This window comes from Bacillus sp. AFS023182, from assembly GCF_002560575.1.
Taxonomy (GTDB): Bacteria; Bacillota; Bacilli; order Bacillales; family Bacillaceae_G; genus Bacillus_A; species Bacillus_A arachidis.
The window spans coordinates 57,492-115,162 of record NZ_NTRO01000004.1; the positions used below are offsets into that span (position 1 = coordinate 57,492).

The following is a 57,671-nucleotide window of genomic DNA, read 5'->3' on the forward strand; positions in this document are numbered from 1 at the left end:
CGTACGTACCATATTCTAAGTTTCAAGTAGGTGCGGCATTATTAACGGAGGACGGAAAGGTATACCGAGGATGTAATGTTGAAAACGCATCATATGGATTATGTAATTGTGCAGAAAGAACCGCTTTATTTAAGGCGATTTCTGAAGGAGATAAAGCATTTGTAGCGATAGCGGTCGTAGCAGATACGAACCGTCCGGTACCTCCATGTGGAGCATGCCGTCAAGTTATGATAGAATTATGTAAACAGGATACGAAAGTATACTTATCAAATTTACATGGTGACATTCAGGAGACGACGGTCGGGGAATTGTTACCAGGAGCATTTTTAGCGGAGGATTTACATGAATAGAAAAGGTTATAAATCAGGTTTTGTCTCTATAATCGGAAGACCGAATGTTGGAAAGTCTACATTTTTAAATCGTATTATCGGTCAAAAAATTGCGATTATGAGTGACAAACCACAAACAACTCGTAATAAAATTCAAGGTGTATACACAGAAAATGATTCACAAGTCATCTTTATTGATACGCCAGGAATACATAAGCCGAAGCATAAACTAGGCGACTTTATGGTGAAAATGGCACAAACGACATTAAAAGAGGTTGACATTGTGCTGTTTATGGTCAACGCAGCTGAAGGTTTTGGGCGTGGTGAAGAATTTATTATCGAAAAACTACAAGAAACAAAACAACCAGTATTTCTAGTAATCAATAAAATTGACCAAGTTCATCCAGAGAAATTGCTGGAATTAATTGATCAATATCGTAAGTTACATGATTTTGCAGAAATTGTACCGATTTCTGCGTTAGAAGGTAATAATGTTGAATCGTTAATTGGAGCGATTAAGAAGTATTTACCAGAAGGACCGCAATACTATCCGGACAACCAAGTAACAGATCATCCGGAGAGGTTTATTATTGCAGAACTGATTCGCGAAAAGGTGCTCCATTTAACACGTGAGGAAGTGCCGCATTCGGTAGCGGTTGTTATCGATGCGATTCAAAAGCGTGAAGGCGGAGCGGTCTATGTGAACGCGACAATTATTGTAGAGCGCCCTTCACAAAAAGGGATTATTATTGGAAAACAAGGGAAGATGCTGAAAGAAGTTGGGAAGCGGGCTCGTTTTGATATTGAAGCGCTTCTCGGTTCAAAAGTATTCTTAGAAGTATGGGTAAAAGTGCAAAAAGATTGGCGCAATAAAATGTCCCAGCTTCGTGATCTTGGTTTCCGTGAAGATGAGTATTAATAAAAATTAGGAAAAATTTTTCTCACATGAAAATGGACAAAATGGGTCATTTTAATAACAACAAAAGAAATTGGTTTATATGCTACTCTTACTGAGAAAGGTGGATTCTTATGCTAGATTTTACCTGGAAGTTTTTCTCCAAGACAGGAAGCATTGAAACGTATTTGCTTTTGAAGGAAATGGAAAAAGACGTAAACGATGAGATGGATCAACATGAAGAGGAGCTAGCGCATCTAGATTCTCCAATTTCTTGACCCGTTTTGTTCAAACCTTGGATGGTGACGAACATGTTTCAAAAAGTTGAGGGAATTGTCATCCGGACAACAGATTACGGAGAAACGAATAAAATTGTTACGATATTCTCCCGTGAACTTGGAAAGGTAAGTGCAATGGCAAGAGGGGCGAAAAAACCGAAAAGTAGGTTAGCATCTATTTCGCAACTTATGACACATGGTCACTTTCTGATTCAAATGGGGTCTGGACTTGGGACTTTGCAGCAAGGTGAAATAATTTCATCGATGAAAGAAATTCGTGAGGATATATTTTTAACTGCATATGCATCATTTATCGTTGAATTGACTGATAAAGCAACTGAAGATAAGAAACATAATCCGTACTTATTTGAAATGCTATATCAAACGTTGCACTATATGTGTGAGGGTGTTGATTCCGAAGTATTGTCGTTAATTTATCAAACGAAAATGCTCCCTGTACTCGGGATGCATCCATATTTTGATACATGTGCCATTTGTCACCAAGAAACAGATTTTGTCGCCTTCTCTGTCCGAGAAGGCGGTTTTCTGTGCTCGCGTCATGCTGAGCAAGATCCGTACCGTATTCCAGTGGGAGAGGCCGTTCATAAATTGTTACGTCTCTTTTATCATTTTGATTTAGCTCGCCTTGGCAATGTATCTGTCAAAGATGGAACGAAGCGACAAATGCGTACAGTATTAAATACATATTATGATGAATATTGTGGAATCTATTTGAAATCAAGACGTTTTCTGGAGCAACTTGATAAATTTCGGATATAACGAGGACCATATGTAGGTCCTTTTTACATACTTTCTTTTTCGAAAAGCATATTTAGTATATAATATTTAAGAGATAGTATAACTTTTTTCGTTTTGCATTGAAGGTGGTGATTATCATAGAACTGAATAAACGGCAAGAACATATCATTCAGATTGTAAAAGATCACGGTCCTATTACAGGGGAATCAATTGCGGCACAGTTAAATTTAACACGTGCAACGTTAAGACCTGATTTAGCGATTTTAACGATGGCAGGTTATTTAGAAGCACGTCCGCGTGTGGGGTATTTTTATACAGGGAAAACTGGGGGACAGTTATTATCAGAAGCAGTTAAGAAAGTTAAGGTGCAAGATTATCAATCTAGGCCGGTAGTTGTTGATAAAAATATTTCCGTATACGACGCGATTTGCACTATGTTTTTAGAAGACGTAGGTACTTTGTTTATTGTAGAGCAAGCAACGCTTCTAGTTGGGGTAGTTTCTCGTAAAGATTTATTACGTGCAAGCTTAGGAAAGCAGGATTTAACATCACTTCCGGTTAATATTATCATGACTAGGATGCCAAATATCGCAATGTGTCGTAGGGAGGACTCTCTATATGATGTTGCGATGGAATTAATAGAAAGACAGATTGATGCGATGCCAGTTGTAAAAGACACAAAACAAGGATTAGAAGTTGTTGGTAGAATTACAAAAACAAATATTACGCGAGCGTTTGTAAATTTAGTAAACAATGATTAAATGTAATTTGTTTAAAGTGAGGTAATGTAATGGATAATAAAATCGTATATGTCGTATCTGATTCTGTTGGAGAGACGGCTGATTTAGTTGTTCGAGCTGCAATGGGACAGTTTCCATTCGCTCCTGATATTAGACGTGTACCCTATGTGGAAGATGTGGGGACATTAAAAGAAGTAATTTCAATTGCAAAGAGTAACCAAGCGCTGATTTGTTTTACGTTAGTAAAACCTGACATGCGTCAATATTTGTTAACAGAAGCGGCAAAAGAGGGAGTAGAGGCCTATGATATTATTGGCCCTCTTATTGATCAAATTGAAGAAATTACAGGACAAGTTCCAAGGTATGAACCAGGTGTTGTCCGCAGATTAGATGAAGAATATTTTAAAAAGATTGAAGCAATCGAGTTTGCTGTTAAATATGATGATGGTAGAGATGCACGCGGGATTTTAAAGGCTGATATCGTTTTAATTGGGGTGTCCCGTACATCAAAAACACCACTTTCACAGTATTTAGCTCATAATAAACGATTGAAGGTTGCGAATGTACCTCTTGTACCAGAAGTAGATCCGCCTGAAGAATTATATCAAGTTGCAAAAGAAAAATGTTTTGGTTTGAAAATTACGCCGGATAAGTTAAATCATATTCGAAAAGAGCGATTAAAATCACTTGGGTTAAGTGATGGAGCAACATACGCGAATATCAATCGTATTAAAGAAGAAATTGATCACTTTGAGAAAGTAGTAAGTAGAATAAACTGTCAAGTAATTGATGTATCTAATAAGGCGATTGAGGAAACGGCGAATATTATTGTGAATGCAGTGCAAAACCAAAGAATGTTTTAGCACATTTACCAAAGGTGAATGTGCTTTTTTCGCTCAAAATAAAGGGCATGCATTCTTAGTATTTTTTATTTCACGCTAGAATGATTGAACCTATATTCTTTTCTTCTGTATTCATGTTAGATAGGAAAATTTATTGCCTATCAATAGAATAATAAAATTTTAAAGGATATGTAGCGAAGTTAGAGAAAATATATTATAATAAAAAATTGTGATAAAAACGTACATTTTACGTTTAGACTTTAATTTTTCAGAATAAACTAGGGATAGGATTTACGGAAAAGGTATATATTTACGTAAAATCGACAAAAATCTGAACAAGAAAACGCACATTATGGAAGGATTCACAGAAGGGATGTAGAATACAGAAATATGCAAAACATCAGTAAGATATTAGTTGATGCAGATGCATGTCCCGTGAAGGATGAAATTGTGCGAGTGGGAACAAAATTTCATGTCGAAATTTTGTTTGTCGCATCCTACGCCCATCGTTCGAGAAAACAGCAAGGGAATTGGATTTATGTAGATTCTGAGCAAGATGAGGTGGATTTTTATATTTATAAACATGCCAAAGCTTCGGATCTCGTGATCACACAGGATATGGGACTTGCTGGTCTTCTTGTCAAAAAAGGAGTATATGTATTATCTCCACGGGGTACATTTGTGACAGATGAGCAAATGGATACAATTTTATATAGTAGGTATGTATCTGCGAAGCTACGCAGACAAGGGACTTATACAAAAGGTCCAAAATCATTTACAAAGCGTGATCGACAGTACTTTCTAACAAATTTAGAAAAAATATTGTCGAATTATAAAGGAATCTTTTAATTTGTATCGAATACAAAATACGACACGGAGATGGAGTTATGGGGAACAGAATTCCCGAAGAAGTTGTTGAACAGATTCGGACATCATCCGATATCGTAGAAGTGATTGGTGAGTATGTTCAGCTGAGAAAGCAGGGGCGCAATTATTTTGGACTTTGTCCATTTCATGGTGAGAATTCTCCCTCGTTTTCAGTTTCATCCGACAAGCAAATTTTCCATTGTTTCGGATGTGGAGAGGGTGGAAATGTTTTTTCTTTTCTTATGAAAATGGAAGGACTTTCTTTTATAGAAGCTGTGCAAAAGCTTGGAGAAAGAAATGGCGTTGCGGTTGCAGAGTATACATCAGGGCAAGGGCAACAAGAAAATATATCTGATGACAATGCCATCATGTTACAAGCACATGAACTTCTGAAAAAGTATTATCATCATTTATTGGTAAATACAGAAGAGGGGAATGAAGCTCTTTCGTATTTATTAAAACGTGGTATTACAAAAGAGATGATTGAGAAGTTTGAAATTGGTTATGCATCACCAGCTTGGGATGATGCAGCGAAAATATTGCAAAAAAGAGGTTTTTCGCTGTCTCTTATGGAACAAGCAGGTCTTCTTGTAAGAAGTGAGAGGGATGGCAGTCATCATGATCGTTTTCGTGGAAGGGTCATGTTTCCAATTCACACACTGCAAGGGAAAGTTGCAGCGTTTAGTGGAAGGGCGTTAGGAGATGATACTCCGAAATATTTAAACAGCCCAGAAACACCTATTTTTTACAAAAGTAAGTTGCTGTATAACTTCCATCAAGCAAGGCCGTTTATCAGAAAAAGAGGGCAAGTTGTTCTATTTGAAGGATATGCTGACGTATTAGCTGCTGTAAAGAGCGGGGTTGAAGAATCAGTTGCAACGATGGGAACAGCTTTAACAGAAGAACAAGCGAAACTTCTGCGGCGTAATGTTGAAACTGTTGTTCTTTGCTATGATGGTGATAAAGCAGGAAGAGAAGCGACAATGAAAGCAGGCCAATTGTTATTACAAGTTGGTTGTCAAATAAAGGTTACTTCATTGCCAGATAAGCTTGATCCTGATGAATATGTGCAACAATATGGAACAGCGGCGTTTGAAAATCTTGTAAAGGCTAGTATAAGTTTTGTTGGATTCAAAATAAATTACTTGCGTTTAGGGAAAAATTTGCAAGATGAGTCTGGTAAAGAAGAATATGTGAAAAGTGTTTTAAAAGAGTTAGCATTATTGCAAGATGCAATGCAAGCGGAGTCATATTTAAAATCATTATCACAAGAATTTGCTTACTCAATGGAAACACTTTTAGGCCAATTGCACCAATATCGCAAAGAACAAAAGATACAGCAAAAACAAACGAAGCAAATTTCTAAGCTGACTCAAATTGTTCAGGCGAAACCGAAATTTTCAGGTTTTGAAAGGGCAGAAAGAGAGCTCATTTACCATATGCTACAAAGTGCAGAAGTTGCTTTCCGCATTGAACCTCATATAGAAGATTTTCATACAGAAGAACATAAAGGGATTTTATATGAACTATACGCATATTATGAAAAGGGAAATGAACCTTCAATCGGAAATTTCTTAAGCTGGCTCTCTGATGAAAAGTTGAAAAATATTATCACTAACATTTCAACGGATGAATTTATTAATCCAGAATACACAGAAGAAGTGTTACAAGGTCATTTAGAGGCGTTAAAACGTCATAAGGAAAAGCTTGAAAAGATGAAAATTATCTTTGAATTAAAGCAAATGGAAAAAACAGATCCTGTAGAGGCTGCTAAATATTATGCAGCATATTTACAAAATCAAAAAGCAAGAAAATAGCTTTTTCGATAAAATTTTAGTATAATGAATGTTTGTATCTCGCGTAAGGAGGGGAACAGATGGCTGACAAACCAGCTCGTTCTAAACAAATTGAAACTGAAATGACCCTTGAGCAAGTGAAAGAACAACTCACTGAGCTCGGAAAAAAACGTGGCGTTCTTACATATGAAGAGATTGCAGAACGCATGAGTGGATTTGAAATTGAATCCGATCAAATGGATGAATATTATGAATATCTAGGTGAACAAGGGATTGACCTAGTTGGTGACAACGACAACGATGAAGGTCCTAATACTCATCAAATCTCAAAGACAGAAGAAGAATTTGACTTAAATGATTTAAGCGTACCACCTGGTGTGAAAATCAATGACCCTGTTCGCATGTATTTAAAAGAAATCGGCCGCGTTGACTTACTATCTGCTGAAGAAGAAATTCGACTTGCAACGCGTATTGAAGAAGGCGATGAAGAAGCGAAGCGCCGTCTTGCGGAAGCGAATTTACGTCTGGTAGTAAGTATTGCAAAGCGATATGTTGGCCGAGGTATGCTTTTCTTAGACTTAATTCAAGAAGGGAATATGGGTCTAATTAAAGCGGTTGAAAAGTTCGATTATCGTAAAGGATTTAAATTTAGTACGTATGCAACTTGGTGGATTCGCCAAGCGATTACACGTGCCATTGCAGACCAAGCGAGAACAATTCGTATTCCAGTTCATATGGTTGAAACAATTAATAAATTAATCCGTGTACAGCGTCAATTGTTACAAGATTTAGGACGTGAACCATCTCCAGAAGAAATTGGTGAAGAAATGGATCTTGCTCCAGAAAAAGTACGCGAAATTTTAAAGATTGCACAGGAGCCGGTTTCTCTTGAAACACCAATTGGTGAAGAGGATGACTCCCATTTAGGTGACTTCATTGAAGACCAAGAAGCAACATCACCTGCAGATCATGCAGCGTATGAACTGCTAAAAGAACAATTAGAAGATGTGTTAGATACATTAACAGATCGTGAAGAAAATGTTCTACGTCTTCGTTTCGGTTTAGATGATGGACGAACTCGTACGCTTGAAGAAGTTGGAAAAGTATTCGGCGTAACGAGAGAGCGTATTCGTCAAATTGAAGCAAAAGCGCTTCGTAAATTAAGACATCCAAGCCGTAGCAAACGTCTAAAAGATTTCTTAGAATAGGGTTCTTTCTAAGTTTACTTCACATTTGTGAAGTAAACTTTTTTATTTTGTTAATTTTTGTTAAAATTTAGTTGTCAGTAACGATTACAATTCTTGTAATTTATTTTACAGAATTGTCTTTTGATTTGCAAATGCTCATTTTTCGATTTTTCGATTAATTTCGTTTATTCTATACAAAAATATATGTAGAAAAACAAAAAATATGATGAAAAGCGTTGATATTTATCAAAATAATATGTGATAAAAGGAAGAAAGTAAATAAACTGAATTTATGGAATATTTGTAACAACTGATAGTTTTGTCTTTTCTGATAGAGCGTTTTCAAGTACAATGGAAATAACTGAATCATCTAATTATTAGGGGGCATAGAGGGGGGAGAAGAAATATGAAACGTAATCCGTTGATTCCGTTTGCACTCATTGCTGTACTAGGAATTGTTATTATGTTTGTATTTTCGTTTGAGGGATTGTATAAATCAAAAGAACTAGCTGAAGCGAAAAAAAATGGAGGGAAAACTACACAAGCGGCATCAAAACCAGAGGACATTGTGAAGCAAAATTGTACGAGTTGTCATGGTGATCAGTTGCAAGGTGCTGTGGGGCCGAATTTACAAAAAATTGGCGGAAAACTCTCTAAAGATGAAATTAAAGAAGTGATTTCAAAAGGAAAAGGAAACATGCCACCGAATTTAATTCCGGCAGATCAAGCTTCTAAAGTAGCAGACTGGTTAGCGAAGAAAAAATAAAGTTTAAAAAACAAGTCTTTTGCTTATAGCAAAAGGCTTGTTTTTCTTGTCTTTTCTTTCTAGAATACGATTAGATAAAGGAATTGTTTTATTCCTTTACTTGCAACAACTACTGTAAATTCATTATCATGGAGACAGACTGACAAGAGAAGGAGTAATGGAAATAAATGAATGAAGTGAAGCTTTCCAAAAGATTAGAAGAAGTAGTACGGGAGATTCCAGTAGGATCTACAGTTGCGGATATTGGTTCTGATCATGCGTATTTACCGTGCTATACAATTATAAATAATATTGCTACAAAGGCAGTAGCAGGAGAAGTGGTAGATGGACCGTTCCGTTCTGCGCAAGCTACGGTAGCTGAGAGCGGCTTGCAAGAAAAAGTAGATGTTCGTAAAGGGAATGGTCTAGCTGTTATTACACCAGGAGAAGTCGATGTTATTACAATTGCTGGCATGGGTGGAGCGTTAATTCGTGATATTTTAGAGAGTGGAAAAGAGAAGCTAAGTGGTGTAACCCGCTTGATTTTACAACCTAATATTGCAGCGCATCATATTCGTGAATGGTTTATTGAAAATGGCTGGGAGCTTATCCATGAGAAAATTATAAAAGAAGATGGAAAGATTTATGAGATTTTAGTGGGAGAAAAAGGTGATCCACTCACTCCTTATCATGAAGACAAACAAGCTGAGCTATTTATCGGACCATTTTTGATGAAGGAAAAAAGTGATGCGTTTGTAGAAAAATGGGAAAATGAACTAAAAAACTTTCAAAATATCTTGAAGCAGCTGGAACGTGCGACAGAATCGGAAGATACAAAAGCGAAACGGATTGAAGTAGTCGAGAAAATGAAAATGATAGAGGAGGTTTTATCATGAGTAAAATTCCAAATGGTCATGAAGTGATTTCTTTATTTGAAAGCATGTATCCAAAACATCTAGCAATGGAAGGTGACAAGATAGGCTTACAAATTGGGGCGTTAAATAAGCAGGTCGGGCATGTATTGATTGCACTGGATGTTACAGAAGCGGTTGTAGAAGAAGCGATTCAAATAGGAGCAAATGTAATTATTGCTCATCACCCGCTTATTTTTAATCCATTAAAAGCAATCCATACAGATAAGGCGTATGGGCGGATTATTGAAACTTGCATCAAAAATGATATCGCTGTTTATGCGGCGCATACAAATGTCGATGTCGCAAAAGGTGGGGTGAATGATTTACTTGCAGATGCATTAGGCTTGCAAAATACAGAAGTACTTGTTCCGACATACTCGGAAGAAATGAAAAAAATTGTTGTGTTTGTGCCTGTAACACATGCTGAAGATGTTCGCAAAGCTCTCGGAAATGCTGGAGCTGGATATATCGGTAACTATAGCCACTGTACGTTTAATAGCGAAGGAATAGGTACATTTATACCTCAGGACGGAACAAATCCTTATATAGGCGAAACTGGACAGTTAGAGCGTGTGGAAGAGATAAGGATCGAAACAATTATTCCAGCTTCACTGGAGCGAAAAGTAGTAAAAGCAATGTTAACAACACATCCATATGAAGAAGTTGCCTACGATGTATACCCGCTTGATAATAAGGGGGAGACATTGGGGCTTGGAAAGATTGGATACTTGCAAGAAGAAATGACATTAGGGAAGTTTGCTGAACATGTGAAATCGGCATTAGATGTAAACGGAGCGCGAGTTGTTGGGAAATTAGACGATAAAGTACGGAAAGTAGCAGTGCTTGGCGGTGATGGGAATAAATATATTACGCAAGCAAAATATAAAGGAGCAGATGTGTATGTGACAGGCGATATGTATTATCATGTTGCACACGATGCGATGATGCTTGGATTAAATATTGTTGACCCAGGACATAATGTGGAAAAAGTGATGAAACAAGGTGTACAAAAACAATTACAACAAAAGGTAGATGAGAAAAAATTTGCTGTGCAAATTCATGCTTCTCAGTTACATACAGATCCGTTTACTTTTGTATAAGTAAAATAAAAAAATCCGTTGCTAGCCCATTAGCAACGGATTTTTTTTATTGTTTTTTTGCTTTTACACGCGGCAAGATTTTTTGAAGCGGTACATTCCGTTTGCGTTCCCAAGTTGCTGGGTTCATCGGATCGTACTGTTCTAAAAAGGCGATTACTTCTTTTGTAATTGGCGTTGGTGTAGATGCACCTGCGGTAATAGCGACGTTTTCAATACCTTGCAGCCACTCTAATTGAATTTCGCTTACGTCTGCAACGCGGTATGCCCTTGTACCGGCAATTTCCTCGGATACTTGAGCCAAACGGTTTGAGTTGTTGCTTTTTGGATCACCAACAACAATCGTTAAATCAGCAACATCAGCTTGCTTAGCAACAGCTTCTTGACGTACTTGTGTTGCTAAGCAAATTTCTTTGTGAAATTCAGCTGTTGGGAATTTTTTCTGAATGTCCTCCATAAGGTGCTGAACGTCCCATTGGCTCATTGTTGTTTGATTTGTAACTAAAATTTTCTCTGTTGGGATTTCCAGTGTCTCTAAATCCGCTGCTTTTTCAATAAGATGAACGATATCAGGTGCGATACCAACCGCGCCTTCTGGTTCTGGATGTCCTTTTTTGCCAATGTAAATCACATGGTATCCTTCCGCTTTTTTTGCTTCAATGAGGTCATGTGTTTTCGTAACATCTGGACATGTTGCATCGATTGTCGTTAATCCTTTTTCTTTTGCACGTTGTTTAACTTCTGGAGAAACACCATGCGCTGTGAAAATAACAGTACCAGAATCGATTTTGTCTAAAATCTCCAATCGACTTGGACCATCTAATGTAATAATGCCATCTTCTTCGAAAGCATCGGTTACATGCTTGTTGTGAACAATCATACCTAAAATATAAATTGGTCTCGGTAATGTTTTATCTAGTGCGGCATTGCGTGCAATGACCATTGCATCAACAACACCGTAGCAATAACCACGAGGGGAAATTTTTACAATCTTCATGTGAGTAATCCTCTCCTTCTAAACAAGAGATCCTTTTTTGTACATAGTCTTTTCCATTATAAAGGAGGAGCGGACAGAAAACAAAGGATTGTTAGACATATAGTTTGGGTTTTGGTGCCGTACGCGGGATATTCTCTTTCATGGGCTCTTTTTCAATAACTGGCTCCAAAACTATTCTCTTCTTTTTTTTCCCTTGTGAAGGTGGTGGAGGTGTAGCGATTACTTCCACTTCTTCCGCCGATTCTTCAGCAGTACCTTTTCCAGAAGTGAGAATTTTTACGATGCTCGGTATACTGCGGACAATGGGACCGTATTGTTGCACGACAGGTCCAACAGATTGAGCGACTTGAGCAACCTTTTCAATATTATTTAACATGCCTGTAGGATTGGAGATTAAATTGGAAAAAAAGCTACCTATACCGCCGCTAGGTGCTACCGGTGCTGAGCCGCGCATTTCATTCGGATCGTTCATTTGAGGCGGCATCATTTGTTGAGGTTGCTGCATATAGGGTTGCTGATGTTGATGCATCATCGGTTGCCCTTCCATTTGTCGATAGGGGGGAGCCATTTGCATAAATGGCTGAGTTGGATCGTGTTTTTTGAATAGTCTAGCGAGAAATCCTTTCTTTTTTTGCATCATAGGCGGTAAATTAGGTATGGGATATGGGCTGTATGGTTGCTGTTGTCCTGCATACATTTGCCCCATAGGGGGTTTCGGATACATAAGAGAAATCCTCCTTTCTTTAGTTAGGTATATACACATACAATATGCAATGAAAAGAAAGAAGGTTAGTTTTTGAAGTAAAAACCTAAACTAAAGATGGATTTTACTATTAGATTTCGATATAATGTAGACTTGACTGATTTGTGCGCGCAGTAGAAATTTTAGAAAGAAGGTGTAACTTATGACACTACAAACATTTACACAATATAATTTTCAACCATTTTTAATAGATGCAGTTCGTGAACTACGCTTTTCGGAGCCGACAGAAATTCAAAAGAAAATTTTTCCTGTTGTGAAAAAAGGTGTGAGTGTAATTGGACAGTCTCAAACGGGTTCTGGAAAAACACACGCATACTTACTTCCAACTTTAAACAGAATTGATGCAAAACGAGAAGAGGTACAATTAGTTATTACAGCGCCTACTCGTGAATTAGCACAACAAATTTATCAAGAGATTGTAAAGTTAACAAAGTTTTGTGCAGAAGGTCAAATGATTACAGCGCGTTGTTTAATTGGTGGAACAGACAAACAACGATCCATTGAAAAGCTTAAGAAGCAACCTCATGTTGTTGTTGGAACACCAGGGCGTATTAAAGATTTAGTAGAAGAACAAGCACTATTTGTGCACACGGCTTCTACTATCATTGTCGATGAGGCAGATTTGATGCTTGATATGGGATTCATTCAAGATGTTGATAAAATTGCAGCACGTATGCCTAAAAACTTGCAAATGCTCGTTTTTTCTGCAACGATTCCTCAAAAATTAAAACCGTTTATGAAAAAATACATGGAGAATCCAGAGCACATTCATATTAATCCGAAACAAGTTGCGGCGGGAAATATTGAGCATTATTTAGTTCCTTCTAGACATCGTAATAAGATTGAATTAGTGAACAAAATGTTACTTCAATTTAAGCCGTATTTAGCAATTGTCTTTACAAATACGAAAAAGATGGCAGAAGAAGTTGCGAATGGATTAACGGAGCGTGGATTAAAAGTTGGACGTATTCATGGTGATTTATCTCCGCGTGATCGTAAAAAAATGATGAAACAAATTCGTGATTTAGAATTCCAATATATTGTTGCGACGGATTTAGCAGCACGTGGTATTGATATCGAGGGAATCAGTCATGTAATTAACTACGAACTTCCTTCTGATTTAGATTTCTTCGTTCACCGCGTTGGAAGAACAGCTCGTGCAGGCTATTCAGGTATTGCAGTGACGATTTATGACCCAGCAAATGAAGAAGCATTAGATAGCTTAGAGAAACAACGGAATATCACATTTAACCATGTAGATTTACGTGGAGATGAATGGGTGGACTTAGGCGATCGCCGTCGTCGTCAAAGTCGCAAAAAGCCGAATAATGAATTAGATATTATGGCGACTAAAGTTGTTAAAAAACCGAAAAAGGTTAAGCCGGGATATAAGAAAAAGCTTGCCACTGAACGTGAAAAAGTGAAGAAAAAATATAGCAATAAAAAAAGATAANNTTATCTTTTTTTATTGCTATTCGCTCGTAGTAGAAGTGATCTAGGAAAGTTTATTTTATAGTGGTTTCTTGTGCTAGCAAACAATTCACTACATATTTCTACAAATTATGCTATTATTATAGCTATTGTATATTGAAGAGGTGATTAGATGTTAAAGATTGGATCTCATGTTTCTATGAGTGGTAAGAAAATGTTATTAGCAGCAAGTGAAGAGGCTGTTTCATACGGTGCGACAACGTTTATGATTTATACAGGTGCACCGCAAAATACGAGAAGAAAACCAATTGAAGATTTGAATATAGAAGCAGGACGAAGACATATGGAACTGAGTGGCATCGAAGAAATTATTGTCCATGCACCTTATATTATTAATGTCGGTAATACGATAAAACCTGAAACATTCCAATTAGGTGTGGACTTCCTTCGTTTGGAAATTGAAAGAACGGAAGCGCTAGGGGTAGCGAAACAAATTGTACTTCATCCGGGAGCTCATGTTGGTGCGGGTGCTGATGCTGGTATTGCTCAGATTATTAAAGGGTTGAATGAAGTGTTAACACCAGAACAAACAGTGAATATTGCATTAGAAACAATGGCTGGAAAAGGTACAGAATGTGGGCGTAGTTTTGAAGAAATTGCAAAAATTATCGAAGGCGTTAAATATAACGAAAAACTATCTGTATGCTTCGATACATGTCATACACATGATGCAGGTTATGACATTGTTAACGATTTTGACGGCGTACTAAATGAATTTGATAAGATTGTTGGAATTGACCGCTTGCAAGTGTTGCATATTAACGATAGTAAAAATGTACGCGGAGCTGGAAAAGACCGTCATGAAAACATTGGTTTCGGTCATATTGGATATAAAGCGTTGCACTACATTGTGCACCACCCGCAACTAAAGCATGTACCGAAAATTCTTGAAACGCCGTATGTAGGTGAAGATAAGAAAGATAAAAAACCACCATATAAGTTTGAGATTGAAATGTTAAAGAATGGTTCATTTGATGAAAATCTTCTAGAGAAGGTTAAAGAACAGTAAGGAGGGGAATTTTCCCTCCTTATTTTAATAGTTTCTGGAATAACGTATTGATTTGTTGAGCAGTAGATGGAGAAGTTACTTTAGCAATCTTTTTCAAAAGTTCTAGTCTTTCTCCCGTATCATAAATATTGATGTTTTTTCCTTTTATTAAAGGGACAATTTGTTCAGCTTGTTCAGTTGTAATGGAAACTCCATATTCTGTACTATATTTTAATAATTCTTTTGTGGTCATGTGATTTAATTTTTTGTTTACAATGTGCTTGATAAGGTTCATGATGTCGTCCTCCTTCAGTGGTTCTTATACCGAAATATATGTGTAGGATGCTTGTGTATATTCACACTCTAATTGCTTTTTAAAAAGAAAAAGGGGAGTGTGTTATAATAGAAGAATGAAACTGCATATAGAATGTATAAGGAGGGCGTATGGAGAAAAAACAACATCGAAAAGAAAGTGTTATTCATTTATTGTATCGTTTAGTTATGATTGTTTTTGGAGCGGCATGTGCTGCGGTAGCCATTGAATTATTTTTAATACCGAATAAAATTATTGATGGCGGTATTATCGGTATTTCCCTCATACTAGATTACCTTACACCAAACATTTGGTGGTTAAGTTTCTCTACTTTAGTTGTCATCCTCAATTTACCGTTCATGTATTCCGGATATAAACAAATTGGGAAAACCTTCATGTTATCTTCTGCTTTTGCGATTGTGGCTTTAGCTTTTATAGAGTCAACATTACATTCTATTAAACCATTTACGACTGAACCCATTTTAGCGACTGTTTTTGGAGGGCTTATTTTAGGGCTTGGTGTAGGGCTTGTTATTAGACACGGTGGCTCATTAGACGGAACAGAAATTATGGGGATTTTATTAACGAAAAAATTACCGTTTTCTGTCGGTGAATTTGTTATGTTTGTGAATTTATTTGTTTTTGCTTGGGCGGCATTTGTATTTGGTGTTGAACAGGCGATGTATTCCGTTATGACATACTATATTGCATTTAAAACAATTGATACGGTTATTCAAGGGTTGGATGAGACGAAAGCAGTACTGATTGTATCAGATCAGTATGAAGAAGTATCAAATGCCATTTTACACCGCCTTGGTCGTGGGACAACTAAACTTGTTGCTAAGGGTGGTTATACGGATAAAGAAAAAGAAGTAATTTATGCTGTTGTTACACGTCTTGAGGTAACGAAATTAAAATCAATTGTTCATGAAATTGATGAAAATGCCTTTATTACAATTATGAGTACGCAAGAGACGAATGGTGGTAAATTTAAATCTGCTATTCATTAAAAGCGGATGTTCAAAAACGAAAAGGAAAGAGAGCTAATCGGTTTTGAAATATGAAAAAATGTGATAGTTATCTTTGTTGTGGTTTTTAAATAGTCTTAAAAAGCAGAGAGATTTTCTCTGCTTTTTGTTATAATAATAAGGTCGCCCTAAAACATATTCTTTATTTTAGGGCAGATTGGTTTACAACTATAATAAGCTATACTATAATTCAAGTAGGAATAAATCGGAATCATTCTGAATTAAAATAGGTGAGATGCTATGAATAATATATTGGAAATCGAAGGATTGACATTTCGATATGAAGAGCGAAATGTACTAGAAGATATTAATTTGCAAGTTCCGCAGGGAGCTTTTTTAGGTTTGGTTGGGCCGAATGGATCTGGTAAATCGACCTTGCTAAAATGTATATTAGGTGTTTTGAAACCGAAAAAGGGAAGTGTTCGGTTATTCGATGTTGATAGCAAAAAATTTAAAGATTGGAACAAGGTTGGCTATGTATCTCAAAAGGCAAACAGCTTTAATTCTGGTTTTCCAGCGACTGTATTTGAAGTTGTTTCAATGGGACTGGTTTCTAAAAGAGGATTGTTTCGCTTCTTAACAAAAGACGATAAAGCGAAAGTAGCTAAGGCAATCGCAGACGTAGGGATGCGTGAATTTCAAAATCGTAACATCGGAGAGCTTTCCGGTGGACAACAGCAACGTGTATTTATTGCGCGTGCGCTTGTAAGTAACCCAGAATTACTGATTTTGGACGAGCCTACAGTGGGTATCGATGTAAAGAGTGTGGAGAGTTTTTATGAGATACTAGAAGATTTAAATAAAAAACTAGGGATCACACTGATACTCGTTACACATGATATGGGGGCTGTAACAGAGAAAGTGACGCATGTTGCATGTTTAAATCAACATTTACATTTCCATGGAAACGTTGAGAAATTCCGAGAGTTAGAAGATGCAGAAATGTCGATTTTATATGGACATCATGTTCATCGTTTAGAGCATGATCATGAGCATCACGGGAGGATATAATGATACAGGATTTTTTACAATATGATTTTTTACGTAATTCTTTATACGCTGGTATTTTAATAGGGCTGGTTGCCCCATTAATCGGTGTATTTGTTGTAATTCGCCGTATGTCACTGATTGCAGATGCGTTAAGCCATGTGACATTATCGGGAATTGCTGCAAGTTTATTGCTTGAAAAAACCATTTTTACAGGTGGATTTTTAAATCCGTTATATATGGGGATGATTTTTTCGATAGGTGGAGCGCTATTAATCGAAAAGTTACGTACTGTATATAAACATTACCAAGAATTAGCGATTCCGATTATTCTTTCAGCTGGGATGGGAATTGGAGTTATTTTCATTTCGCTTGCTAATGGATTTAATACGGATTTATTTAGTTACTTATTTGGTAGCGTTAGCGCTGTAACAAGCACAGATTTAATTCTTATTGGTATTGTAGCAATCGTAGTTATTGCAACGATTATTCTACTATATAAAGAGTTATTTTTATTATCATTTGATGAGGAATATGCTGTATCAACAGGGCTTGGTGCGAAGTGGATCCACTTTGTTTTTATTATTTTAGTTGCGCTTGTTATAGCGATATCGATGCGAGTTGTTGGGGTTCTTCTTGTATCATCTTTAATGACGTTACCAGTTGCCGCAAGTATCCGCATCGCAAAAGGATTTAAACAAGCGATTTTCTTTTCCATTTTATTTGGTGAAATTTCTGTGATAGGTGGACTGTTTACTTCTTATCAGCTTGATTTAGCTCCAGGTGGTACAATTGTTATGCTAGCAGTTCTTATTTTAATCGGTGCAATCTTATGGAAGAAGAAAAAAACTGCATAAAGTAGGGATAGTTATGAATCTGACAGAAGCTTTACGCCTTATGAAAGAAAAAGGCTATAAACATACTGGAAAAAGGGAAGAAATGTTGCGGTTATTTGCGGCTCATAATCGTTATTTAACCGCAAAGGACGTTTTAGAGCATATGAAGGATGATTATCCAGGACTAAGTTTTGATACAATCTATCGTAATTTAACAGTATTTGCTGAAATTGGTGTTTTAGAACAAACAGAACTAAATGGGGAGAAACATTTCCGATTTACATGTTCAATTATGGAACATCATCATCATTTTATTTGTTTGGATTGTGGTGGGACAAAAGAAATTACTTCTTGTCCAATGGATTTTATGAATAAAGATTTTAAAGGGTACGAGGTAACGGGGCATAAGTTTGAAATATATGGTCGTTGCCCGAAGTGTACAAAATAAAGGCTCGTCAGTTTTGAAACTGACGAGCTTTTATTTTTAGTTTCACTACTAAGGTATAATAAAAAGGCTGCTGGTAATATCCAGACAGCCGTTTTTATTATTGCTCTTGTTTTTCTTTTTCTTGATTCGCAGCCATTTCAGCAGCAATTACATCAATTTCTTTTTTGAGTTCTTCTACCATTGTTTCTTCTGGTACTTTACGTACGACTTTTCCTTTACGGAATAATAAACCTTCTCCACGTGCGCCAGCGATACCGATATCAGCTTCACGAGCTTCACCAGGTCCGTTTACTGCGCATCCAAGTACAGCGACTTTAATCGGTACTTTCAGTGTAGAGATATATTCTTCTACTTCATTTGCGATGCTGATAAGGTCAATCTCAATGCGACCGCATGTTGGGCAAGAAATAAGTGTTGCAGCGTTCGATGCAAGACCGAATGATTTTAACAATTCACGAGCAACTTTAACTTCTTCAACAGGATCAGCACTTAATGAAATACGAAGTGTATTTCCGATACCCTTACTTAAGATCGCACCCAGACCAGCGGCGCTTTTTACTGTCCCAGCAAATAGTGTTCCAGATTCTGTAATGCCTAGATGTAATGGATAATCAAAAGCACGAGCTGCTTTTTCGTATGCTTCAATAGCTAAGTTAACATCAGAGGCTTTCATCGATACGATAATATCGTGGAAATCTAAGTCCTCTAAAATTTTAATGTGATGCAAGGCACTTTCAACCATACCATCAGCAGTAGGATAGCCATATTTTTCTAAAATGTGGCGTTCTAATGAGCCAGCATTTACACCAATACGAATTGGAATACCGCGTTCTTTCGCTGCATTTACAACAGCTTCTACTTTATGGCGACGGCCGATGTTTCCTGGATTGATACGTACCTTATCAATGCCACCTTCAATTGCTTTTAAAGCAAGACGATAATCAAAATGAATATCAGCAACAAGTGGGATGTTAATTTGTTTTTTAATATCAGCAATCGCATTTGCTGCGCGTTCGTCTGGGACAGCAACGCGGACAATTTGACAACCCGCTTCTTCTAACCGTTTGATTTCAGCAACGGTTGCTTCTACATCATGCGTTTTCGTTGTTGTCATACTTTGTATAATTAATTCATTATTACCGCCAATTGTTAAATTACCGACTTTAACAGGACGTGTTTTTGTACGATGAGTCATTTCATTCACGAATAGATCGCTCTCCTTATAAAAGAAGTTTCTTATTTTTCCTTCCATATCAAAAATAGTATATGTGATATGGAACGATAGAAACCTATATGCTCGGTTTCACTTTTACTATTGTATCAGCGCCTTTATGTAATTGACAAGGATTAAGTGATGATTCACTGATATAACGGGAATTTGTAAGATTTCCCGATTTGAATTTTTGTAGAAGATGTATTTGTATTTAATTGTTTAAAATCATCGATTACATTTTCAATAGAAGGAATCTTTCTCTTGTTAATTGCTTCTGTAATGGATAAAACAGTATCTCCTGTTTTTACTTCAATTGCTTTATATTGTATATTTGTTTCTTTTTTGGATTTTGTATCTACGTTTTCTTTTTTTACAGTTTGAGTAGCTGTTGTTTTTTTGTATGAACTTAACATTGGTAAAGTACCAATTTTAATATCATAATAAAACACGTAACCGAGAACAAGCACAAGTAAGAGTGCGCTAAGTCTCTTCATATTCCTCACTCCTTTGTTAGGAAATATATGCTTGTCCAAAAAAAAAATGCCAAAATGGCATTTTTTTATAGTTCGTGTTTTTCTTTAGGTTTTGGTATTTCTTTAATTGTTAAGTACAGAACAATTAAAATGATAGCAGTGTATAGAAGGAATGACCATGGTACATTTACCTTTAGTAAATCCATAATCATAAAGAAAATTGTCGGGATTGTATAGCTGTAAGCTGTTAATGTCCAAACTTGTTTGTAAGATAATTTTCGTTGACCAACCATGGCTGAACCAATGAAGGCTAAAATTGTTGTGCCTAGGAACGAAATAAATAATTGGATCAAGTAAATGGCTATTCCAACGCCGAACATGAGAAACGGATAAATATTATCAATGGCTGATACAATATTCTGTATATCTTTTTTCTCAAATGTACCATTACCGAAATCGCTATAAGACTGAATTTGTGTTTGGTTGTTATTAGTAGATACAACTTTATCTTTTAAAACGAATACACCTTGTTTATTTGCATATGCATTTGTATCTGTCGCATTAGGGTCAAATACGAAAACAAAATTCCCATCTTCTTTTATAATGGGTTCTTTGATGTCGGCATGAAGTTCACCGTTTTCAATTTTAAAATCCGGAAGGTCCTTTTCAATTGATTGGTGTACAGTAGAAACGACATCTTGTACGAAATTTCCAAATATAAAAGTTTTTGGAATCGTTGCAATTAAACATAATAACATGATAAACAGAATTGTTTTCCCGATTTTTTGAAAACGAAAAAGTGCCATGTCTTTTGGCGAATATAAACTTTTTACTAGCTGCGTAAATATGGACATGTATCCACTTCCTTTGCTATATGTATGAAAGATTGATGCATAAAATCATTGTAACGTACGAATCTGGAGAATCACAAGCTATATCACACGAAATAAGGTTAATACTTCAGTAATTTGGCTATATAGAGAGGAATTACTACTAATAAAATTTTTCTTTATATGGGAGAAATCATCCGGCTATGCATAGAGGTGATCGCATTCTTTTCTTGCCTTGTACGAAGGGAGAAAACGAGTGTAGGTTACTTTTTGTATCTCGTAGCAGGGGGGATGTCGAAAAATCAAAATGGATTCATATAATTATTCGCTTGCAGTAAGATAGCTCTTTAAGATTCGAAAAGGTAAAAATACAATTGACACTTTTCTTTTTTATATGGTAAATTTATCTTACATTTCTTAATCGATATATCTTACGATTTTTAGCTTTTATGAATGTTCAGTGGAGATTTGGTGGTACAATCTCAAATTTAGCCACCGCTGTATACATAATTCTGGACCCTTAGCTCAGCTGGTTAGAGCAGACGGCTCATAACCGTCCGGTCGTAGGTTCGAGTCCTACAGGGTCCATATCCATTTCACATGTTTATCATGTAGACAAGAAGCTTCCTTAATAGAAGGAAGCTTTTTTGACGAAATATATGAGCATTTTGTTTGAAAAGAAATGGGAATTTTGCTACGTTATTGATAGCAAGACAATGTGATTTAATTTGTTTTCACCCTATTGTAAATAGGGTAAAATGAAGTTGTATGCCAAGTGATTTTAGGCAATACATAAAATGGGAGGAATGTAACAATGGCGAAACATGAATTACCAAATTTACCTTATGCGTATGATGCTTTAGAACCTCACTTTGATAAAGAAACAATGAACATCCATCATACAAAACATCACAATACTTACGTAACAAACTTAAACGCTGCATTAGAGGGTCATGCAGAACTAGCTGACAAAAGTGTTGAAGAATTAGTTGCAAACTTAAACGAAGTACCAGAAGCAATTCGTACTGCAGTACGTAACAATGGTGGCGGACATGCGAACCACACTTTCTTCTGGACAATTCTATCTCCAAACGGTGGTGGACAGCCTGTAGGTGAACTTGCAGCAGCAATTGAAGCGAAATTCGGTAGCTTCGATGCATTCAAAGAAGAATTCGCAAAAGCTGGTGCAACTCGCTTCGGTTCTGGTTGGGCTTGGTTAGTAGTAAATAATGGTGAGCTAGAAGTAACAAGCACTCCAAACCAAGATTCTCCTTTAACAGAAGGTAAAACTCCAGTTATTGGTTTAGACGTTTGGGAACATGCTTATTACTTACATTACCAAAACCGTCGTCCTGACTACATCGGTGCATTCTGGAACGTTGTAGACTGGAACGCAGCTGAAAAACGTTACCAAGAAGCTAAATAATATCGCGTATTCCGTTTCATATAAGTCGATATTGAAGAAGCTAGGGGAATATTCTCCTAGCTTTTTTGTATGCTTTCTTTTACATAATTGCGTCGGTCTTTGGAAGACTAGAACATGAAGTAAAGGAGAGTTATATATGAAGTGGAAACATGTAATTGGCGATGTCGAGGTGAACCGTGATTTAATATTGTTACTTGTAATGGGGGGATTATACACGCTCGCGATATCTTTATCCAACACGTTTGTTAACATTTATTTATGGAAGCAGACACAAAACTATGTGAACCTTGGTTTGTATAATTTAGCAAGCGTTGTTTTGCAGCCATTAACATTCCTTTTTGCAGGGAAATTGGCAAAGCGGATAGATCGTGCTATTTTACTGCGAGTAGGAGTTGGAACATTAGCGACTTTTTTTATTGTTGTTTTGCTTGCAGGAACGCATGCCTCACATTACATTTTATTACTTGGTGGTCTTCTTGGAATTGGATATGGTTTTTATTGGCTTGCATTCAATTTGTTGACGTTTGAGATTACGGAACCGGAAACGCGTGATTTTTTTAACGGTTTTCTTGGTCTTCTAACATCTTTCGCAGGAATGATTGGACCAATAACAGCAGGATATACAATTTCACGTATGGAAAAGTGGAGCGGCTATACAGTCATCTTTTTTCTTTCATTAACTTTATTTGCGATTGCTGTTGTTATAAGCTTCTTTTTATCGAAAAGAGAATGCGAAGGGCGTTATGAAATTGTTCAAGTTTTGAAAGAGCGGAAGATTGATAAAAACTGGGGAAGGATTACACGCGCACATTTCTTTCAAGGATTAAGGGAAGGAACGTTTATTTTTGTTATTTCTGTATATGTCTATTTAGCATCAGGAAGTGAATTTGCATTAGGGAAGTATAGTTTAGTCAATTCCGCTGTTTCATTTGTATGTTATTACTTAGTTGCACGTATGCTAAAAAAGGAATGGAGAAAAAAATCGATTTTACTTGGTGGAATTATTTTGTATGCCGTTGTATTTTTGGTTGTTTTTCATGTTACATATGTAAAATTACTCATTTATGCAGCATGTATCGCTATTGCGTATCCAATTTTGCTCGTTCCATACGGTTCTATGACATATGATGTAATTGGAAGAGCAAAGCAGGCGAGAGAGTGGCGTGTTGAGTATATTGTTGTACGAGAACTATGGCTGAACGGCGGGAGAATATGTTCCATTTTAAGCTTCTTATGTGCAGTATCATTTTTTGCGCCAGAAAAAAGCTTACCTGTTTTATTATGTATTCTCGGCGCTGGACATTTACTTATTTATTTTGCTGTTAAAAATGTCAAATATGGGGAAGGAAATCTAAATAAGACAAGGGTTCCAGCATCTGAAACAACACAAAATCATACCGAACGAGAAGGTTAACTTCTTCTGAGTTTTATGCTAGAATAAAAAGACATGTAAAACAGCAGTGAGGACACCTATAACAAGGTGTCCCTTTCCTATTACATAGCTGTTGGTAGAGGGGGTTCGTATGAGTAAAAAGAAGAAAAAAAAGAAGACCCACGTTCCGTTCCGGCTTAACGTGTTGTTTTTTTGTGTGTTTTTAATGTTTTCAGCGATTATTGTAAAGCTTGGAATAGTACAAATTGTACATGGTGAAGATTATAAAAATGAGGTTGAAAAAAAAGAAAATTCAACAGTAAGTAATCCGGTTCCACGCGGGAAAATCTTTGACAGATATGGTCGACCGGTTGTGGACAATAATCCAGTTCGTACAATTACGTTTACAAGAATGAAAGGATCCACTTCGGAAGAACGTTTAGAGACAGCGAAAAAACTTGCTAAGCTAATAGAAGTATCGCCGGATAAATTAACAGAACGTGATAAAAAAGATTATTGGCTTTCTTTACACGAAAAAGAAGCAAAAGAAAAGATTACAAAGAAAGACCAAGCGGAATTTAAAGCAAAGAAAATTGATGATAAAGAAATGGCAGAGCGTCAGCGTAATCGCGTGACAGAGGAAGAAATAAATCAGTTAACAGCGGAAGATTTAGAAATACTTGCGATTAAGAGTAAAATGGACGGCGGATATGCAATGACGCCGCAAATTATAAAAAAAGATGTAACACCACAAGAATATGCAATTATCAGTGAAAATTTAGCGTTGTTACCAGGTATAGATACGACAGTTGATTGGGACCGTAAATACACTTATGATGACATGTTCCGCAGTGTACTTGGTGGTGTAACAAGCTCAGATGAAGGATTGCCAAGGGAAAGACTAGATTATTTCCTTGTTAGGGACTATAACCGTAATGACCGCGTCGGTAAAAGTTACATTGAACAGCAATATGAGGATACGCTTCACGGTACAAAAGCAGAAGTGCGAAATATTACAGATAAAGACGGAAATATTTTAGAAACGATAAATGTATCTAAAGGGCAACGAGGAAATGACCTAAATTTAACAATTGATATGGAATTGCAAAAACGTGTAGAAGAAATTCTTGAAAAGAACTTAATGAAATATCAAGGTGCAGAACCTCTCTTAGATCGTGCATTTGTTGTGATGATGAATCCGAAAAATGGCGAAGTGTTATCTATGGCTGGAAAACAGCTCGTAGAAGAAGATGGAAAAAAAGAAGTGAAAGACTATGCATTAGGAACAATGACAAGTTCCTATCCGATGGGTTCAACTGTAAAAGGTGCAACAGTGCTTACCGGATATCAAACAGGAGCAATTCAACCTGGAACAGTATTACTAGATGAACCAATTAAATTAAAAGGTACACCAATAAAATCTTCTTGGAAAACGATGGGCTCTATTGATGACCTTACCGCTTTGAAAATGTCATCTAACGTATACATGTTTAAAACAGCCATGAATATTGCTGGAGTACCATATGTTAGAGGTGGTACATTAGATATTAAGAAAAAAGCATTTGAGGATATGCGTTATTATTTCAGTCAGTTTGGTCTTGGAGTAAAAACAGGTATTGACTTACCGAATGAAACAGCAGGACTTAAAGGTCCAGAATATACGCCTGGTTTCTTATTAGACTTAGCAATTGGACAGTATGATAACTATACACCACTTCAGCTTGCACAATATGTATCTACAATTGCAAACGGTGGTTATCGTATGCAACCACAAGTTGTAAAAGAAATTCGTCAACCAACCTCGAAACCAGATGAAGTTGGAAAAGTAATTGAATCGATGGAACCGAAAGTATTAAATCGTGTTGATATGCCTGAAGAACAAATTAAGCGTGTGCAAGAAGGATTTAGACAAGTGTTCAATGAACAGGGGGGCACTGGGACAAGATACTTTACTGGTGCACCATATAAAGCTGCTGGAAAAACTGGAACAGCTCAGATACCTTACGGCGGTGATAAAGCAATTGGAAGAGATGCAAATGGTCAGCGCAAAATCATTTATAACTTAACGTTAGTAGGTTATGCACCGCTGGATAATCCAGAAGTGGCGTTCTCTGTTGTTGTTCCATGGGTACATGATGATAAAACTGGTATTAATGGATACATTGGTCGTGAAATTATGGATGCTTACTTTGAATTGAAAAAACAAGAAGTTACAGGGGAAGCACCGAAGAATAAAGAAGAAGAATAAAAATATGTGAATTTGGCACACTATCTCAAAAGATAGTGTGCTTTTTTTTGTATTTTGTGCATAGAGTTTAGTAATTGTGGACGAGCATATCATATATACAAAATTCGGTGCTGAAAAATGAACTTTCTCATAGTATGACCGGTCATATATTTACTTTTGAGAAAAGAAGTAAATAAGAGAAAGGAGCATCGTATCCTTCACATTAAGTTGAACTTTACAAAACTTTTACAAATTATTAAAACCGAATTAATAGTTAGGCAGTATTCTTATATCTGTAATCCTGTTACTTCGGGATACTTCTAGGAGGACTACACGTGAAGTGGACAAGAAAATGTATCAAGATTTTATCAATATCGACATGTTTTATGTTTTCTGATGTGTCTACTTCATCCGCTGCTAATGATGTGAGGGAAGTGAGAGTTGATGGATCCTCAACCGTCTTTCCTATTATGGAAGCGATAGCGGAAGAATACTCAAAAAAAGAACCACGTGTAAAAATTTCTATTAGTATATCTGGGACAGGAGGAGGATTCCATCGTTTTGGAAAAGGTGAAGTGGATATAAATAATGCTTCACGTAAGATGAAACAAGTAGAAGAAGATTTTATGAGAAAAAACTCCATCCAGTTTACACCATTTGAAATTGCTTATGATGGCCTCACAATCATTGTGAATCGTCAAAATACATGGGTAGATAATATGACAATAGAAGAATTACGTCTATTATGGAGTGAAAATGGGAAAACGAAACGATGGTCACATATTCATCCGAAATGGCCGCATGAAGAGGTACAATTTTATGCACCGGGTGTTGATTCGGGTACTTATGATTATTTTCAAAGTGTTGTCCTGCAAGACAACCGCCTTGCAAAAACAACTTCTTTATCTGAAGACGATCAAGTCATTATGCAAGGGGTAATGAATGATAAAAATGCAATTGCATTTGTGGGATACGCGTATTATATGGCAAATCGAGATAAGGTAAAAGCTATAAAGGTAAACGGTGTACTACCAACGAAAGAAACCATTCAATCTGGTGTTTATAAACCATTGTCTAGGTCACTGTTTGCTTATGTAAATCATGCTTCGATTCGAAATAAAAGTAGTGTGGCAGAGTATATGACATTTATGATGCAACATGCGGGTAGTCTTGCTGAAGAAGTCGGATATGTTAAGTTACCGCAAAAGAAATATAGTGAACAGCTGCGAATGTTAACAGAAATAAAAAGATAATGTCAGGGTGGAAAGGGGTTTTCATCTTTGGCTCGAAATGACAAAAGTCAAATTACATTTTCTGTGCAACATTTGATTGAAAGAAATACAATCAAAAGAAAGAAAACGCAGCGAATCAATCAAATAGTTCCATTACTATTAAAGGCAATTGCTAGTGTATCTATTATAACAACGATCGGCATTATCGTTACACTAGCGAATGAAACGATTATGTTTTTTCGTGAAATACCAATGTATTCTTTTTTCACTGAAAAAGAATGGTTACCATTTTTTGAAGAACCTAAGTTTGGGATACTTCCCCTTATATGTGGGACCGTACTTGTAACAACAATTGCGATGATAGTAGCTATTCCAATTGGATTAGGATGTGCCGTATTTTTAAATGAATATGCTTCACCCTTTGTTAGAAAAATACTAAAGCCTATTTTAGAGCTATTAGCAGGTGTTCCTACAATAGTATATGGATTTTTTGCTTTAACAATCGTCACACCGGCCTTACAGCGTGTCATTCCAGATTTACAGTTCTTTAATGCAATTAGTCCAGGCATAGTTATAGGGATTATGATGGTCCCGACAATCGCTTCGCTTTCTGAAGATGCGATGAGGGCTGTATCTACAGGAATAAAAGAGGCTTCGCTTGGGCTAGGGGCAACGCGTTTTGAAACTGTGCGAAAGGTTGTGTTTCCAGCGGCGTTTACCGGTATTATGGCTGCAATCCTATTAGCGGCTTCACGTGCGATTGGTGAAACGATGATTGTTGTCGTTGCTGGAGGTTCAACTCCAAATGTATCGATAGATCCGACGCATTCGATTCAAACGTTAACGGCTTATATTGTGCAAGTAAGCTTAGGTGATGCTCCCCATGGAACGACCACGTACTACAGCATGTACGCTGTAGGAGCGACGTTACTCATGTTTACATTCATGATGAATATAATTTCGCAGCAGGTTATGCGCCGTTTTAGAAAGGTGATATAAGATGCGAATGCTGAATCATGAGAAAATAAAAGAAAATATGGTAATACGTTTTTGGAAGGATCAAATATATAAGGCAATTTCTTATATGACAATGCTATTCTCTATTTGCATACTAATTTTATTACTGTATCAAATCTTTGAAAAAGGTGTAAGTTACCTTTCGATAGATTTTCTTATGAACTTTGCTTCACGTAATCCAAAGCAAGCTGGTATTGCCGCTGCATTGTCAGGAACAATTTTATTTATGAGTATAGTAGTGCCGGTTTCCTTTGTATTTGGAGTAGGTACAGCTCTTTATTTAGAACATTATGCAAGGCAATCTGTATTCACAAGAATTGTAGAATTAAATATTCAAACATTAGCAGGTGTGCCATCGGTTGTGTTTGGATTGCTTGGTTTAACAATTTTTGTATACGGTCTTCAGTTAGGGGAGAGTATAATAACCGCAGCGTTTACGATGAGTCTTCTTGTATTACCAACTGTCGTTGTATCGAGTCAAGAAGCGATTCGTATGGTGCCGCGTTCTCTGTTAGAAGCTTCGTATGGCATTGGTGCTACAAAATGGCAAACAATGTATAAGATTGTATTGCCAACTGCCTTGCCAGGAATTTTAACGGGATGTGTTTTGGCCTTATCGAGAGCAATTGGAGAAGCAGCACCACTATTAGTCATTGGAGCGCTTGCTTTCGCTAATTATATCCCACTTAACATGTTTGATAGATTTACAGTTTTACCGATTCAAATTTTTAATTGGATGAGTAGACCGCAAGAGGAATTTCAGCATGTAGCAGCAGCCGGTATGATTGTTTTATTAGGATTGTTGCTTATTATGAATGCGGTTGTCTTATGGTTACGAAATCGTAAGTAGTGGATGAAAGGGGAATTCAAAATGGTAGCAACAGTAGTAAACGTACAGGTGAAAAATGAAACGAAAGTTGAATCAGCGGCGAAGAAGATTGTATTCGATACAAAAAACTTAAACTTATGGTATGGAGAAGATCATGCGTTAAAAGATGTTAATTTAAGTATTCATGAGAATGAAGTAACGGCAATTATTGGGCCGAGTGGTTGTGGAAAATCAACATATTTAAAAACATTAAATCGCATGGTAGAACTCGTACCTATCGTTCGCACGACGGGAGTCATTGAATATCGAGATCGAAATATTTTTGATAAGTCATATCCCGTTGAAGAACTACGTACGCATGTTGGAATGGTATTCCAAAAGCCGAACCCATTTCCGAAATCTATCTATGAAAATATTGCTTATGGTCCAAAGATTCATGGTATTCGTGATAAGAAAACACTTGATGAAATTGTTGAAAAAAGTTTACGTGGTGCCGCGATTTGGGATGAATTAAAAGATCGATTACATGATAACGCATACGGTTTATCTGGTGGACAACAACAGCGTTTATGTATCGCACGTTGTTTAGCAATTGAACCGGATGTAATTTTAATGGATGAACCGACATCAGCATTGGATCCGATTTCTACACTAAAAGTTGAAGAATTAATTCAAGAGTTAAAGAAAGATTTTAGTATTGTCATTGTAACGCATAATATGCAACAAGCAGCACGTATCTCTGATAAGACAGCTTTCTTCTTAAGTGGTGAGGTTGTTGAATATACAGATACAAACAAATTATTTACGACACCTACAGATAAACGAACAGAAGATTATATTACAGGACGATTTGGTTAATATGATCAGAGCAGCTTATATAAGAGTAAATGCCCCTCTTAAAAGGGGCATTTATCATTTTTTATGTATGTAATAAATAAAGGGGGAAGAAACATGGTAAGGGAGCAATTTCATTATGATCTACAAACATTGCAGCAAAAGGTAATTGAACTTGGAGAATTGGCAGGAGAAGCTCTTTCTCGTTCTATGGAAGGGCTTCAGAAGAGAGATGTAGAAACGGCGTTGGAAGTCATTGATGGTGATTATCGCATGGATAATTTAGAAGAAGAAATTAATGACCTAGCACTTATGTTAATTACAAAGCAGCAACCTGTTGCAAGCGATTTGCGAAGAATTTTTGTTTCGATTAAAACAGCGACGGATTTAGAGCGTATTGCAGATCATGCCGTAAATATTGCTAAATCAACAATTCGGCTCGGAGAAAAAGATGTATCTGTCAGTTTGCACAATCTAGAACAGATGTTTACGATTGCTACGGATATGTTAAATTTATCGTTAGAAGCATATCAAGAAGAAAATTTAACCTTTGCAAAACAAATTGCGGAATTGGACGATTCTGTTGATGAAATATACGGGAGAGCGATTCGAGAATTTATTTCCTCTATCCCTGAACATCCTGAGGCGATTACGCAAATTACACAATTATCTTTTATTGCACGTTACATTGAGCGTGTAGCAGATCACATTACAAATATTGCCGAGAATGTTTTTTATTTGGTGAAAGGGAAACATTATTTGTTAAATGAATAGGAAGAAAATATCAGCAAGTGATGAGATATCGCTTGCTTTTTTAGTCAAAACATGACAAAAAAGGCTCGTTGTCTTGTTTTATTTATGATGATAAGATGTATCATAATGCGATATGGAAAAATGAAACAATATAGGTGGTATTTGTTTATTTGGCTGTTATAGGAGAGTAAAATTCTTACTACTTAGTAAAGCCCGATTTGTGAAGATGAATAATTAGTGAAGGAGGAGAATTGATTGAAGTTTCGCTTTATGATTTTCTCTTATTAAATTAATAAGTAAGCGCTTACTATTAATTTGATAAGAGAAAAGGTTAATTTCTACATAAGTGACATACATATGGTATACAAGATCGTTCAACATTATAAAAGTGGAGGATGAATGTATATGAAGGGGGTTATTTTAGCTGGAGGGAAAGGAAAGCGTCTTAGGCCGTTAACATGCAATCTTCCAAAGCCGATGTTACCATTACTTGAAAAACCAGTTATGGAATATAATATTGAGTTACTAAGGCGGCATGGTATTCATGAGATTGCAATTACAGTTCAATATATGGGTGCGGCTATTAAGAGATATTTTGGTGATGGGAGTAAATGGGGAGTAAAGTTACACTACTTCGAAGATTCACCACCACTTGGTACAGCAGGGAGTATTAAGCAAGCAGAATCGTTTTTAGATGAGCCATTTGTTGTAATTAGTGGAGATGCATTGACAGATTTTAACTTGTCGAAAGGAATTGAATTTCATAAGTGTAGGGGTAGACTAGTTACGATGTTCGTGAAGGAAGTGGAAAACCCACTGTCATTTGGTTCAGTTGTTATGAATAGAGAGCATGAAATTATGCGTTACATGGAAAAGCCAAGTTGGAATGAAGTGATTTCCAATATTGTAAATACAGGAATTTATATTATGGACCCCGGAATTTTTTCTTATATTTCATCAGCACAATTTTTTGACTTTAGTCAGCATGTATTTCCACAGTTAGAAAATAAAAAAGTGCTTTTTGGATATGAAGCGGAAGGTTATTGGTTAGATATTGGTACGTTAGATCAATATCGGCAGGCTCAGTTTGACTTACTTACAAAGAAAGTACGGGTACCGATTTCTTATACGGAAGTACTACCGATGGTTTGGATGGGAGAAGGAGTAACGATTGAAAAGGGAACAAAAATACAAGGACCGTCTTTTATCGGAGAAGGGGCAACTATTGGGGCAGGGGTGATCATTGATCCTTATTCAATTATCGGTAAGCAATGCACTATATCGGACCGCGCGAATCTTCAAAAAAGTATTATTCTTGCTCATACACATGTAGGAAAACGTTGTGAGCTATTAGAGGCTACCGTTGGAGAAAACACAATGATCAAAGATGATGTTACTTTATTTGAGAAAAGTGTGGTAGCAGATCATTGTCAGATTGGAAAAAATACAGTGATACAACAAAATGGAAAACTATGGCCGGGTAAAGTTATTGATAGTCACTCGATTATTGCTTCGTCAGGAATCACTGAAAATGAAAAAACATCAGGTTGGTTACAAAAAAGTAGGGTGGTCGGCAGAGGGAATATAGAAATGACACCTCAATTTGTTGTAAAAGTAGCAATGGCATATGGTTCTCTTTTTTCGAAAGGGGAGCGCATATTAGTTGGAGGATATAGGGATGTAGAAATTGATATTTTTAAAAAGTTATTTCTACATGCAATTCATGGGGTTGGCTTGTATACGATGGAATGTCAAGAGATGAACGATTCGGCTTTTCGATATGCAATTCATGAGTTCGGGTGTACCGGAGGCGTTTTTATTCACTTTGAACAAGAAGAAGGAATTGTCATTCAACTCTATGGTAAAGAAGGTATACGGCTATCGTATAAACAACAAAAAGAATTGGAACACTTGTATACGTCAGAAGCATTTCATTACGTGTATGATAAAGAAATAGGACGAAATGAAACGGTACATATTTGTTTAGAAAAATATGTTGAATCTGTTTTAGCGTCTTTAGATATCGAAACGATACAGAAGCAAACATTTCACCTTCTTATTAATAAAAGAGATGAAATGTTTCAGTCCCTACTTATATCCTTCTTGCAAAAGCTAGGTTGTACAATTACATGGGTTCATGCTAGTGAAAAAAAAGAACATGTTAAATTGTTAATGAAATCAAGTAGGGCTCATATGGCTCTTATGTTTTATGAACAAGGGAATAATTTTGAATTATACGACAATCATGGTGGGATTTACCAAAGTGTGAATTGTGAAGAAATCGACGTACCTGATTTATTACTTGAGACAACAGAAAGTGTTTATCCATTATCATTAAAATTAGGAGAGTGCTATCTTCTTTTTTATATGTATGGTGAACAAAGTGAATCTCAGATGAGATGGCAGCAAGATAGTTTATATCGAATTGGAAAATTATTTGAACTAATTGCTCGTCAAGGAAATACATTGTTGACGATGTTAGAGCAATCGCCACCCCTTTACTTATTATGTGATGAAGTTGTTTGTTCGTGGAAAGAAAAAGGGAAAGTAATGGGAATGTTATTGCAAGATATGGAAAAAAGGGAGGTCGAAGTATTAGAGGGAATTCAATTTAAATATACGGAAAAAGAGTGGTCTTATATTGTTTCTGATGCAAAACATCCCAAATTTCTTGTATATTCACATGCGAGAAATCCAGTAATAGCAAAGGAAAATATGAAAACTCTTATAGAAAAGATTAGACAATATCAAAAGGTGTAGAATTTTTGTTTTAAAAGTGGTATTATAGTATAGTCTGATTTAAGTTATTAGTGACTGGAGGGAAATAAGAATGCGTGTGAATATTACTCTAGCATGTACAGAATGCGGAGATCGTAACTATATCTCAAAGAAAAATAAACGTAACAACACGGAGCGCCTTGAGCTTAAAAAGTATTGCAAGCGTGACAAGAAGTCTACGTTACACCGTGAAACAAAGTAAGCAGTAGGAATATTTCCTACTGTTTCTTTTTTTTGGCAGCTCTTATAGAAAAGTGATGATACACGAAAAAAATGATAAACTGTTCACAAGAACGTAATTCATTTTGCGATAATTTAAAAACGAGTAAGGATTACTTTATAGGGGGAAGAGCGTGTGAAAGAGGAGAAGGTACGTTTACGTAAGAAAATAGTAGAAAAAATGAATTCTTTATCGAAAGAACAGCACAAAACTTTATCAGAACAAATCGTATTTTCTTTATATAAACAAAAAGAGTGGAGAGAAGCGAAAACAATCGGAATTACTCTTTCGATGGAACATGAGGTTAATACATATGTAATTATCGAACAAGCATGGCGAGAAGGAAAAAAAGTCGTTGTTCCAAAGTGTAATCGAGAGACAAGAACAATGATCTTTCGTCAAATAACAAATTTTGATCAATTAGAAACAGTGTATATGAACTTGCGTGAACCCATTCCTGCGCTAACAGTAGAATCAGAAGCAAATGAAATTGATCTTCTTTTTGTACCTGGAGTTGCATATACAAGACGAGGAGAACGTATTGGATACGGCGGTGGTTATTATGATCGCTATTTGTTGCAGTATGAAGGGAAAACGCTATCATTAGCTTTTGATTTTCAACTTGTAAGTTATATTCCAACAGAGCCATTTGATCAAAATGTACAAAAAATTATTACAGAAAAAGAAACAATTGTTCAAAATGAACTTGTATAGACAAATAAAAATTGACGAGGCTTTTTCTTGTTGATTATAATAAAATATGTGAACGTTTTCTTATTATATTTCCATAATAAGTGGGCATAGAGGGTGATAAAATGATATCAATTTATGATATTCAGCAATTGCTAAAAAAATTTGGAACAATCATTTACACAGGTGATCGAATCGCTGATTTACAATTAATGCAAGATGAGTTGCGGGAATTAAATCAATCACAGCTGATTGAGCCAAAAGACTATCAAACAGCTTTATTTTTATTGAAGCAAGAGATTCAAAAAGAAATGAGCAAGAATTAGATAAAGGTAGGTTAGCAAATATGGAAGAAAAGTGGTTAGTTGGTGTTGACCTTGGTGGGACAACGATTAAATTAGCATTTATTAATGTGTACGGTGAAATTTTACATAAGTGGGAAATCCCAACGAATACAAGTGAGCAAGGCAAACATATTACATTAGATGTAGCGAAAGCAATTGATAAAAAGTTAGAAGAATTAGAAGAATTAAAGAGCAAGTTAATTGGTATTGGTATGGGTGCGCCTGGGCCAGTGCATGTCGCTTCTGGTATGATTTATGAAGCAGTTAATTTAGGTTGGAAAAACTATCCATTAAAAGATTTATTAGAAGTAGAAACAGGCTTACCTGTTGTAGTTGATAATGATGCAAATTTAGCAGCGCTTGGTGAAATGTGGAAAGGTGCCGGTGAGGGAGCGAAAGATCTTGTTTGTATGACACTTGGAACTGGCGTTGGCGGCGGTGTAATTGCAAACGGTGAAATTGTGCACGGTGTAAGTGGTGCTGCTGGTGAGATCGGACATATTACAGTCGTAACAGAAAATGCATTTCCTTGTAACTGTGGAAAATCTGGATGTTTAGAAACAGTGGCTTCAGCAACAGGTATCGTACGTGTTGCTATGCAAAAATTACAAAATACAGATGAACCAAGTGTACTTCGTTCAATGTTAGAAGAAGAGGGACGTATTACATCTAAAGATGTATTTGAAGCACTTGGAAAAGGTGATGCTTTAGCGGAACAAGTTGTAGAAAAAGTAGCTTCTTATTTAGGATTAGCTGTAGCGAATCTTTCTAGTACGCTAAATCCAGAAAAGATTGTAATTGGCGGCGGTGTATCTAAAGCTGGTGATGCATTGTTACAACCAATTCAGCGCTATTTTAAACAGTATGCATTTTCACGTGCTGCTAAGAGCACGAAGTTAGCGATCGCAAGGCTTGGTAATGATGCTGGTGTAATCGGCGGAGCTTGGCTTGTGAAGAAGTATAAATATGAAGTTATGAAATAAAGAATAGAATCAGTGAGGCTGAATGAAAATTAAGATGAGGCTACTGATGTTTATATGATAATGAGAAGAGGAAGGGGGAGTCCCTTCCTCTTTTTATGCAAAATCTTGATGGAGAATAGAACTGTAAGTGAATTAATGAGCTGGTGGGTATCCGCTATTAAGGACAGTCATAAACGTAAACCATCCGAAAACAAGTACAGTTGCAACAGCGAAGCCGCCTGCAAGTAGATTTTTTTCACGTAACGTTCTAAGGGTGGCGAATACAGCTAACAGAGTGACTAGCGCAAAAATAATAACAAGACCCATATATGATCCCCCTCTGCTCTCTCATTCTTTCGTTTGAGTTTTTGAAATATTTGTTCTTTTTTATTGTACATGTTTTAGAAATGATTGTCGAGATAGCACCGTTTCTTTTCCTGAGGGGAAGAAATGTTGTATCATAAAAGTAAGTTTAACAACTGGAGGAGATTTAAAAATGAAATGGATACAAATGCCGTTAGGACCATTACAAACAAATGCCTATATTTTAATCAATGATCAAAAAGAGTGTATTATTTTTGATCCAGGTAGTGAAGGAGAGAAGCTTGTAACGTATTTACAAGAAGAACAATTAAAGCCGCTTGCAGTTTTATTAACGCATGCTCATTTTGATCATATTGGTGCAGTCGATGAAGTGAGGGAGGCTTTTCATATCCCGGTATATGTACATAAAGAGGAAGCAGATTGGTTAGGAGATGCGACTGTCAATGGTTCACAAATTTTTATGATGAATCGAAGCATTACAGCAAAACCTGCTGATCAAATCATTAAAGGAGAAGGAACTTTAACAATTGGATCTTTTACATTTGAAATGTTTGAGACGCCAGGGCATTCTCCGGGTAGTATTTCATATTATTGTAAAGAGGCAAATGCTATATTTTCAGGAGATGTACTATTCCAAATGAGTATTGGTCGAACAGATTTACCAGGTGGAAGTTTTGCAGAATTAATTGGGAGCATTGAAGAAAAATTATTTGTACTGCCAGATGATACAGCGGTATTATGTGGACATGGACCAGAAACAAATATCGGTTTCGAAAAAGAAAATAATCCATTTTTACAATAAGGAGCTATACGGGGATGGAGTTCGTTTTAAGAAAATGGATGGAAAAAGAAAAGGATTATTCGATTTCATATAGTACATATATGAACCTTGCACTATATGATGAAGATTGCGGATATTATATGAAAGAACGTGAGAAAATCGGAAGGAATGGTGACTTTTTTACAAGTAGTAATATTTCTTCTGTATTTGCAAAGACATTTGCACGTTTTTTTATCCGTCTTGTTGAAAATGGAGAAATCCCTCCAAATATTTGTGAAATTGGTGGAGGAACAGGAAGATTTGCTTATGCTGTTTTACAAGAATGGAAACACCTCTCTCCAGAGACTTTTATAGAGTTACGGTATTCTATCGTTGAAGTAAGTTCTTTCCATAGAAAAGTACAAAAACATCAACTTGATTCATTTTCAAATGTTTCGCAGTACAAATCCTATGAGGAGTTAGGTGAGTCTTTTACAGGAGTTGTTTTTTCAAATGAATTGTTTGATGCATTTCCTGTTGAAGTAGTTGAGAAGCGAGATAGTATTTTGTATGAAGTACGAATAACGTATACAGATGAAGGAAAACTTACAGAAGTATTAAGGCCGATAGAAGAAAGAGTAAGTAGTTACCTTCAAAGGCGTCATATTCAACTTTCTGATAGGCAGCGATTTGAGGTACCAATAGCAATGGAAACTTATTTGCAAGAAGTTGCAAAATGGTTCGAGGAAGGCTTATTTATCACAGTTGATTATGGATATACGAAGGCGGAGTGGATGCATCCTGCTCACCATGAAGGGAGTATAAGGGGGTATTATAACCATAGGCTCATTCGAAATCCTTTGAAGTATCCAGGAGAAATGGATATAACAGCACATATTCATTGGGATGAATTGAAAGAAATAGGAGAAGAGAGTGCTCTGCATACAGTGTGGCATACGAAACAAAGGGAGTTTTTACTTGCGGCAGGTATATTAGAACAACTTGCTATTCATCAAGATTCCGACCCTTTTTCTGAGAAACAGAAGCAAAATCGGGCGATTCGTTCAATGATTTTACATGGAGGGATGAGTGATGCTTTTGATGTTGTTATACAAAAAAAAGGAATGTCACATTTTGATTTAAAGCAGTACTTACATATATAGAAAAAACAAGACACAGAATTATTCTGCGTCTTGTTTTTTGATACGACTTTAGGATATGTAGTATTGTATATTTTCTCTCATGATATATATTTATATTAAAGATATGAGATAGAAAATATAGAATACGCCCTTTTTGTTTGGTTACCTCTAACCTAGTAATACACGAACAAGTTGAATGATTGTTTCATTCTCTACTTTGTAGTAAATTTCCAATCCTTTTCTTTCACTAGAAACAATTTTAGCACTTTTTAATTTTGCTAAATGCTGTGAAATTGTGGATTGTGGCATATTTAAGCCTGTGTACATTGTCGAAACATTGCTCGGACCGCGTTCGATTAATCCTTTTACAATACATAAACGAACAGGATGAGCAAGAACCTTCAATAATTCTGCATTATTTTCGTATAGTTCCAATTCCTTTTGAAAGGTTTCTAACATGTTTTTTCCACCTCCATGCGAGCTGTTATACCCATACTATACATACCAAAAATCTAAAGAAAAGAAAATAGTTGTTGCAAAAAAAATGTTCTACAGTAAAGAAATTGTAAGAAAAGAGACCAGGGTGTAAATAACTTTGCTAAATTTGTACGTTTTGTAACACGATGTTTTTTGTTGAAAATCACAATATGTTTGAAGATACAGATACATTTATAACACGATTTTATCATGAATTTTTTGTTCTTTCAAATGAATATACAAAATTTTTAAAATAATAAGAAAAAGGATTTTGTATGTTTTTATAGAATGTAATTCTGGATGAAATGAAGGTATAGAATAACATAGTTTAAAAAAACATTTTCATTTCCCTAGAGGTTTACTTAAAACGATAAGTGGTGATGATATATGAATGGTGTATTATCTTAATTTGTAAATCATTGGTATCATAATAATAAATATAAAAGGATAGACCAAGTGGCTGTGATATGCTTGATCTATCCTTTTCTTTATTTCAATGTTGAATGAAAACTGTTTGAATAAAAATTTCTTATGCATTCACAGGTTCTTCTACATAAGAAAGAGCGTTGTCAAAATCGGCAATTAAATCATCTATATTTTCAAGGCCAACTGATAAACGGAGCAATGAATTAGAAATACCTCTTTCATCACGTGCTTTTTGTGATAATGCGGCATGTGACATTTTTGCGGGATAGGAGAGGATGGATTCTACAGCTCCTAAACTTACTGCAAATACAGGCAGTTTGACTTGGGATAAGAATTGTCGCAAAGCATCTTCAGATTGCAGCGTGAAAGATAAAACAGCACCGGCAGATTGTGCTTGTGACTGTTGTATGTCATAGCCTAGGTGTGATTCTAATCCAGGATAATACACATTCTGAATTTTTGAGTGCTTTTGTAAGTAATGAGCAATTTTATTGGCATTTGTTGCTGAGTGTTCAAGACGTACGTGTAATGTTTTCAAACCACGAAGAACGAGAGAGCAATCTTGTGGTCCTAATATAGCACCAAATGCATTTTGCAAGAAGCCCAGTTTTTTAGCGAGTTCTTCATCTTTAACAACTGCTAACCCAGCTGTAACATCACTATGCCCAGCAATAAACTTTGTCGCGCTGTGGAGTACAATATCCGCTCCGAGTTCAAGTGGTTTTTGAAATAGTGGTGTTAAAAATGTGTTATCAACAAAAGTAAGAGCCCCAGCAGATTTCGCTAATTCACAAACCGCACGAATGTTAGTTACTTTTAATAAAGGATTGGATGGTGTTTCAATGTAAAATACTTTTGTATTCGGTTTAATATTTTGTTTGACTGCCTCTAAATTTGTCATGTCAACGAATGTATGTGAAACACCGTAACGAGAGAGGACCTCTGTTACAATACGATACGTTCCTCCATATACATCTTCTGAAATGAGAACATGATCGCCTTGTGAGAGAAGTAGAAAAGCAGTAGAAATCGCTGCAATTCCAGATGCGAAGGCAAATCCTTTTGTTCCCCCTTCTAATAAAGCAATGATGTCTTCAAGTGCATCACGAGTTGGATTCCCAGAGCGACTGTAGTCGTATTTTCCAAAGGTATCTACATCAAATTGATGAAATGTTGATGTATTATAAATAGGAACGTTAACAGCTCCTGTTTGTGAATCATGTTTATATTGGTTATGAAGTAAGAGTGTATCTAATGAATAACTCATATTCTCACACCTTCTTTTACATGTTTAATAGCTTGTTTCAAGTCTTGAATTAAATCATCTCCGTTTTCGATGCCGACGGAGAAACGGAGGAGACGATTACATACACCACGTGCTGTACGTACTTCCTCTGGGATATCTGCATGTGTTTGTGTTGCTGGATATGTCATTAAACTTTCAACCCCGCCAAGACTTTCTGCAAATGTAATTAATGATAAAGATTGTAAGAAAGAATTTATCCATTTCTCATCAAGAAGACGAAACGAAATCATGCCGCCTCTTCCTGGATAAAAAACATCGGTTACACCCTCTTCGTCGTTTAAATAAGAAACGATTTTCTTTGCGTTTTCTTCATGTTGTTTCATACGAAGAGCCAACGTTTTCATACCACGAATTAATAACCACGAATCAAATGGGCTTAATACAGCACCAGAGGCGTTATGATAGTGGGCAAGTTCTTCGCAAAGTGCCTGACCTTTTGCAACAACAAGGCCACTTAGTACATCATTATGACCACCTAAATACTTTGTCGCACTGTGAAGTACGATGTCTGCGCCTTTCGTCAATGGTTGTTGTATGTAGGGTGTATAAAAAGTATTATCAACAATCAAAAGGACCCCATGTTGTTTTGCAACGGCTGCGACAGCTGCAATGTCGGTTACTTGCATTAATGGATTGGTTGGTGTTTCTATGAAAATAGCTTTTGTTTGAGAAGAGATAGCTTTTTCTATCTGTTTTATAGATTGTGTATCTACGTATCTACATCGAATATTCCATTTTTCTTCATGTTCCGAAAATAAACGATAGGTTCCTCCATATAAATCTTCTGATATGATAAGTTCATCTCCAGAGCGGAATAAGGAAAGAATAAGAAGAACAGCTGCCATTCCAGAGCTACAGGCATAGCCTTGTTGACCTTCTTCTAAATCAGCAATTGCGCGTTCTAAAAGACCGCGCGTTGGATTTCCTGTTCGTGAATAATCAAAACCTGTTGATTTTCCAATTCCTTCATGGCGATAAGCGGTGGAAAAGTAAACGGGTGGGTTAACTGTTCCTGTTGTAGTTTCGCTTCGATTTCCAATTTGGGCTAGTTTTGTTTCGATTGTTGACATGTGAAATGCCTCCTTTATAAAGTGAAAAATTAATCAGCGGGATAAAAATAAAAAAGCCTTCTAAGAAGAAGGCTTTCATGCGAATATAGTCTTCTTCTTATCTTTCAAATTTGTTTACAATTTGCTGGAATTAGCACCTTATTAACGAACGTGTTAATGGTTGCTGAGGTGTCGTAGGGCCAGTCCCTCTACCTCTCTAGATAAGAATAGTTTGTATGAAATTTTATTATGCTTTTTACTTTACAACAAAAGATAATTGAATTGCAACTTAATTTTAAATATTTTTTATTTTTTAATTAATTACATTGACTTTCAGTTTATCCCATGCTAAGTTTATTAGAAAATTAACAAAGATTGTTAAAAGGTACACGTATTTCCTTTAAAAATAGATTAATAATAAAGAAAAACTCTTATTGAGAGCGGTGGAGGGACTGGCCCTGTGAAACCCGGCAACCTTCAAACGAAATGTTTGAAACGGTGCTAATACCTGCAAAACAATTCGTTTTGCATGATAAGAGGAGGATTCATGATGTCCCCCTCTTCAAGGTGAAGAGGGGTTTTTATATTGATAGAAAAGAGGGAGATAGGTGAAAATTCTAGATTTATTATCGAAAGGAATTGTTATTGGTGATGGTGCAATTGGCACATTATTACATTCTCATGGTTTGCAAAGTAGTTTTGAGGAACTAAACTTATCTGATCCAGATCTTATTATATCTATTCATAAACAATATGTAGCTGCTGGAGCAGATCTTATTCAAACAAATACATATGGTGCAAATGAGGCGAAATTGCGTATGTATGGTTTAGAAAACCGGGTCGCCCAAATTAATAAAGCCGCAGTCAAACTTGCAAAAGCGGCTGTGACAGACAAGAATGCAATTTTAGGGACGATTGGTGGTATGAAGCATATCGGAGCCGTCACAACGACTGATATGGAACGAGAGTTTATGCTACTTGAACAGGCCGGGGCATTATTAGAAGAAAAGGTTGATGGATTATTATTAGAAACCTTTTATGATGAATTTGAATTGTTACATGCCGTAAAAGTACTACGAAAACAAACAGATATTCCAATTATTGCACAGCTGGCGCTTCATGAAGCAGGAACAACACAAAATGGAAATGATGTAAATGAAGTATTAAAACAGCTTTTAGATTACGGTGCGAATGTAGTCGGATTAAATTGTCAGTTAGGCCCGCTTCATATGACGGAAGCTTTTAAAATGATATCGATTCCGAAAAATGGTTATTTATCAGCTTATCCAAATGCGGGCCTTCCAAACTATGTAGAAGGACGATACGTATATGAAGGAAGCCCTGCTTATTTTGAAGAGATGACACCGAAATTTATTGAACAAGGTATTCGTTTGCTCGGAGGGTGTTGTGGCACAACACCAGCACATATCGAAAGGATGAAGCGTGCGATTGCGAATGTAACGCCTGTTACAGAAAAACAAATTGTTCAAAAACAACAAGTGGTTCATATGCAAACAAAACGTGCTAGCACTCATGTTACTCTTGCAGAAAAAGCGAAGAAGCAAACAACAGTGGTTGTTGAATTGGACCCTCCAAAAACATTGGATACACAGCGTTTTTTTGAGGGAGCAAGGGCATTGAAAAGAGCAGGAGCAGATGTGATTACGTTAGCAGATAATTCGTTAGCATCTCCGCGTATTTCAAATATGGCAATGGGAGCATTATTAACGAAGCATGATATTCCGGTGCTAATGCATTTAACGTGTCGTGATCATAATGTCATTGGTTTACAATCACATTTACTTGGTTTATCAGCTTTAGGAATGGAAGAAGTGCTAGCCTTAACGGGTGATCCGGCGCGAGTTGGGGATTTTCCAGGAGCGACTTCTGTATATGATTTGTCTTCTATTGAATTAATAAAAATGATTAAAGAAATGAATGATGGCCGATCCATATTAGGGAAATCTATTGGTCCTGCGACAAGATTTTCTGTTGGAGGAGCTTTTAATCCACATGTAAGGCATTTAAAAGCAGCGGTGAAGCGGATGGAGAGAAAAATCGCAGCGGGTGCAGAATATTTTTTAACACAGCCTATTTACGATGTAGCTTTAATTGAAGAGGTGTATGAGGCAACAAAACATTTAGAACAACCGATTTTTATTGGAATTATGCCTTTAGTGAGCAAACGAAATGCTGATTTTCTTCATTTTGAAGTACCGGGTATTACTCTACCTGAGGAAGTAAGGCAGCGAATGGATGGGCATGAAACACAAGGAGCTGCAGTTGAAGAAGGAATTCGCATTTCACAAGAATTAATTGATGCTGCGATGAAATACTTTAACGGCATTTATCTCATTACACCATTTTTGAAATATGAAATTACAGAAAATCTTGTGAAGTATGTGAAAGAAAAGCAAGAAATGAAAGAGGGAATCTATTGATGAGACTGATAGAAGAGAGATTACAACATGATATTTTAATATTAGATGGTGCGATGGGAACGATGATTCAGCAGGCGGATTTAACTGCTGAAGATTTTGGCGGAGAAGAATATGAAGGGTGTAATGAATACTTAGTAAAAACAAGGCCAGATGTGATTTTAGGTATCCATAAAGCTTATATTGAAGCTGGTGCGGATATTATTGAAACAAATACGTTTGGTGCTACAAATATTGTATTACATGATTACGAGTTATCTCATTTAGATGAAGAGTTGAATGAAAGAGCAGCCCAGCTAGCAAAGCAAGCTGTAAGTGAGAGTGGTAAAGAAGTATATGTAGCCGGTGCGATGGGACCAACGACAAAAGCAATTAGTGTAACGGGTGGTGTAACATTTAATGAATTAATTGAAGCATATACGAGACAAGCACGAGGATTATTGCGGGGCGGCGTTGATGTGTTGCTTGTTGAGACGAGTCAAGATATGCGTAATGTAAAAGCGGCGTATTTAGGGATCCAGCAAGCATTTACAGAAGTGAATTATACTGTTCCTCTTATGATTTCAGGAACCATTGAACCGATGGGAACAACATTAGCGGGACAAACGATAGAGGCATTCTATTTATCAGTTGAGCATATGAAACCATTGTCTGTCGGATTAAACTGTGCTACAGGCCCGGAATTTATGCGAGAACATATCCGTTCTTTGTCGGATCTTTCGGAGTGTTATATTTCTTGCTATCCAAATGCTGGTCTTCCAGACGAGGATGGACATTATCATGAGTCACCGACTTCACTTGCAGAAAAGGTGAAACAGTTTGTTGAAGAAGGGTGGATTAATATTATTGGCGGTTGTTGCGGGACAACACCTAATCATATAAGAGCAATTAAATCTTCACTCGAGTCTCTTAAACCACGCGAGAACCATGAGCGGGAGGGGCATGGGATTAGTGGTTTAGAAGCATTGCAATATGATGATTCTATGAGGCCGTTATTTGTTGGAGAGAGAACAAATGTTATTGGATCAAGAAAGTTTAAACGATTAGTAGCTGAAGGGAGTTTTGAAGAGGCTGCTGAAATTGCGAGGGCGCAAGTGAAGAAAAATGCTCATATTATTGATATCTGCATGGCAGATCCAGATCGTGATGAAGTGGAAGATATGGAGAATTTTTTGGCAGAAGCAACGAAAGTATTAAAAGTTCCGATTATGGTAGATTCAACGGATGAGAATGTTATGGAAAAAGCTCTTACGTATATACAAGGCAAGGGTGTTATTAACTCTATTAATTTAGAAAACGGAGAGGAGCGTTTTGAGAAAGTGACGCCGCTTCTCCGGAAATATGGTGCAGCAATTGTAGTTGGGACGATTGATGAAGAGGGCATGGCAGTTAGTGCAGAAAGAAAGTTAGAAATCGCAAAAAGAAGTTATGAATTATTAACGAAGAAATACGGTATACGTCCCTCGGATATTATTTTCGATGCACTCGTTTTTCCAGTTGGAACTGGTGATGAAGAATATATTGGATCGGCAGCAGCGACGATAGAAGGAATTCGTCTTATTAAAGAAGCGCTGCCAGAATGTTTAACGATTTTAGGAGTAAGTAATATATCGTTTGGTTTACCGCCAGCGGGTCGTGAGGTGTTAAACTCGGTCTTTTTATATCATGCAACAAAGGCTGGGCTTGATTATGCTATCGTGAATACTGAAAAGCTAGAGCGCTATGCATCAATTCCAGATGAGGAAAAGGAAATAGCAGATGCACTATTATTCGAAACAACGAAAGAAACTCTAGAAGAATTTACGAATTTTTACCGAGTTGCCAAGAAAAAAGAAGTGATTATACAAGAAACATTAACGCTTGATGAAAGATTAGCAAATTACATTGTAGAAGGAACGAAGCAGGGCTTACATGAAGATTTAAGTCTTGCGCTAACAGAAGGAAGAAAACCACTTGATCTTATTAACGGTCCACTTATGACCGGGATGGATGAAGTAGGTCGTTTATTTAATAACAATGAGCTTATCGTTGCTGAAGTATTACAAAGTGCTGAAAGTATGAAAGCCGCTGTTGCATATTTAGAGACTTATATGGAATCTAGTGATAGTGCGAAAAAAGGAAAAGTATTGTTAGCAACTGTAAAAGGAGACGTACATGATATTGGCAAAAACCTTGTAGAAATTATTTTATCGAATAACGGCTATGAAATTGTTAATTTAGGAATCAATGTACGCTCCGATCGCATTGTTCAAGAAGTGAAAGAAAAGAAGCCAGATATTATCGGACTTTCGGGATTATTAGTAAAATCGGCACAACAAATGGTAGCAACTGCCGAAGATTTACAAGCGGCAAATATTGATATTCCAATTGTTGTAGGTGGTGCAGCATTGACGAGAAAGTTTACAGATAATCGTATTTCACCTTCTTATAATGGACTTGTGTTATATGCAAGCGATGCAATGATAGGGCTTGACCTTATCAATCGATTACAAAAAGAAGAAGAACGAGAAAAAATGAAGCAGGATAAAAAAAATCGCCGTATTCATGTTGTGAAACAAGAGGAGAAAAAAGTGGAGATACCAGTTGGTATTGAACCGTTGCCACGAGCGAAAGTCAGGGTGCCAGACTCAACAAAGCGGGTCGTACTTCGTGATATTCCAGTTTCACACCTTGCACCATTTTTAAATAGACAAATGTTAATTGGTCATCATCTTGGTTTAAAAGGAAATGTGAAAAAGTTATTAAAAGAAGGTGATAAGAGGGCACATGAATTAAACGATTTAATTGATGAGTTATTGCAAGAAGGACAGTCCTGGCTAAAGCCAAAAGTTGTGTATCAATTCTTCCCTGCTCAAAGTGACAGACAAACTATTATTATTTATGATCCAGAAGACCATACACGTGTACTAGAGCGTTTTTCATTCCCAAGACAAGGAAAAGCACCGTACCGTACATTAGGAGATTATTTACGTCCTATTGGTGATGAAATGGATTATGTCGCCTTTTTATCTGTTACAGTTGGACAAGGTGTTCGAGAAATCGCGGAGGAGTGGAAAGAGAAGGGGGATTATTTACGCAGTCACGCTATTCAATCATTAGCGCTGGAACTAGCAGAGGGACTTGCTGAAAAAACACATATGTTGATTCGTGACCGCTTTGGAATTCCGGATTCACCGGAGATGACGATGGAAGAACGATTTCGTACGAAATATCAAGGGATTCGCGTTTCTTTTGGTTATCCAGCTTGTCCAGAACTTGCTGATCAAGAAAAACTATTTCGTTTAATTCAGCCAGAGGAAATCGGAATCTCACTAACAGAAGGATTTATGATGGAACCTGAAGCATCTGTAACGGCAATGGTATTTGCTCACCCCGAAGCACGATATTTTAGTGTACTATAGTGTAGAAGGGGGAGAGGTATGAAAAGAATAGTCTTTACAGGCGGTGGTTCAGCTGGACATGTGACGCCCAATTTAGCAATTATTCCACATTTGCAAGAAAAGAATTGGGATATTTCTTATATTGGTTCTCATCAAGGAATTGAAAAAGCGATTATAGAGAACGAAGGAATCCCATACTATGGGATAGCAAGCGGAAAGTTGCGCCGTTATTTTGATTTGAAAAATATAAAAGATCCTTTTCTTGTTATGAAGGGTGTCATGGATTCTTATATACGAATACGAAAATTAAAACCGGATGTTATTTTTTCAAAGGGTGGTTTTGTATCTGTACCAGTAGTGATTGGTGGGTGGTTAAATCGTGTACCAGTTTTGCTACACGAGTCTGATATGACACCAGGGTTAGCGAATAAAATTGTACTCCGCTTTGCTTCGAAAATATTTGTTACATTTGAGGAAGCTGCGAAGCATTTGCCGAAAGAAAAGGTTGTTTATACAGGTTCACCCGTGAGAGAAGAAGTGCTACGTGGAAATCGTGAAAAAGGATTGAACTTTCTTGGATTCCATACTAGAAAACCGGTCATCATGGTTATGGGAGGAAGTCTAGGGGCAAAGAAAATCAATGAGGCAGTACGAGAAGCATTGCCACAGCTCCTTAAAATTTATCAAGTTGTTCACCTATGTGGAAAAGGAAATTTAGATGGGAAGTTACAAGGTATAGAAGGGTATAGGCAATTTGAATATGTGCAGGATGAATTACCAGATGTATTAGGGGCAACGGATTTTGTCATCTCACGTGCTGGATCAAATGCGATTTTTGAATTTTTAACATTGCAAAAGCCAATGATTTTAATTCCACTACCGAAAACTGCAAGTCGCGGTGATCAAATTTTGAATGCACAATCGTTTGAAAGACAAGGGTATGCATCCGTTTTATATGAAGAAAATGTAACAGTGACATCTCTTATAAAACAGATAGAAAGTTTAAATCGTAATTATGAGAAGTATAAAAAAGAATTAAAAAAATATAGTGGAAAAGAAGCAGTGCAGACTATTGTGAAATATATTGAGGAGGCATGATTTTAAAAAAATCATGCCTTTTTAAATAGAATGAAAGGTTCGAAGAATTATTGTATTTATGGTACAATAACAGAGATTTAATAGGGGAATTTCAGTTCTTTGAGCGTGAAAATACGAATGGATTAGGAGTGACTGTGTTGGAGCTGAGTCTCTATGAAAATGCTGCTCTGATTATATGTTTTGTTTTGTATGTTGGTAGTGTTATTGTTTACATTTCAAGAAAATTTTCACAAGAACGAAACTTAGAGAAATCAGAAATAACAGCTGAGTTAGAAATGTTAGCTGATGAAAGTGATAAAAAACAAAAAATAAGAGAAAATCATGAGGTGCCCCACCACTTAAACGTAAAATAAGTTTTAAAGGTGGGGATTTCTTTTGGCGAAATCCTTCTATATTTATTATTATGAACGCTAAAAAAGAGTTTCCCTTTAGGTTTATAAAGGTAAGGGGTTAATTAAGGTGAATTTCTATATAGCATCGAGTTTTCAAAATAAACATCTTGTTCAATTTGTAGCGAGTAAACTGAAAGAAATAGGATGGCACCCTACATATGATTGGACTCAAAATGAAAGAGCAACGAATAGGAAACAATTACAGAAGATTGGTCAAGCAGAAAGACAGGCAATTCAAGCTGCGGATGTTTTTCTGCTTTTACTAGATGGAGGAAATGGTAGCCATATAGAACTTGGTATGGCAATTGCTTTAGAAAAGAAAGTCTATCTGTATCATAAAAATAATCTGCTACAAACAACGTTTTACCATTTACCAGAAGTAAAGATTTTTGAGGGGGATGTGGCGGGATTTGTATCCTACGTTATGAATCAAGGTGATGTATAACGCAGATTTCGAATACGATATACGATAATTTTAAAATATTTCAAAACTGGGAACAATGAAAGCTGTTGGAATAGCCATTAATGTGTAAGGCTTCTCTTCTATCCAAGAATTTGAGAAGATGTAATTAAACAGCGAAAGAGAAAAGTAATTAAAGGATATATTTAAAAATAAAGGAGTTATGAATATGAAACTAGAACGAGGATGGGAAACAAACTTCTTAGAAGTTGTACAAACAAGTGCATTCAAAAAAGGTGCGCTGCGTAGCCAGTTACTTTGTGTGGATGGGGAAGAAGTAGAAGAACTTGCAGACGATTACGGGTATGACGAAATTGTAAATCGTGAACATGATGAAGAGCTTGCAGAGATTTTAGGAGAAGAACTTTTTAGTGAAATGGAACGTCACGTATTCTTATCTTCGCAACCTGAGGAAAAGCTCATTTCATTTGTAAATGGATTAGGATTTCATATTCTAGATTGGATCGTTCTCCTTGAAACAGAATTTGGTATAGATAGTGCAATATTTACATCTGATGCAGTAAAAATGATCGAAAAGCGTTTTAGACAGTTCCCATATATAGAAGATAAGACAATTTTTGATATGACAATTGGAGAAGCAATGAATGCATTAGAGTCTGTGACGAGTTTACAATTGAAAGAGAAGATGAATATACAATAATGAAAATAAAAAAGAACGTGAGATGATCACGTTCTTTTTTACATAATAATTACTTTGTCAGTTAATTTTTTTTGTCCTGTAAGAAGTGCATTCAAATACTCGACTTTTCGTATACAAGATTGAATGTGTTTTTCAACTTCTTGTAACTCTGCTTGGTGGTGCGTTTCAATCGGATGAATTTGCACGTTAAACTTTTCAAATTGACTACTATATGTGATTTCTGCATAGCCGCTCATGATATCTGTTTGATTATGAAATAGAAATTGTTTTGCTTCTTCACAGTATGTTACATCTTGAAATCCATATGATTTTAATGCTTCGATTACTTTTGTAATAATTGTTATATCCATTTTTCTCCCTCTTTGCGAAGTTCTGCTTTTCTATTATAACATGAAAATGGCAAAAGAAAGCGTTTTCAATTGCTTGTTTGCATATTTTTTACATATAATTTATCAAAATGAAACAAAGAAAAAATAATTGTAATAAAGGAAGGACTCTTTTACTTTTTTATCATATATATACAGAAATAGTGCAATGAAAGGGAATTTCTGAAAAGAAGGTAGTATTCCGAAGTTGAGCGTAGTAAAAGAGGTGAAAATTTTGAATTTTGATATTATAGGGCAAAAAGCATATATAAAAGACGGACCGTACCGGAATCGAATTGGAATTGTAAAGCAAAAAGGAAAGCAGGAGGGATCGAATTTTTTCCTTGTTATTGACGAACAAATCGTTGATGTGGAACTAAAAGATATTGTTTTAGTGGGGGTAGATGTGCGGCAATTTCATGAGTGGTGCGAGCAAAATGGCTATTTGTAAAAAGGACGGGTTGTGAAGTGAAACGTTAATTTTTATTTTGTAAGAGAAAAGGTTCGCTTTGAATAATAGAAAGAAGTTTTGACATCCATCAATAGGCAATATTGAGAAGGATTATGTTCAAAAAAGAGCGTATATCCTCTTTTTTTACGTTTATTTAGTAAAGAAGAAATGAAATATTGTAGCAATATTGAAACGAAATATTTTAATGGGAAATCCAGAAAACAATGTGAAGGAATTGGATCTTTTGGGGCAAAAGAAGCAGATTAGTTATGTAAAATAGTGATTATAGGGAATAAAAAAGGAATGCAAATGAATTAGCATTCCTTTTCATGAAAGTTCCCTCTTTCTTATGAAGCGACTTCCTTACTTTTTACATCCTCTTGATTATATGTCTCATGATCTAATTCACCAAGCCATTTACTAGAAATAAGACCTGCTGTCATTGATCCGCTTACATTAAGAGCTGTACGGCCCATATCGATTAATGGTTCAACAGAAATAAGAAGAGCAACAATTCCGATTGGTAAGTTCATTGTTGAAAGTACGATTAATGCTGCGAATGTTGCGCCACCACCTACACCGGCAACTCCGAAAGAGCTAATAGCGACAACAGCGATTAAAGTTAAAATGAATTGTGGTTGTAATGGATCGATACCTACTGTTGGAGCGACCATCATTGCGAGCATAGCTGGATAAATACCTGCACAACCATTTTGACCGATAGATACACCGAAGGAAGCGGCAAAGTTTGCAATTCCTTCGGATACACCAAGTTTTTCTTTTTGTGCTTCAATATTTAATGGCATTGTACCTGCGCTAGAACGAGAAGTAAAGGCAAATGTTAATACTGGAAATACCTTTTTTAAATATTGAACTGGGTTTAAACCGGATAGAGCGATTAATAATAAGTGAATAATAAACATAACGATAAGTGCTACGTAAGATGCTAAAACAAAATTACCGAGTTTTAAAATGGCATTCACATCACTACCAGCGACTGTTTTTGTCATAAGAGCTAATACACCGTATGGAGTCAGGCGTAAAATTAACGTTACCATACGCATTACAATAGCATATACAGCATCGAGCATCTTTTTAAATAGTTCAGCTTGTTCTGGATATTTTCTTTTTACACCAATAAAGGCGATTCCAATAAACGCTGCAAAGATTACGACAGAAATTGTTGATGTTGGACGTGCACCTGTTAAATCAAGAAATGGATTTGTAGGTAATAATTCTAATAATTTTTGTGGAATTGGTGTTTGTTCAATTGAACTAAATTTTTCTTCCACTAATTTCAAACGAGCTGTTTCTGCATCACCTTGTTGTAAACCAGTAGCTTGAACGTCAAAACCTGCGCTTGCGGCGATACCAACAGCGGCAGCGATTCCAGTTGTAAGGATTAAAATGCCAATAATAAGTCCGCTAATTTTACCAAGGTTACTTGTTAATTTTAATTTTGTAAATGCTGAGATAATAGAAACTAAAACAAGTGGCATAACAATCATTTGTAGTAATTTCACATAACCACTACCAATTAAGCTAAACCAGTTATTTGAATCCACGATAACTTTAGAAGTAGGTTCATAAATGAATTGTAAAATAAGACCAAATGCAATTCCGACCCCTAAAGCAGTAAATACGCGTTTATTAAAAGATACATGCTTACGTTGCATATAATATAAAATGCCAACTAATATAAGCATGACCACTATGTTAATTCCGACTAGCAGTGTATTCATAATAATTCCCCCTAATTCCATCTGTTATATAAAATATATTTCAACAAAACCTATAAGTCAACTAGGTAATTGAGGAAAATAAAAAAAGGATGGCAAATTGCCATCCTTTTAATGCCCAGCGCCAGGGACAAGTAGAAATGTTGTGTAGTATGTAAATCCAATGAAGAAAACCGTTAAATAGGCCCCGAATACGTATATATACATACGCTCTGTTAATTTCAAATAACTTAAAAGTACGAAAAATCCTGTTTGTCCTAAAAATAATAGTGCAGTTGTATGCATATCCCCTAAGTAAAACATAACCGAGAAAATTCCAGTCCAAAAGCCGAGAACGCGAAACATGCGCTCCATGCAATCTCCCTCCTTTTCTAAAAAAGTAAACCTCTCCTCATTATAATTTATTTTTCTCATTATTGTAAATATTTGCGAAAAAAAGAAAAGAAGCCAAATCAAATTGACTTCTTTTTGACATAATTTCATATAAAAACAATTATAGTTGGACTTTGTAGTTACAAGACTTGCATCCATCTAATAAGTTCTCATGTCGTGTTAATTCCATGTCCGGAAATAAAGTTCCAAAAATCCCCTTCATCATATCGCTATGCATATGGCAAACTTCTTCAGGGTGATGAACGGCAATTTCCTTAAATGGACAATTGTACACGTCATAGAAAATTTGTGTGCCATCTGTGCTTAATTCAAAGGAAGGGGATAAGCCAGCAGTTGATAACGCTTCTTTTGCAATTTGAACTTTGTGTTCTAATGTTAATGAATCTTTATTAACATTTAAACGCTGCATGTGTTGTTCCATCAATTCTTTACCAAATTGTTTGCCCGTTTCATATAGTGCCTTTTCACCGGCTGCACCGAGGCTTAGTAATGAATTAAAAGTGATTTTCGCTAATAATTGATAATCGCGAAATGGGAATTGCAATTGAATTAAGTCTTCAGACAATACATATAATCTGCTTGGTCTTCCGCCTTTTCCTGTTTTCTTCGTTTCAGATTTCAACATATTAACATCTTCTAATTTTGATAAATGTAGACGTGCTACGTTTGGATGGATATTAAATTCATCTGCAATTTCTTGTACGGTTACGTAACTATGCTTTTGAGAAATGTATTTATAAATATAATAACGAGTTGGATCAGATAGTACACCTGTAATTTTTAAAGCTTGTTCCATGAGGATCTCCACCTTTATCACTTTATCCAAGATATTAACATTATAATACAGATAAAGTTGCATATAGGTGATTTTAGTCAATAATTCAGAAATTGTTCATAATTTCACAAACATATTTTACCTTTTTCTAGTAGAGAAAAAGGTAAAGTTACGATTTTTCTTATATTTTCCTTTGTGATATATACATTGTGAGGAGGGATAACGATGAATGGTGTTGAACATTTTGCCAATACAATTATGAAGGAAGCATGTACATTACAGGCATCTGATTTACATATTGTGCCGCGGCAAGAAGATGCAGTCATACAATTGCGTATTGGAAAAGATTTGGTAACGAAGCATTGTATTAGAAAAGAATTTGGGGAAAGACTTGTTTCACATTTTAAATTTTTAGCGTCTATGGATATAGGGGAAAGACGTAAGCCACAAAATGGATCATTGTATTTACAAATTGATGGACAAGAAGTTCACCTGCGTCTCTCTACACTGCCAACTATGAATTTAGAAAGTCTCGTTATTCGTTTGCATTTGCAAGCATCGATTCAACCACTTTCCCATCTCTCTTTATTTCCAAGTTCGGCAAAAACACTTCTCTCTTTTTTACATCATTCTCATGGATTACTCGTGTTTACTGGTCCGACAGGATCTGGGAAAACAACGACAATGTATGCTTTGCTAGAGGTAGCGAAAAAGGGACAAACGCGGCGTATTGTTACACTTGAGGATCCAATCGAAAAGCGAAAGGATGGTTTATTACAAATTCAAATTAATGAAAAGGCCGGTATCACATATACAACAGGTTTAAAAGCGATTCTGCGCCATGATCCTGATATTATTTTAGTCGGTGAAATTCGTGATGAAGAAACAGCAAAAGTAGCTGTGCGTGCGAGTTTAACAGGTCATTTAGTAATGACAACGTTGCATACAAACGATGCAAAAGGGGCTGTGCTACGTTTGATGGATTATGGGATTACGCGGCAAGAAATTGAACAATCATTGCTTGCAGTGGCAGCGCAGCGTCTTGTGGAATTGAAGTGTCCATTTTGCAAAGGAAAATGTTCGCCATTATGTAAAGCGATGAGGCAGGTACGGCAAGCTAGTATTTACGAGTTGTTATATGGCCATGAATTGAAACAGGCTATTCGTGAAGCAAATGGAGAGCGTGTAACTTATCATTATGAAACATTGCAATCATGTATAAGAAAAGGATATGCCCTAGGTTTTTTAGAAGAGGATGTTTATGTTTGAGCGAAAAGGATGGCGATTACATGAACAAGTCTTGTTATTAAGAAGACTTGGAGAATTGTTAGAAAAAGGCTATCCTCTCTTACAAGCGCTAGAATTTTTACAGTTTCAATTGTCCTCTACAAAACGGCTACAACTGCAGCATATTATCGAAGAATTAAAAAATGGACAAAGTTTACACGATGCTTTTCATCAAATGATGTTTCATCCAGACATATTAAGTTATTTATTTTATGCGCAGCAACACGGTGATGTTTCTTTTGCTTTAAAGCAAGGAAGTGTACTCCTTCATAGAAAGGAGAAGCATCAAAAGGATATGATGAAAGTTCTCCGTTATCCGATTTTTTTATCTCTTTTTTTACTAGGAATTCTTGCTGTATTTAACCTTGTTTTGCTTCCTCAATTTGAGACATTGTACAGTTCTTTACGTGCAACCTCTGCTTCTTTTACTGATCAGATTATTAATTTTATCCAAATACTTCCATGTATAATGAGCGGATTTTTTCTTGTTATTGCACTTGGAGTATGTGTATACGTGTTTTATCTACGAAAGCTTCCTCCGATTCAAAGGGTAAATATTATGGTGCGTATTCCCCTTATAAATACATTTCTTATTTTAACAAATTCTCATTATTTCTCTGTTCAATTAAGCGGCTTACTACAAGGAGGATTATCGGTACTTGAAGCTCTAACATTAATGATGGAACAAAAACATCATTCGTTTTTTCAATGTGAAGCCACTCGGATTGAAGAGTTGTTAATTGCGGGAGAACAGTTGGATTCTATTATTATGAAGAGCAGTTATTATGAGCGTGAACTGTCTTACGTTATTGCGCATGGACAAGCAAACGGAAACTTAGCGACAGAATTAGGTGATTATAGTGAATTAACGATTGAAAAAATGGAAGAAAAGATTCAACGTATTTTAGTTATTATTCAGCCGCTTTTGTTTACATGTATTGGCATAATTGTTCTTCTTATGTATTTAGCGATGATTATGCCGATGTTTCAAATGATGAATTCTATTTAGGAGGTAGTTTACATGAAGAATGAAAAAGGATTTACTCTTTTAGAAATGTTATTAGTGATGGTTGTTATCTCGGTATTGCTGTTATTAATTATTCCAAATGTCATTAAACAACGTTCTTCTGTACAAGGAAAAGGTTGTGACGCTTATGTGAAGTCTGTTGAAGCGCAAGTACAAGCGTACCAGTTAGAAAAGAATAAGATACCAACAATAGATGATTTAATAAACGAAAAATACATTACTTCTACAACGTGTCCAAAAGGGGAGCCAATTAGTATTTCCAGTGAGGACGGTACAGTATCGGTTGGTAAATCGTGAAACAAAAGGGCTTTACATTTTTAGAGATGCTTCTCGTCTTATCTATCATTTCTATATTAAGCATTGTTACTTATTTTAACGTTGCTCCGTTATATGAGAGGCAAAAGGTCGAACGTTTTTTTAGACAATTCTCACAAGATATTTTGTATATGCAGCAGTTAGCTATAAACCACCGGAATCTGTATATGTTGCGGTGGGTCCCTGAGAAACATATGTACAGTATTTGGGAATCAGGAGATGCACGTGCCCTTATGCTCCGGGAATATGAACGTGATATAAAGGTTGATTTAAATACTTTTCCGAACCCAATGACTTATAATGCAAACGGAAATATAAACCAAGGTGGTACAATTCTACTTTTTTATCGTGCACGCACTTATGAAATTGTATTTCAACTTGGAAGAGGGAGATTTACCTATCGTGAAGTGCCAAAAAGGGTCAGTTATGATCGAAATGATCGTATCGTTAAGTTTATTGATGTTGGCTGTGTCGTTAGTGCTTCCCCAAACACTTCTCATCATGCAAGAAAGAAAAAATATTCAACTTCGATATAAAGCATATGTATTGCTGAAAAGGGAAGCGGCATTATATATGCATCAAAATCAGTTGAAGCAGCAAAAAGAGGAGATGATAGATGGCGTTATGTATGTGACCTATTTGCGAGGAGAAGAGGCTTGTACAATTTGGAGAGATACGAAACAAAGGAGAATAGAACAATGTCGCCATGTTAAAAAATAAAAAGATAGAAGCAGGGTTTACTTTATTAGAAATGATGTTATGTTTATTGTTTTTATCTATTTTCTTTCTTCTTGTGCCGCGCCTTCATAGTTTATTTATTGAGAAACCATATTCGAAGCAGATAAACAGTTGGGAATGGGATGTGTTCATGGAGCAAGTACAATTAGAGTTTCGAGAATTTCAACTGAGGAGTAATGTTCAGTTAGGGGACGAAGGAAATATAATACTTTTTCAAATGAGTAATGGTGATAATATCACATATGAAATGTTAGGAAATAATATTGTGAGAAAAGTAAATACACTAGGAAGGGAAATTATATTACAAAAGGTAAGTTCAGTTTCTTATAACTTAACACCATATATGCTATCCATACATGTGCAAGATATAAGTGGAAAAAAGTATCATGGGGTAGTAACGCGATACACACTCCCTGAGATGAAGTCATGAGAAATCAAGATGGTTTTGCTTTGCCCAGTACATTAATTCTCCTTTTCTTACTGTTTTCATTCTTTATATATGAGATAAATATGTTGCAATCTGATCAAAGATTTTATAAAGAGGCGCAGCAGAAATTTTTGTTAGAAGAGATTACAGATCAAGCGATCATCTCGATAAAGGCAGATTTGCAGGAGAAAGAACAAAATGATGTGTTTGCCTTTCAATATGAAAATGGTGAAGTGAGTGGGAGATATGTATTTGAGAATGACATTATCTTTGTTACCTTGCAGTGTATGACGAAAGAGCGCCGTTCTTATAAGGTGAACTTTCAGTACGATAAAACAAATAAAAAGGTTATGAATTGGACGGAAGAGCGAGGAAATGGAAGTTGAATTACAAGTACGTTTTGTTCTTGATACAAGATTGAGGACAAAACGTTTTTTTAGTAATTTGTGCAAGTAGTATATAAAATAAACCACATCAGCTCATCTTTCGTTATAATACAAATAATTAAACAAGGACCAACTTGGTAGAAAAGAGGTAACAAAATGAGGGCCATATATATAACAGGCTATATGGGGGCCGGAAAAACAACAATTGGGAGAATGCTAAGTGAGAAACTGCATATTCCAGTTGTAGATACAGATCAAAAAATTGAAGAGAAGCAAGGGAAGGTGATTCGCGATATATTTGCGGAAGAAGGGGAGGGCTCTTTCCGCAAATATGAAAGCGAAACGCTGCGCTCTT

61 protein-coding genes, 1 tRNA gene, 1 pseudogene and 2 riboswitches (2 of these 65 cut by a window edge) are annotated in these 57,671 nt (G+C 36.2%); of the genes and pseudogenes, 49 read left to right on the forward strand and 14 right to left on the reverse strand.

What is annotated here, in order from left to right:
- From CN288_RS01945 to CN288_RS02000, 12 genes are all read left to right on the forward strand, one after another.
- A protein-coding gene (locus CN288_RS01945) for a cytidine deaminase (RefSeq protein WP_001085019.1) crosses the window boundary here: on the forward strand, positions 1-350 show its 3' portion. 49 nt of this gene lie to the left of the window's left edge; only the last 350 of its 399 coding nucleotides appear in the window; its start codon lies beyond the left edge, outside the window; its stop codon occupies positions 348-350.
- Positions 343-1,248, forward strand: coding sequence for a GTPase Era (gene era / locus CN288_RS01950; RefSeq protein ID WP_090687520.1), 906 nt, complete (start codon positions 343-345; stop codon positions 1,246-1,248). Before CN288_RS01945 ends, era begins: the two co-directional genes overlap by 8 nt.
- Before the next feature lie 110 nt (positions 1,249-1,358).
- Positions 1,359-1,502, forward strand: coding sequence for a YqzL family protein (locus CN288_RS01955; protein WP_000883924.1), 144 nt, complete (start codon positions 1,359-1,361; stop codon positions 1,500-1,502).
- A 33-nt stretch (positions 1,503-1,535) separates the two neighbouring features.
- Entirely contained in the window at positions 1,536-2,282 is a 747-nt protein-coding gene (gene recO, locus CN288_RS01960) for a DNA repair protein RecO (protein WP_026589894.1), read from the forward strand.
- Positions 2,283-2,389: 107 nt separating this feature from the next.
- Positions 2,390-3,022: a helix-turn-helix transcriptional regulator gene (locus CN288_RS01965; RefSeq protein WP_026589895.1), complete on the forward strand. Its 633-nt coding sequence runs from the start codon at positions 2,390-2,392 to the stop codon at positions 3,020-3,022.
- A gap of 29 nt (positions 3,023-3,051) precedes the next feature.
- Positions 3,052-3,864, forward strand: a complete 813-nt coding sequence (locus CN288_RS01970; protein ID WP_026589896.1) for a pyruvate, water dikinase regulatory protein — start codon at positions 3,052-3,054, stop codon at positions 3,862-3,864.
- Positions 3,865-4,233: 369 nt separating this feature from the next.
- Complete coding sequence (locus CN288_RS01975) at positions 4,234-4,692, forward strand: YaiI/YqxD family protein (RefSeq protein ID WP_026589897.1); 459 nt, start codon at positions 4,234-4,236, stop codon at positions 4,690-4,692.
- Between the two features lie 38 nt (positions 4,693-4,730).
- The gene (gene dnaG / locus CN288_RS01980) at positions 4,731-6,527 is read left to right on the forward strand and encodes a DNA primase (protein ID WP_026589898.1); all 1,797 of its coding nucleotides are present in this window, start codon (positions 4,731-4,733) and stop codon (positions 6,525-6,527) included.
- 59 nt (positions 6,528-6,586) lie between these two features.
- Positions 6,587-7,714 (forward strand): RNA polymerase sigma factor RpoD, encoded by a 1,128-nt coding sequence (rpoD, locus tag CN288_RS01985; protein WP_026589899.1) that lies wholly within the window; start codon positions 6,587-6,589, stop codon positions 7,712-7,714.
- A 385-nt stretch (positions 7,715-8,099) separates the two neighbouring features.
- Complete coding sequence (cccA, locus tag CN288_RS01990) at positions 8,100-8,459, forward strand: cytochrome c550 (protein WP_026589900.1); 360 nt, start codon at positions 8,100-8,102, stop codon at positions 8,457-8,459.
- 167 nt (positions 8,460-8,626) lie between these two features.
- On the forward strand, positions 8,627-9,334 hold the full coding sequence (locus CN288_RS01995; RefSeq protein ID WP_090687516.1) for a tRNA (adenine(22)-N(1))-methyltransferase: 708 nt from the start codon (positions 8,627-8,629) through the stop codon (positions 9,332-9,334).
- Positions 9,331-10,452, forward strand: a complete 1,122-nt coding sequence (locus CN288_RS02000; RefSeq protein ID WP_090687514.1) for a Nif3-like dinuclear metal center hexameric protein — start codon at positions 9,331-9,333, stop codon at positions 10,450-10,452. Before CN288_RS01995 ends, CN288_RS02000 begins: the two co-directional genes overlap by 4 nt.
- Positions 10,453-10,498: 46 nt before the next feature.
- On the opposite strand, the gene CN288_RS02005 is transcribed toward CN288_RS02000, so the two are convergent.
- Together CN288_RS02005 and vrrA are read right to left on the reverse strand one after the other, a co-directional pair.
- On the reverse strand, positions 10,499-11,446 hold the full coding sequence (locus CN288_RS02005; RefSeq protein ID WP_026589903.1) for a 4-hydroxy-3-methylbut-2-enyl diphosphate reductase: 948 nt from the start codon (positions 11,444-11,446) through the stop codon (positions 10,499-10,501).
- 91 nt (positions 11,447-11,537) lie between these two features.
- Positions 11,538-12,170, reverse strand: coding sequence for a VrrA/YqfQ family protein (gene vrrA / locus CN288_RS02010; protein ID WP_026589904.1), 633 nt, complete (start codon positions 12,168-12,170; stop codon positions 11,538-11,540).
- Positions 12,171-12,351: 181 nt separating this feature from the next.
- On the opposite strand from vrrA, the gene CN288_RS02015 reads away from it, so the two are divergent.
- Positions 12,352-13,662: a DEAD/DEAH box helicase gene (locus CN288_RS02015; protein ID WP_026589905.1), complete on the forward strand. Its 1,311-nt coding sequence runs from the start codon at positions 12,352-12,354 to the stop codon at positions 13,660-13,662.
- Between the two features lie 150 nt (positions 13,663-13,812).
- On the forward strand, positions 13,813-14,709 hold the full coding sequence (locus CN288_RS02020) for a deoxyribonuclease IV (RefSeq protein WP_026589906.1): 897 nt from the start codon (positions 13,813-13,815) through the stop codon (positions 14,707-14,709).
- 19 nt (positions 14,710-14,728) lie between these two features.
- Here CN288_RS02020 and CN288_RS02025 read toward each other — a convergent pair whose 3' ends face one another.
- Positions 14,729-14,983 (reverse strand): DUF2624 domain-containing protein, encoded by a 255-nt coding sequence (locus tag CN288_RS02025; RefSeq protein ID WP_026589907.1) that lies wholly within the window; start codon positions 14,981-14,983, stop codon positions 14,729-14,731.
- 149 nt (positions 14,984-15,132) lie between these two features.
- Here CN288_RS02025 and CN288_RS02030 point away from each other — a divergent pair, with 149 nt between their 5' ends.
- The 4 genes from CN288_RS02030 (at position 15,133) to CN288_RS02045 (ending at position 18,300) form a co-directional block, all read left to right on the forward strand.
- The gene (locus CN288_RS02030) at positions 15,133-16,011 is read left to right on the forward strand and encodes a YitT family protein (protein ID WP_026589908.1); all 879 of its coding nucleotides are present in this window, start codon (positions 15,133-15,135) and stop codon (positions 16,009-16,011) included.
- Between the two features lie 258 nt (positions 16,012-16,269).
- On the forward strand, positions 16,270-17,040 hold the full coding sequence (locus tag CN288_RS02035) for a metal ABC transporter ATP-binding protein (protein ID WP_026589909.1): 771 nt from the start codon (positions 16,270-16,272) through the stop codon (positions 17,038-17,040).
- Positions 17,040-17,873 carry a metal ABC transporter permease gene (locus tag CN288_RS02040; RefSeq protein ID WP_026589910.1) on the forward strand — a complete coding sequence of 278 codons (834 nt, stop codon included), beginning with the start codon at positions 17,040-17,042 and terminating at the stop codon, positions 17,871-17,873. The genes CN288_RS02035 and CN288_RS02040 overlap by 1 nt, the downstream gene beginning before the upstream one ends.
- Before the next feature lie 13 nt (positions 17,874-17,886).
- Positions 17,887-18,300: a Fur family transcriptional regulator gene (locus CN288_RS02045; RefSeq protein WP_026589911.1), complete on the forward strand. Its 414-nt coding sequence runs from the start codon at positions 17,887-17,889 to the stop codon at positions 18,298-18,300.
- A 97-nt stretch (positions 18,301-18,397) separates the two neighbouring features.
- Here CN288_RS02045 and ispG read toward each other — a convergent pair whose 3' ends face one another.
- The 3 genes from ispG to CN288_RS02060 form a co-directional block, all read right to left on the reverse strand.
- The gene (gene ispG / locus CN288_RS02050) at positions 18,398-19,495 is read right to left on the reverse strand and encodes a flavodoxin-dependent (E)-4-hydroxy-3-methylbut-2-enyl-diphosphate synthase (RefSeq protein ID WP_161785268.1); all 1,098 of its coding nucleotides are present in this window, start codon (positions 19,493-19,495) and stop codon (positions 18,398-18,400) included.
- A gap of 164 nt (positions 19,496-19,659) precedes the next feature.
- On the reverse strand, positions 19,660-20,007 hold the full coding sequence (locus tag CN288_RS02055; RefSeq protein WP_090687509.1) for a hypothetical protein: 348 nt from the start codon (positions 20,005-20,007) through the stop codon (positions 19,660-19,662).
- Between the two features lie 65 nt (positions 20,008-20,072).
- On the reverse strand, positions 20,073-20,840 hold the full coding sequence (locus CN288_RS02060; RefSeq protein WP_098301767.1) for a DUF1189 domain-containing protein: 768 nt from the start codon (positions 20,838-20,840) through the stop codon (positions 20,073-20,075).
- Positions 20,841-21,330: 490 nt separating this feature from the next.
- Between CN288_RS02060 and CN288_RS02065 the strand changes: the two genes are divergently transcribed.
- The 14 genes from CN288_RS02065 (at position 21,331) to CN288_RS02130 (ending at position 35,521) form a co-directional block, all read left to right on the forward strand.
- Positions 21,331-21,404: transfer RNA gene (locus CN288_RS02065), tRNA-Ile, on the forward strand.
- Between the two features lie 226 nt (positions 21,405-21,630).
- The gene (gene sodA / locus CN288_RS02070) at positions 21,631-22,242 is read left to right on the forward strand and encodes a superoxide dismutase [Mn] (protein WP_026589915.1); all 612 of its coding nucleotides are present in this window, start codon (positions 21,631-21,633) and stop codon (positions 22,240-22,242) included.
- Between the two features lie 136 nt (positions 22,243-22,378).
- Positions 22,379-23,656, forward strand: a complete 1,278-nt coding sequence (locus CN288_RS02075) for an MFS transporter (protein WP_026589916.1) — start codon at positions 22,379-22,381, stop codon at positions 23,654-23,656.
- Between the two features lie 109 nt (positions 23,657-23,765).
- Positions 23,766-25,862, forward strand: a complete 2,097-nt coding sequence (locus tag CN288_RS02080) for a peptidoglycan D,D-transpeptidase FtsI family protein (protein ID WP_098301768.1) — start codon at positions 23,766-23,768, stop codon at positions 25,860-25,862.
- A 314-nt stretch (positions 25,863-26,176) separates the two neighbouring features.
- Positions 26,177-27,094 (forward strand): PstS family phosphate ABC transporter substrate-binding protein, encoded by a 918-nt coding sequence (locus CN288_RS02085; protein ID WP_141527917.1) that lies wholly within the window; start codon positions 26,177-26,179, stop codon positions 27,092-27,094.
- Between the two features lie 27 nt (positions 27,095-27,121).
- Positions 27,122-28,072, forward strand: a complete 951-nt coding sequence (pstC, locus tag CN288_RS02090; RefSeq protein ID WP_098301769.1) for a phosphate ABC transporter permease subunit PstC — start codon at positions 27,122-27,124, stop codon at positions 28,070-28,072.
- A 1-nt stretch (position 28,073) separates the two neighbouring features.
- Positions 28,074-28,940 (forward strand): phosphate ABC transporter permease PstA, encoded by an 867-nt coding sequence (gene pstA, locus CN288_RS02095; protein WP_098301770.1) that lies wholly within the window; start codon positions 28,074-28,076, stop codon positions 28,938-28,940.
- 21 nt (positions 28,941-28,961) lie between these two features.
- Positions 28,962-29,777, forward strand: a complete 816-nt coding sequence (gene pstB / locus CN288_RS02100) for a phosphate ABC transporter ATP-binding protein (protein WP_026589921.1) — start codon at positions 28,962-28,964, stop codon at positions 29,775-29,777.
- A gap of 93 nt (positions 29,778-29,870) precedes the next feature.
- Entirely contained in the window at positions 29,871-30,527 is a 657-nt protein-coding gene (gene phoU, locus CN288_RS02105) for a phosphate signaling complex protein PhoU (protein WP_026589922.1), read from the forward strand.
- Positions 30,528-30,911: 384 nt separating this feature from the next.
- Complete coding sequence (locus tag CN288_RS02110) at positions 30,912-33,266, forward strand: sugar phosphate nucleotidyltransferase (RefSeq protein ID WP_090687505.1); 2,355 nt, start codon at positions 30,912-30,914, stop codon at positions 33,264-33,266.
- Positions 33,267-33,336: 70 nt separating this feature from the next.
- Entirely contained in the window at positions 33,337-33,486 is a 150-nt protein-coding gene (rpmG, locus tag CN288_RS02115) for a 50S ribosomal protein L33 (RefSeq protein ID WP_001265618.1), read from the forward strand.
- Between the two features lie 153 nt (positions 33,487-33,639).
- A complete protein-coding gene (locus CN288_RS02120) occupies positions 33,640-34,218 on the forward strand; it encodes a 5-formyltetrahydrofolate cyclo-ligase (protein ID WP_026589924.1) in 579 nt (192 codons plus the stop codon).
- A 101-nt stretch (positions 34,219-34,319) separates the two neighbouring features.
- Positions 34,320-34,520: a YqgQ family protein gene (locus CN288_RS02125; protein ID WP_016116335.1), complete on the forward strand. Its 201-nt coding sequence runs from the start codon at positions 34,320-34,322 to the stop codon at positions 34,518-34,520.
- Between the two features lie 20 nt (positions 34,521-34,540).
- A complete protein-coding gene (locus CN288_RS02130; protein WP_026589925.1) occupies positions 34,541-35,521 on the forward strand; it encodes an ROK family glucokinase in 981 nt (326 codons plus the stop codon).
- A 132-nt stretch (positions 35,522-35,653) separates the two neighbouring features.
- On the opposite strand, the gene CN288_RS02135 is transcribed toward CN288_RS02130, so the two are convergent.
- The gene (locus CN288_RS02135) at positions 35,654-35,827 is read right to left on the reverse strand and encodes a DUF2759 domain-containing protein (protein WP_026589926.1); all 174 of its coding nucleotides are present in this window, start codon (positions 35,825-35,827) and stop codon (positions 35,654-35,656) included.
- Positions 35,828-35,996: 169 nt separating this feature from the next.
- On the opposite strand from CN288_RS02135, the gene CN288_RS02140 reads away from it, so the two are divergent.
- Both CN288_RS02140 and CN288_RS02145 read left to right on the forward strand, forming a co-directional pair.
- Positions 35,997-36,626: an MBL fold metallo-hydrolase gene (locus tag CN288_RS02140; protein WP_026589927.1), complete on the forward strand. Its 630-nt coding sequence runs from the start codon at positions 35,997-35,999 to the stop codon at positions 36,624-36,626.
- A gap of 14 nt (positions 36,627-36,640) precedes the next feature.
- Positions 36,641-37,747: a class I SAM-dependent methyltransferase gene (locus tag CN288_RS02145; protein ID WP_026589928.1), complete on the forward strand. Its 1,107-nt coding sequence runs from the start codon at positions 36,641-36,643 to the stop codon at positions 37,745-37,747.
- Between the two features lie 147 nt (positions 37,748-37,894).
- Here the strand turns inward: CN288_RS02145 and CN288_RS02150 are convergent, their stop codons facing one another.
- From CN288_RS02150 to CN288_RS02165, 3 genes are all read right to left on the reverse strand, one after another.
- Positions 37,895-38,185, reverse strand: a complete 291-nt coding sequence (locus CN288_RS02150) for an ArsR/SmtB family transcription factor (protein ID WP_000894376.1) — start codon at positions 38,183-38,185, stop codon at positions 37,895-37,897.
- A 547-nt stretch (positions 38,186-38,732) separates the two neighbouring features.
- A complete protein-coding gene (gene metC, locus CN288_RS02160; RefSeq protein ID WP_026589929.1) occupies positions 38,733-39,896 on the reverse strand; it encodes a cystathionine beta-lyase in 1,164 nt (387 codons plus the stop codon).
- Positions 39,893-41,005 carry a methionine biosynthesis PLP-dependent protein gene (locus CN288_RS02165; protein WP_026589930.1) on the reverse strand — a complete coding sequence of 371 codons (1,113 nt, stop codon included), beginning with the start codon at positions 41,003-41,005 and terminating at the stop codon, positions 39,893-39,895. The genes metC and CN288_RS02165 overlap by 4 nt, the downstream gene beginning before the upstream one ends.
- Before the next feature lie 94 nt (positions 41,006-41,099).
- Positions 41,100-41,212: riboswitch (SAM riboswitch) on the reverse strand.
- 200 nt (positions 41,213-41,412) lie between these two features.
- A riboswitch (SAM riboswitch) is annotated at positions 41,413-41,523 on the forward strand.
- A 69-nt stretch (positions 41,524-41,592) separates the two neighbouring features.
- Between CN288_RS02165 and CN288_RS02170 the strand changes: the two genes are divergently transcribed.
- From CN288_RS02170 to CN288_RS02195, 6 genes are all read left to right on the forward strand, one after another.
- The gene (locus tag CN288_RS02170) at positions 41,593-43,425 is read left to right on the forward strand and encodes a bifunctional homocysteine S-methyltransferase/methylenetetrahydrofolate reductase (RefSeq protein ID WP_026589931.1); all 1,833 of its coding nucleotides are present in this window, start codon (positions 41,593-41,595) and stop codon (positions 43,423-43,425) included.
- Positions 43,425-46,823 (forward strand): methionine synthase, encoded by a 3,399-nt coding sequence (metH, locus tag CN288_RS02175; protein WP_026589932.1) that lies wholly within the window; start codon positions 43,425-43,427, stop codon positions 46,821-46,823. Before CN288_RS02170 ends, metH begins: the two co-directional genes overlap by 1 nt.
- An 18-nt stretch (positions 46,824-46,841) precedes the next feature.
- On the forward strand, positions 46,842-47,900 hold the full coding sequence (locus CN288_RS02180; RefSeq protein WP_098301771.1) for an undecaprenyldiphospho-muramoylpentapeptide beta-N-acetylglucosaminyltransferase: 1,059 nt from the start codon (positions 46,842-46,844) through the stop codon (positions 47,898-47,900).
- 50 nt (positions 47,901-47,950) lie between these two features.
- On the forward strand, positions 47,951-48,253 hold the full coding sequence (locus CN288_RS02185) for a DUF3966 domain-containing protein (RefSeq protein WP_090687494.1): 303 nt from the start codon (positions 47,951-47,953) through the stop codon (positions 48,251-48,253).
- A 106-nt stretch (positions 48,254-48,359) separates the two neighbouring features.
- Positions 48,360-48,737, forward strand: a complete 378-nt coding sequence (locus CN288_RS02190) for a nucleoside 2-deoxyribosyltransferase (RefSeq protein ID WP_098301772.1) — start codon at positions 48,360-48,362, stop codon at positions 48,735-48,737.
- A 184-nt stretch (positions 48,738-48,921) separates the two neighbouring features.
- The gene (locus CN288_RS02195) at positions 48,922-49,413 is read left to right on the forward strand and encodes a hypothetical protein (RefSeq protein ID WP_026589936.1); all 492 of its coding nucleotides are present in this window, start codon (positions 48,922-48,924) and stop codon (positions 49,411-49,413) included.
- A gap of 38 nt (positions 49,414-49,451) precedes the next feature.
- Here the strand turns inward: CN288_RS02195 and CN288_RS02200 are convergent, their stop codons facing one another.
- Positions 49,452-49,763 (reverse strand): hypothetical protein, encoded by a 312-nt coding sequence (locus tag CN288_RS02200; RefSeq protein WP_026589937.1) that lies wholly within the window; start codon positions 49,761-49,763, stop codon positions 49,452-49,454.
- 250 nt (positions 49,764-50,013) lie between these two features.
- Between CN288_RS02200 and CN288_RS02205 the strand changes: the two genes are divergently transcribed.
- Entirely contained in the window at positions 50,014-50,229 is a 216-nt protein-coding gene (locus CN288_RS02205; RefSeq protein ID WP_026589938.1) for a DUF3912 family protein, read from the forward strand.
- A 347-nt stretch (positions 50,230-50,576) separates the two neighbouring features.
- On the opposite strand, the gene CN288_RS02210 is transcribed toward CN288_RS02205, so the two are convergent.
- The 3 genes from CN288_RS02210 to CN288_RS02220 form a co-directional block, all read right to left on the reverse strand.
- Positions 50,577-51,992 (reverse strand): L-cystine transporter, encoded by a 1,416-nt coding sequence (locus CN288_RS02210; protein WP_026589939.1) that lies wholly within the window; start codon positions 51,990-51,992, stop codon positions 50,577-50,579.
- 87 nt (positions 51,993-52,079) lie between these two features.
- The gene (locus CN288_RS02215) at positions 52,080-52,322 is read right to left on the reverse strand and encodes a DUF2626 domain-containing protein (RefSeq protein WP_026589940.1); all 243 of its coding nucleotides are present in this window, start codon (positions 52,320-52,322) and stop codon (positions 52,080-52,082) included.
- A 139-nt stretch (positions 52,323-52,461) separates the two neighbouring features.
- Positions 52,462-53,157 (reverse strand): helix-turn-helix transcriptional regulator, encoded by a 696-nt coding sequence (locus CN288_RS02220; RefSeq protein ID WP_026589941.1) that lies wholly within the window; start codon positions 53,155-53,157, stop codon positions 52,462-52,464.
- Positions 53,158-53,361: 204 nt separating this feature from the next.
- Between CN288_RS02220 and comGA the strand changes: the two genes are divergently transcribed.
- The 8 genes and pseudogenes from comGA to CN288_RS02255 form a co-directional block, all read left to right on the forward strand.
- Positions 53,362-54,405, forward strand: coding sequence for a competence type IV pilus ATPase ComGA (comGA, locus tag CN288_RS02225; RefSeq protein ID WP_026589942.1), 1,044 nt, complete (start codon positions 53,362-53,364; stop codon positions 54,403-54,405).
- Positions 54,392-55,432: a competence type IV pilus assembly protein ComGB gene (gene comGB / locus CN288_RS02230; RefSeq protein WP_026589943.1), complete on the forward strand. Its 1,041-nt coding sequence runs from the start codon at positions 54,392-54,394 to the stop codon at positions 55,430-55,432. The genes comGA and comGB overlap by 14 nt, the downstream gene beginning before the upstream one ends.
- Before the next feature lie 12 nt (positions 55,433-55,444).
- Positions 55,445-55,747, forward strand: a complete 303-nt coding sequence (gene comGC / locus CN288_RS02235; protein ID WP_026589944.1) for a competence type IV pilus major pilin ComGC — start codon at positions 55,445-55,447, stop codon at positions 55,745-55,747.
- Positions 55,744-56,187, forward strand: a pseudogene (gene comGD, locus CN288_RS02240) (competence type IV pilus minor pilin ComGD); the annotation flags it as partial. The gene comGC and the pseudogene comGD, both read left to right, overlap by 4 nt.
- Complete coding sequence (comGE, locus tag CN288_RS29365; protein WP_231503886.1) at positions 56,126-56,485, forward strand: competence type IV pilus minor pilin ComGE; 360 nt, start codon at positions 56,126-56,128, stop codon at positions 56,483-56,485. The pseudogene comGD and the gene comGE, both read left to right, overlap by 62 nt.
- Positions 56,472-56,933, forward strand: coding sequence for a competence type IV pilus minor pilin ComGF (gene comGF, locus CN288_RS02245; protein ID WP_026589946.1), 462 nt, complete (start codon positions 56,472-56,474; stop codon positions 56,931-56,933). Before comGE ends, comGF begins: the two co-directional genes overlap by 14 nt.
- On the forward strand, positions 56,930-57,316 hold the full coding sequence (gene comGG / locus CN288_RS02250; RefSeq protein ID WP_026589947.1) for a competence type IV pilus minor pilin ComGG: 387 nt from the start codon (positions 56,930-56,932) through the stop codon (positions 57,314-57,316). Before comGF ends, comGG begins: the two co-directional genes overlap by 4 nt.
- Before the next feature lie 156 nt (positions 57,317-57,472).
- A protein-coding gene (locus CN288_RS02255; protein ID WP_090687483.1) for a shikimate kinase crosses the window boundary here: on the forward strand, positions 57,473-57,671 show its start. 299 nt of this gene lie beyond the right edge of the window; 199 of the gene's 498 nt are visible here — the first part of the coding sequence; the start codon lies at positions 57,473-57,475; its stop codon lies beyond the right edge, outside the window.

What these genes read in the sequence shown, in the direction of transcription:
- era (WP_090687520.1), top strand. Translation starts at nt 343, where the DNA reads ATGAATAGAAAAGGTTATAAATCAGGTTTTGTCTCTATAATCGGAAGA.
- CN288_RS01955 (WP_000883924.1), top strand. Translation starts at nt 1,359, where the DNA reads ATGCTAGATTTTACCTGGAAGTTTTTCTCCAAGACAGGAAGCATTGAA.
- recO (WP_026589894.1), top strand. Translation starts at nt 1,536, where the DNA reads ATGTTTCAAAAAGTTGAGGGAATTGTCATCCGGACAACAGATTACGGA.
- CN288_RS01970 (WP_026589896.1), top strand. Translation starts at nt 3,052, where the DNA reads ATGGATAATAAAATCGTATATGTCGTATCTGATTCTGTTGGAGAGACG.
- CN288_RS01975 (WP_026589897.1), top strand. Translation starts at nt 4,234, where the DNA reads ATGCAAAACATCAGTAAGATATTAGTTGATGCAGATGCATGTCCCGTG.
- dnaG (WP_026589898.1), top strand. Translation starts at nt 4,731, where the DNA reads ATGGGGAACAGAATTCCCGAAGAAGTTGTTGAACAGATTCGGACATCA.
- rpoD (WP_026589899.1), top strand. Translation starts at nt 6,587, where the DNA reads ATGGCTGACAAACCAGCTCGTTCTAAACAAATTGAAACTGAAATGACC.
- cccA (WP_026589900.1), top strand. Translation starts at nt 8,100, where the DNA reads ATGAAACGTAATCCGTTGATTCCGTTTGCACTCATTGCTGTACTAGGA.
- CN288_RS01995 (WP_090687516.1), top strand. Translation starts at nt 8,627, where the DNA reads ATGAATGAAGTGAAGCTTTCCAAAAGATTAGAAGAAGTAGTACGGGAG.
- CN288_RS02000 (WP_090687514.1), top strand. Translation starts at nt 9,331, where the DNA reads ATGAGTAAAATTCCAAATGGTCATGAAGTGATTTCTTTATTTGAAAGC.
- CN288_RS02005 (WP_026589903.1), bottom strand. Translation starts at nt 11,446, where the DNA reads ATGAAGATTGTAAAAATTTCCCCTCGTGGTTATTGCTACGGTGTTGTT.
- vrrA (WP_026589904.1), bottom strand. Translation starts at nt 12,170, where the DNA reads ATGTATCCGAAACCCCCTATGGGGCAAATGTATGCAGGACAACAGCAA.
- CN288_RS02015 (WP_026589905.1), top strand. Translation starts at nt 12,352, where the DNA reads ATGACACTACAAACATTTACACAATATAATTTTCAACCATTTTTAATA.
- CN288_RS02020 (WP_026589906.1), top strand. Translation starts at nt 13,813, where the DNA reads ATGTTAAAGATTGGATCTCATGTTTCTATGAGTGGTAAGAAAATGTTA.
- CN288_RS02025 (WP_026589907.1), bottom strand. Translation starts at nt 14,983, where the DNA reads ATGAACCTTATCAAGCACATTGTAAACAAAAAATTAAATCACATGACC.
- CN288_RS02030 (WP_026589908.1), top strand. Translation starts at nt 15,133, where the DNA reads ATGGAGAAAAAACAACATCGAAAAGAAAGTGTTATTCATTTATTGTAT.
- CN288_RS02035 (WP_026589909.1), top strand. Translation starts at nt 16,270, where the DNA reads ATGAATAATATATTGGAAATCGAAGGATTGACATTTCGATATGAAGAG.
- CN288_RS02040 (WP_026589910.1), top strand. Translation starts at nt 17,040, where the DNA reads ATGATACAGGATTTTTTACAATATGATTTTTTACGTAATTCTTTATAC.
- CN288_RS02045 (WP_026589911.1), top strand. Translation starts at nt 17,887, where the DNA reads ATGAATCTGACAGAAGCTTTACGCCTTATGAAAGAAAAAGGCTATAAA.
- ispG (WP_161785268.1), bottom strand. Translation starts at nt 19,495, where the DNA reads ATGACTCATCGTACAAAAACACGTCCTGTTAAAGTCGGTAATTTAACA.
- CN288_RS02055 (WP_090687509.1), bottom strand. Translation starts at nt 20,007, where the DNA reads ATGAAGAGACTTAGCGCACTCTTACTTGTGCTTGTTCTCGGTTACGTG.
- CN288_RS02060 (WP_098301767.1), bottom strand. Translation starts at nt 20,840, where the DNA reads ATGTCCATATTTACGCAGCTAGTAAAAAGTTTATATTCGCCAAAAGAC.
- sodA (WP_026589915.1), top strand. Translation starts at nt 21,631, where the DNA reads ATGGCGAAACATGAATTACCAAATTTACCTTATGCGTATGATGCTTTA.
- CN288_RS02075 (WP_026589916.1), top strand. Translation starts at nt 22,379, where the DNA reads ATGAAGTGGAAACATGTAATTGGCGATGTCGAGGTGAACCGTGATTTA.
- CN288_RS02080 (WP_098301768.1), top strand. Translation starts at nt 23,766, where the DNA reads ATGAGTAAAAAGAAGAAAAAAAAGAAGACCCACGTTCCGTTCCGGCTT.
- pstA (WP_098301770.1), top strand. Translation starts at nt 28,074, where the DNA reads ATGCGAATGCTGAATCATGAGAAAATAAAAGAAAATATGGTAATACGT.
- pstB (WP_026589921.1), top strand. Translation starts at nt 28,962, where the DNA reads ATGGTAGCAACAGTAGTAAACGTACAGGTGAAAAATGAAACGAAAGTT.
- phoU (WP_026589922.1), top strand. Translation starts at nt 29,871, where the DNA reads ATGGTAAGGGAGCAATTTCATTATGATCTACAAACATTGCAGCAAAAG.
- CN288_RS02110 (WP_090687505.1), top strand. Translation starts at nt 30,912, where the DNA reads ATGAAGGGGGTTATTTTAGCTGGAGGGAAAGGAAAGCGTCTTAGGCCG.
- rpmG (WP_001265618.1), top strand. Translation starts at nt 33,337, where the DNA reads ATGCGTGTGAATATTACTCTAGCATGTACAGAATGCGGAGATCGTAAC.
- CN288_RS02125 (WP_016116335.1), top strand. Translation starts at nt 34,320, where the DNA reads ATGATATCAATTTATGATATTCAGCAATTGCTAAAAAAATTTGGAACA.
- CN288_RS02130 (WP_026589925.1), top strand. Translation starts at nt 34,541, where the DNA reads ATGGAAGAAAAGTGGTTAGTTGGTGTTGACCTTGGTGGGACAACGATT.
- CN288_RS02135 (WP_026589926.1), bottom strand. Translation starts at nt 35,827, where the DNA reads ATGGGTCTTGTTATTATTTTTGCGCTAGTCACTCTGTTAGCTGTATTC.
- CN288_RS02140 (WP_026589927.1), top strand. Translation starts at nt 35,997, where the DNA reads ATGAAATGGATACAAATGCCGTTAGGACCATTACAAACAAATGCCTAT.
- CN288_RS02145 (WP_026589928.1), top strand. Translation starts at nt 36,641, where the DNA reads ATGGAGTTCGTTTTAAGAAAATGGATGGAAAAAGAAAAGGATTATTCG.
- CN288_RS02150 (WP_000894376.1), bottom strand. Translation starts at nt 38,185, where the DNA reads ATGTTAGAAACCTTTCAAAAGGAATTGGAACTATACGAAAATAATGCA.
- metC (WP_026589929.1), bottom strand. Translation starts at nt 39,896, where the DNA reads ATGAGTTATTCATTAGATACACTCTTACTTCATAACCAATATAAACAT.
- CN288_RS02165 (WP_026589930.1), bottom strand. Translation starts at nt 41,005, where the DNA reads ATGTCAACAATCGAAACAAAACTAGCCCAAATTGGAAATCGAAGCGAA.
- metH (WP_026589932.1), top strand. Translation starts at nt 43,425, where the DNA reads ATGAGACTGATAGAAGAGAGATTACAACATGATATTTTAATATTAGAT.
- CN288_RS02180 (WP_098301771.1), top strand. Translation starts at nt 46,842, where the DNA reads ATGAAAAGAATAGTCTTTACAGGCGGTGGTTCAGCTGGACATGTGACG.
- CN288_RS02195 (WP_026589936.1), top strand. Translation starts at nt 48,922, where the DNA reads ATGAAACTAGAACGAGGATGGGAAACAAACTTCTTAGAAGTTGTACAA.
- CN288_RS02200 (WP_026589937.1), bottom strand. Translation starts at nt 49,763, where the DNA reads ATGGATATAACAATTATTACAAAAGTAATCGAAGCATTAAAATCATAT.
- CN288_RS02210 (WP_026589939.1), bottom strand. Translation starts at nt 51,992, where the DNA reads ATGGAATTAGGGGGAATTATTATGAATACACTGCTAGTCGGAATTAAC.
- CN288_RS02215 (WP_026589940.1), bottom strand. Translation starts at nt 52,322, where the DNA reads ATGGAGCGCATGTTTCGCGTTCTCGGCTTTTGGACTGGAATTTTCTCG.
- CN288_RS02220 (WP_026589941.1), bottom strand. Translation starts at nt 53,157, where the DNA reads ATGGAACAAGCTTTAAAAATTACAGGTGTACTATCTGATCCAACTCGT.
- comGA (WP_026589942.1), top strand. Translation starts at nt 53,362, where the DNA reads ATGAATGGTGTTGAACATTTTGCCAATACAATTATGAAGGAAGCATGT.
- comGB (WP_026589943.1), top strand. Translation starts at nt 54,392, where the DNA reads ATGTTTATGTTTGAGCGAAAAGGATGGCGATTACATGAACAAGTCTTG.
- comGC (WP_026589944.1), top strand. Translation starts at nt 55,445, where the DNA reads ATGAAGAATGAAAAAGGATTTACTCTTTTAGAAATGTTATTAGTGATG.
- comGE (WP_231503886.1), top strand. Translation starts at nt 56,126, where the DNA reads ATGAAATTGTATTTCAACTTGGAAGAGGGAGATTTACCTATCGTGAAG.
- comGF (WP_026589946.1), top strand. Translation starts at nt 56,472, where the DNA reads ATGTTAAAAAATAAAAAGATAGAAGCAGGGTTTACTTTATTAGAAATG.
- comGG (WP_026589947.1), top strand. Translation starts at nt 56,930, where the DNA reads ATGAGAAATCAAGATGGTTTTGCTTTGCCCAGTACATTAATTCTCCTT.